The 57,671-nt window shown below is 66.8% G+C and carries 53 protein-coding genes and 2 pseudogenes; 41 read left to right on the top strand and 14 right to left on the bottom strand.

The features are described from left to right. Positions 1-217: 217 nt before the first annotated feature. The 4 genes from D0C15_RS22875 to D0C15_RS22865 all read left to right on the top strand — a co-directional run bounded on the left by D0C15_RS22875 (position 218) and on the right by D0C15_RS22865 (position 2,358). The gene (locus tag D0C15_RS22875) at positions 218-703 is read left to right on the top strand and encodes a hypothetical protein (RefSeq protein WP_162830210.1); all 486 of its coding nucleotides are present in this window, start codon (positions 218-220) and stop codon (positions 701-703) included. Positions 704-713: 10 nt separating this feature from the next. Next, entirely contained in the window at positions 714-1,163 is a 450-nt protein-coding gene (locus tag D0C15_RS34255; protein ID WP_162830209.1) for a hypothetical protein, read from the top strand. Positions 1,164-1,428: 265 nt separating this feature from the next. Further along, on the top strand, positions 1,429-1,686 hold the full coding sequence (locus tag D0C15_RS35155) for a hypothetical protein (protein ID WP_245976136.1): 258 nt from the start codon (positions 1,429-1,431) through the stop codon (positions 1,684-1,686). Positions 1,687-1,689: 3 nt separating this feature from the next. Beyond that, a complete protein-coding gene (locus tag D0C15_RS22865; RefSeq protein ID WP_116049102.1) occupies positions 1,690-2,358 on the top strand; it encodes a hypothetical protein in 669 nt (222 codons plus the stop codon). Here D0C15_RS22865 and lhgO read toward each other — a convergent pair. Further along, positions 2,355-3,533, bottom strand: a complete 1,179-nt coding sequence (lhgO, locus tag D0C15_RS22860) for an L-2-hydroxyglutarate oxidase (protein WP_116049099.1) — start codon at positions 3,531-3,533, stop codon at positions 2,355-2,357. The genes D0C15_RS22865 and lhgO overlap by 4 nt on opposite strands. A 65-nt stretch (positions 3,534-3,598) precedes the next feature. Here lhgO and D0C15_RS22855 point away from each other — a divergent pair, with 65 nt between their 5' ends. From D0C15_RS22855 to D0C15_RS22830, 6 genes are all read left to right on the top strand, one after another. Further along, complete coding sequence (locus D0C15_RS22855; RefSeq protein ID WP_116049096.1) at positions 3,599-4,219, top strand: TetR/AcrR family transcriptional regulator; 621 nt, start codon at positions 3,599-3,601, stop codon at positions 4,217-4,219. Continuing rightward, on the top strand, positions 4,216-4,728 hold the full coding sequence (locus D0C15_RS22850; protein WP_116049093.1) for a nuclear transport factor 2 family protein: 513 nt from the start codon (positions 4,216-4,218) through the stop codon (positions 4,726-4,728). Before D0C15_RS22855 ends, D0C15_RS22850 begins: the two co-directional genes overlap by 4 nt. A 147-nt stretch (positions 4,729-4,875) precedes the next feature. Further along, positions 4,876-6,015 (top strand): DegT/DnrJ/EryC1/StrS family aminotransferase, encoded by a 1,140-nt coding sequence (locus D0C15_RS22845; protein WP_116049091.1) that lies wholly within the window; start codon positions 4,876-4,878, stop codon positions 6,013-6,015. 32 nt (positions 6,016-6,047) lie between these two features. Further along, positions 6,048-6,983 carry an NAD-dependent epimerase/dehydratase family protein gene (locus D0C15_RS22840; RefSeq protein ID WP_116049089.1) on the top strand — a complete coding sequence of 312 codons (936 nt, stop codon included), beginning with the start codon at positions 6,048-6,050 and terminating at the stop codon, positions 6,981-6,983. Further along, entirely contained in the window at positions 6,976-7,449 is a 474-nt protein-coding gene (locus D0C15_RS35515; RefSeq protein ID WP_116049086.1) for an acyltransferase, read from the top strand. Before D0C15_RS22840 ends, D0C15_RS35515 begins: the two co-directional genes overlap by 8 nt. Beyond that, positions 7,446-8,618 carry a glycosyltransferase family 4 protein gene (locus tag D0C15_RS22830; protein ID WP_116049084.1) on the top strand — a complete coding sequence of 391 codons (1,173 nt, stop codon included), beginning with the start codon at positions 7,446-7,448 and terminating at the stop codon, positions 8,616-8,618. Before D0C15_RS35515 ends, D0C15_RS22830 begins: the two co-directional genes overlap by 4 nt. Before the next feature lie 80 nt (positions 8,619-8,698). On the opposite strand, the gene D0C15_RS22825 is transcribed toward D0C15_RS22830, so the two are convergent. After that, positions 8,699-9,805: a DegT/DnrJ/EryC1/StrS family aminotransferase gene (locus tag D0C15_RS22825; protein WP_116049081.1), complete on the bottom strand. Its 1,107-nt coding sequence runs from the start codon at positions 9,803-9,805 to the stop codon at positions 8,699-8,701. Between the two features lie 239 nt (positions 9,806-10,044). Here D0C15_RS22825 and D0C15_RS22820 point away from each other — a divergent pair, with 239 nt between their 5' ends. From D0C15_RS22820 to D0C15_RS22785, 8 genes and pseudogenes are all read left to right on the top strand, one after another. Then, on the top strand, positions 10,045-10,776 hold the full coding sequence (locus tag D0C15_RS22820; RefSeq protein ID WP_116049164.1) for an acyl-ACP--UDP-N-acetylglucosamine O-acyltransferase family protein: 732 nt from the start codon (positions 10,045-10,047) through the stop codon (positions 10,774-10,776). A 33-nt stretch (positions 10,777-10,809) separates the two neighbouring features. Further along, positions 10,810-11,055 carry an acyl carrier protein gene (locus D0C15_RS22815; protein ID WP_116049079.1) on the top strand — a complete coding sequence of 82 codons (246 nt, stop codon included), beginning with the start codon at positions 10,810-10,812 and terminating at the stop codon, positions 11,053-11,055. Then, on the top strand, positions 11,048-11,791 hold the full coding sequence (locus D0C15_RS22810; protein WP_116049077.1) for an SDR family NAD(P)-dependent oxidoreductase: 744 nt from the start codon (positions 11,048-11,050) through the stop codon (positions 11,789-11,791). The genes D0C15_RS22815 and D0C15_RS22810 overlap by 8 nt, the downstream gene beginning before the upstream one ends. A gap of 166 nt (positions 11,792-11,957) precedes the next feature. Then, positions 11,958-13,355: an AMP-binding protein gene (locus D0C15_RS22805; RefSeq protein ID WP_116049075.1), complete on the top strand. Its 1,398-nt coding sequence runs from the start codon at positions 11,958-11,960 to the stop codon at positions 13,353-13,355. Between the two features lie 163 nt (positions 13,356-13,518). Continuing rightward, positions 13,519-14,571, top strand: coding sequence for a LuxE/PaaK family acyltransferase (locus D0C15_RS22800; protein ID WP_116049073.1), 1,053 nt, complete (start codon positions 13,519-13,521; stop codon positions 14,569-14,571). Beyond that, positions 14,568-15,827 (top strand): acyl-CoA reductase, encoded by a 1,260-nt coding sequence (locus tag D0C15_RS22795; protein WP_116049070.1) that lies wholly within the window; start codon positions 14,568-14,570, stop codon positions 15,825-15,827. Before D0C15_RS22800 ends, D0C15_RS22795 begins: the two co-directional genes overlap by 4 nt. Positions 15,828-15,876: 49 nt before the next feature. Next, on the top strand, positions 15,877-16,872 hold the full coding sequence (locus D0C15_RS22790) for a lysylphosphatidylglycerol synthase transmembrane domain-containing protein (protein ID WP_116049068.1): 996 nt from the start codon (positions 15,877-15,879) through the stop codon (positions 16,870-16,872). 206 nt (positions 16,873-17,078) lie between these two features. Further along, positions 17,079-17,192 (top strand): annotated as a pseudogene (locus D0C15_RS22785) (mycothiol transferase); the annotation flags it as partial. A gap of 29 nt (positions 17,193-17,221) precedes the next feature. On the opposite strand, the gene D0C15_RS22780 reads toward D0C15_RS22785, so the two are convergent. From D0C15_RS22780 to D0C15_RS22770, 3 genes are all read right to left on the bottom strand, one after another. After that, positions 17,222-17,653, bottom strand: a complete 432-nt coding sequence (locus D0C15_RS22780; RefSeq protein ID WP_116049066.1) for a DUF2304 domain-containing protein — start codon at positions 17,651-17,653, stop codon at positions 17,222-17,224. 7 nt (positions 17,654-17,660) lie between these two features. Continuing rightward, on the bottom strand, positions 17,661-18,341 hold the full coding sequence (locus D0C15_RS22775) for a glycosyltransferase family 2 protein (protein ID WP_116049064.1): 681 nt from the start codon (positions 18,339-18,341) through the stop codon (positions 17,661-17,663). A 112-nt stretch (positions 18,342-18,453) separates the two neighbouring features. Then, complete coding sequence (locus tag D0C15_RS22770) at positions 18,454-19,416, bottom strand: NAD-dependent epimerase/dehydratase family protein (protein WP_281270725.1); 963 nt, start codon at positions 19,414-19,416, stop codon at positions 18,454-18,456. A 211-nt stretch (positions 19,417-19,627) separates the two neighbouring features. Between D0C15_RS22770 and D0C15_RS22765 the strand changes: the two genes are divergently transcribed. From D0C15_RS22765 to D0C15_RS22755, 3 genes are all read left to right on the top strand, one after another. Then, entirely contained in the window at positions 19,628-20,917 is a 1,290-nt protein-coding gene (locus D0C15_RS22765) for a nucleotide sugar dehydrogenase (RefSeq protein ID WP_116049062.1), read from the top strand. A 181-nt stretch (positions 20,918-21,098) separates the two neighbouring features. Further along, positions 21,099-21,659, top strand: coding sequence for an acyltransferase (locus D0C15_RS22760; RefSeq protein WP_245976134.1), 561 nt, complete (start codon positions 21,099-21,101; stop codon positions 21,657-21,659). A 108-nt stretch (positions 21,660-21,767) separates the two neighbouring features. Then, entirely contained in the window at positions 21,768-22,931 is a 1,164-nt protein-coding gene (locus D0C15_RS22755; RefSeq protein ID WP_211323301.1) for a hypothetical protein, read from the top strand. A 44-nt stretch (positions 22,932-22,975) separates the two neighbouring features. Here D0C15_RS22755 and D0C15_RS22750 read toward each other — a convergent pair whose 3' ends face one another. Next, on the bottom strand, positions 22,976-24,175 hold the full coding sequence (locus tag D0C15_RS22750; protein WP_245976132.1) for a glycosyltransferase: 1,200 nt from the start codon (positions 24,173-24,175) through the stop codon (positions 22,976-22,978). A gap of 21 nt (positions 24,176-24,196) precedes the next feature. Here D0C15_RS22750 and D0C15_RS22745 point away from each other — a divergent pair, with 21 nt between their 5' ends. From D0C15_RS22745 to D0C15_RS22725, 5 genes are all read left to right on the top strand, one after another. Beyond that, positions 24,197-25,189 carry a glycosyltransferase family protein gene (locus D0C15_RS22745; RefSeq protein WP_116049055.1) on the top strand — a complete coding sequence of 331 codons (993 nt, stop codon included), beginning with the start codon at positions 24,197-24,199 and terminating at the stop codon, positions 25,187-25,189. Positions 25,190-25,233: 44 nt separating this feature from the next. Then, complete coding sequence (locus tag D0C15_RS22740) at positions 25,234-26,676, top strand: lipopolysaccharide biosynthesis protein (protein ID WP_162830207.1); 1,443 nt, start codon at positions 25,234-25,236, stop codon at positions 26,674-26,676. A 180-nt stretch (positions 26,677-26,856) separates the two neighbouring features. Continuing rightward, positions 26,857-27,948 carry a DegT/DnrJ/EryC1/StrS family aminotransferase gene (locus D0C15_RS22735; RefSeq protein ID WP_116049050.1) on the top strand — a complete coding sequence of 364 codons (1,092 nt, stop codon included), beginning with the start codon at positions 26,857-26,859 and terminating at the stop codon, positions 27,946-27,948. A gap of 2 nt (positions 27,949-27,950) precedes the next feature. Then, positions 27,951-28,940, top strand: a complete 990-nt coding sequence (locus D0C15_RS22730) for a Gfo/Idh/MocA family protein (protein ID WP_170161357.1) — start codon at positions 27,951-27,953, stop codon at positions 28,938-28,940. Between the two features lie 4 nt (positions 28,941-28,944). Further along, positions 28,945-30,087 carry a glycosyltransferase family 4 protein gene (locus D0C15_RS22725; protein WP_116049044.1) on the top strand — a complete coding sequence of 381 codons (1,143 nt, stop codon included), beginning with the start codon at positions 28,945-28,947 and terminating at the stop codon, positions 30,085-30,087. Positions 30,088-30,099: 12 nt separating this feature from the next. Here the strand turns inward: D0C15_RS22725 and D0C15_RS22720 are convergent, their stop codons facing one another. Further along, on the bottom strand, positions 30,100-32,088 hold the full coding sequence (locus D0C15_RS22720) for a DUF6541 family protein (RefSeq protein WP_162830206.1): 1,989 nt from the start codon (positions 32,086-32,088) through the stop codon (positions 30,100-30,102). Positions 32,089-32,748: 660 nt separating this feature from the next. On the opposite strand from D0C15_RS22720, the gene D0C15_RS22715 reads away from it, so the two are divergent. Both D0C15_RS22715 and D0C15_RS22710 read left to right on the top strand, forming a co-directional pair. Continuing rightward, a complete protein-coding gene (locus D0C15_RS22715; RefSeq protein ID WP_116049039.1) occupies positions 32,749-33,090 on the top strand; it encodes a hypothetical protein in 342 nt (113 codons plus the stop codon). Between the two features lie 325 nt (positions 33,091-33,415). Further along, on the top strand, positions 33,416-33,763 hold the full coding sequence (locus D0C15_RS22710; RefSeq protein ID WP_162830205.1) for a hypothetical protein: 348 nt from the start codon (positions 33,416-33,418) through the stop codon (positions 33,761-33,763). Between the two features lie 119 nt (positions 33,764-33,882). On the opposite strand, the gene D0C15_RS22705 is transcribed toward D0C15_RS22710, so the two are convergent. Together D0C15_RS22705 and D0C15_RS22700 are read right to left on the bottom strand one after the other, a co-directional pair. After that, entirely contained in the window at positions 33,883-35,823 is a 1,941-nt protein-coding gene (locus tag D0C15_RS22705; RefSeq protein ID WP_116049034.1) for a DUF6541 family protein, read from the bottom strand. A 112-nt stretch (positions 35,824-35,935) separates the two neighbouring features. Further along, a complete protein-coding gene (locus D0C15_RS22700; RefSeq protein ID WP_116049032.1) occupies positions 35,936-37,927 on the bottom strand; it encodes a DUF6541 family protein in 1,992 nt (663 codons plus the stop codon). 249 nt (positions 37,928-38,176) lie between these two features. Here D0C15_RS22700 and D0C15_RS22695 point away from each other — a divergent pair, with 249 nt between their 5' ends. Then, positions 38,177-39,877 carry a glycosyltransferase family 39 protein gene (locus tag D0C15_RS22695; RefSeq protein ID WP_116049030.1) on the top strand — a complete coding sequence of 567 codons (1,701 nt, stop codon included), beginning with the start codon at positions 38,177-38,179 and terminating at the stop codon, positions 39,875-39,877. A gap of 60 nt (positions 39,878-39,937) precedes the next feature. Next, a complete protein-coding gene (locus tag D0C15_RS22690; RefSeq protein ID WP_116049027.1) occupies positions 39,938-40,672 on the top strand; it encodes a lysophospholipid acyltransferase family protein in 735 nt (244 codons plus the stop codon). 165 nt (positions 40,673-40,837) lie between these two features. On the opposite strand, the gene D0C15_RS22685 is transcribed toward D0C15_RS22690, so the two are convergent. Further along, a complete protein-coding gene (locus D0C15_RS22685) occupies positions 40,838-41,650 on the bottom strand; it encodes a Cof-type HAD-IIB family hydrolase (RefSeq protein ID WP_116049025.1) in 813 nt (270 codons plus the stop codon). Between the two features lie 208 nt (positions 41,651-41,858). On the opposite strand from D0C15_RS22685, the gene D0C15_RS22680 reads away from it, so the two are divergent. Next, a complete protein-coding gene (locus tag D0C15_RS22680; RefSeq protein ID WP_116049023.1) occupies positions 41,859-42,755 on the top strand; it encodes an LLM class flavin-dependent oxidoreductase in 897 nt (298 codons plus the stop codon). A gap of 225 nt (positions 42,756-42,980) precedes the next feature. Here D0C15_RS22680 and D0C15_RS22675 read toward each other — a convergent pair whose 3' ends face one another. Further along, positions 42,981-44,954, bottom strand: coding sequence for a DUF6541 family protein (locus D0C15_RS22675; RefSeq protein WP_116049021.1), 1,974 nt, complete (start codon positions 44,952-44,954; stop codon positions 42,981-42,983). A gap of 85 nt (positions 44,955-45,039) precedes the next feature. Here D0C15_RS22675 and glf point away from each other — a divergent pair, with 85 nt between their 5' ends. The 4 genes from glf to D0C15_RS22655 all read left to right on the top strand — a co-directional run bounded on the left by glf (position 45,040) and on the right by D0C15_RS22655 (position 49,322). Next, complete coding sequence (glf, locus tag D0C15_RS22670) at positions 45,040-46,263, top strand: UDP-galactopyranose mutase (RefSeq protein ID WP_116049019.1); 1,224 nt, start codon at positions 45,040-45,042, stop codon at positions 46,261-46,263. Beyond that, a complete protein-coding gene (locus tag D0C15_RS22665; RefSeq protein ID WP_116049016.1) occupies positions 46,263-46,775 on the top strand; it encodes a phosphatase PAP2 family protein in 513 nt (170 codons plus the stop codon). The genes glf and D0C15_RS22665 overlap by 1 nt, the downstream gene beginning before the upstream one ends. A 3-nt stretch (positions 46,776-46,778) precedes the next feature. Beyond that, positions 46,779-47,702, top strand: coding sequence for a decaprenyl-phosphate phosphoribosyltransferase (locus D0C15_RS22660; RefSeq protein WP_116049015.1), 924 nt, complete (start codon positions 46,779-46,781; stop codon positions 47,700-47,702). An 84-nt stretch (positions 47,703-47,786) separates the two neighbouring features. After that, positions 47,787-49,322 (top strand): hypothetical protein, encoded by a 1,536-nt coding sequence (locus tag D0C15_RS22655; RefSeq protein WP_116049013.1) that lies wholly within the window; start codon positions 47,787-47,789, stop codon positions 49,320-49,322. Positions 49,323-49,534: 212 nt separating this feature from the next. On the opposite strand, the gene dprE2 is transcribed toward D0C15_RS22655, so the two are convergent. Continuing rightward, positions 49,535-50,290, bottom strand: coding sequence for a decaprenylphospho-beta-D-erythro-pentofuranosid-2-ulose 2-reductase (gene dprE2 / locus D0C15_RS22650; RefSeq protein ID WP_116049011.1), 756 nt, complete (start codon positions 50,288-50,290; stop codon positions 49,535-49,537). Positions 50,291-50,357: 67 nt separating this feature from the next. Further along, positions 50,358-51,734, bottom strand: a complete 1,377-nt coding sequence (gene dprE1 / locus D0C15_RS22645) for a decaprenylphosphoryl-beta-D-ribose oxidase (protein WP_116049155.1) — start codon at positions 51,732-51,734, stop codon at positions 50,358-50,360. A 98-nt stretch (positions 51,735-51,832) separates the two neighbouring features. On the opposite strand from dprE1, the gene D0C15_RS22640 reads away from it, so the two are divergent. Together D0C15_RS22640 and D0C15_RS22635 are read left to right on the top strand one after the other, a co-directional pair. After that, positions 51,833-52,291, top strand: a complete 459-nt coding sequence (locus D0C15_RS22640; RefSeq protein WP_116049153.1) for a GtrA family protein — start codon at positions 51,833-51,835, stop codon at positions 52,289-52,291. 66 nt (positions 52,292-52,357) lie between these two features. Next, positions 52,358-54,316, top strand: a complete 1,959-nt coding sequence (locus D0C15_RS22635; protein ID WP_116049009.1) for a glycosyltransferase — start codon at positions 52,358-52,360, stop codon at positions 54,314-54,316. 42 nt (positions 54,317-54,358) lie between these two features. On the opposite strand, the gene D0C15_RS22630 is transcribed toward D0C15_RS22635, so the two are convergent. Further along, complete coding sequence (locus tag D0C15_RS22630) at positions 54,359-54,613, bottom strand: hypothetical protein (RefSeq protein ID WP_116049007.1); 255 nt, start codon at positions 54,611-54,613, stop codon at positions 54,359-54,361. A 144-nt stretch (positions 54,614-54,757) separates the two neighbouring features. Here D0C15_RS22630 and D0C15_RS22625 point away from each other — a divergent pair, with 144 nt between their 5' ends. The 4 genes and pseudogenes from D0C15_RS22625 to D0C15_RS22610 all read left to right on the top strand — a co-directional run. After that, complete coding sequence (locus tag D0C15_RS22625; RefSeq protein WP_116049004.1) at positions 54,758-55,540, top strand: ESX secretion-associated protein EspG; 783 nt, start codon at positions 54,758-54,760, stop codon at positions 55,538-55,540. Between the two features lie 132 nt (positions 55,541-55,672). Beyond that, a complete protein-coding gene (locus D0C15_RS22620; RefSeq protein ID WP_116049002.1) occupies positions 55,673-56,143 on the top strand; it encodes a hypothetical protein in 471 nt (156 codons plus the stop codon). A 9-nt stretch (positions 56,144-56,152) separates the two neighbouring features. Then, entirely contained in the window at positions 56,153-56,710 is a 558-nt protein-coding gene (locus D0C15_RS22615; protein WP_116048999.1) for a DUF3558 family protein, read from the top strand. Positions 56,711-56,719: 9 nt separating this feature from the next. Then, positions 56,720-57,671 (top strand): annotated as a pseudogene (locus tag D0C15_RS22610) (hypothetical protein); the annotation flags it as partial.

The raw sequence follows: 57,671 nt of genomic DNA, 5'->3' as shown, positions 1-57,671 counted from the left end.
CCACTCGCCGAGAAGCTAAAGAAGGACCGCTTCGTCCTGGACGAGATCGACTGGTTCTGGCGCAACTTCATGAGCGACGACGGAAAAGGCCACCGACAATACCGCAACTCTGCTCACCGAGCACTGGACACGGGGCGAAGCATCCGGGGCATTTCATAACTACATTGAGATCAACTGGGTCGGTGCGTTGTTCATAGCCGAGCAGTTGTCCGAGTACATGGGCAAAGGCTTCGACAAGATCTCGGAGTGGTCGATCAAGCTCGCCGAGAAGGCTGTTGAGCTACTCAGCCGTGTGTTGCAGCGAATACTCGAATTATCTCAGAAGTTCGTACCGGTTCTTGGGCAGGCGGCGGGCGTATTTGAATGGGTCATGAGTGGTTTCAAGGACTTCCCGTACTGGTCGGACGTCGAAGACATTATCGGCATCGTTCAACAGATCTACTCGATTCATAGCAAGATTGAGGAGTTGGCCGGCACGATTACTGGTTATCTCAGTGCCTGTCAGAGCATGCTCGACGCTGTGTCTACCATTCCGGAGATCAACTCCACTCAAGACGTCGTCCAAATCACCAAAACCATGCAGGGTGGACAGCAGGAGATCCAGGAGAAGCAGGAGGAGTTCGACAAGAAGAAGGGCGAACTCGACGGGCAGATTAGCGATCTGGACCAGAAACTGAACCCGCCGGCCGAGCCGGTCAGCTGAAGGAAGATCGATGAGGAATCAGTTGCCGGCGGGAGACTGGTACACCCCGGAAATGCAGCACGCGGATCGGATGGCCGACGCGGTGATCGACGAGGCTGCGGCGACCATTCGACAGTCTGATGAGTTGCTCGCCGAGCTCGACGCGAAGGAAGAACCAGCTACTCAGGAGGAGGTTGACCAGTTACGTACGTTCATCACGTATCACGGTCGTACTCCTGAGTGGACAGTTGTTCTCGAACGGATCTCGCGTGGGGAGATCACCTGGCGCGACCTGGCCGAGGGCCGGTTCGTGCTGGATCCTGATGTGCGAGCTGCCTTCGCGTCGCTGCGGAGCATCCCCCCGGTGGGCCCGGTGCATTCCGAGTCAGCTAATCCGGTGGTACATACCGAGGAACCACGTTCGCAGCGTACGGTTTCCGACGACGAGTACTTCGACGACTTCGACCCGCTCGACAGTTAGGGAAGGTGTGCACAAGGTGAGTAGCTACGGCGCGCCCATTCGCCGGACGAGCCTGTTGGTCACAGCAGTCTGGGCTGGTGCGGTCTTAGCAGGATGTGGCGGCGGCGGTGATGGAACGGCACAAACTGAGACGACGAAGCGGTTGCCCGGTGGCGGCCCGTGTGACCTGGTCACGGCGGCCGAAGTGGCACAGGCGGTCGGAGCAGGCGAGGTCGAAGTTGACCCTACCGACGAGATCCAATGCGCCTATGGTTCGACTTCCCCGGTGTCCAGCACGAACATCGTCCGAGGCCAGGACATGAGCAGGATGGCTGGTGAGGAGAAGGTCGACTTGGATGGTGTTCAGGGAACCAGGCTCGACTCCACCGAGTCGAGTTGCGGCGTCAGTGTGGTGCTCTCCCAGGACGACCCTGCACAGCGGTTCGCTGTCCTTAGCTCTGCAGTTCCAGTCGACCTGGACAAGCCGATATGCGAGATCGCAGACGAGATCGCGACCACCATCGTCACCAAACTTCCGGAGTGAGAGATGCCCGACTGGGTCTGGTTCATCGTCTCGCCGATTGTGCTGATCGGCTACGGCTACTACCGATGGCAGCAGCGTAAGCAAACGCGCGACGACTACGCGGAACTGGCGCACCGGCTCGGCTGGGACTATGCGCCGAGTGACGATTCTCTGGTTGGCCGTTACCAGGGACAGCCGTTCGATTGGGGCCGCTGGCAGAAAGCTGAGCACGTGTTCCGGGGTGAGCATCGTGGTTACCGTCTCACCGCATTCGAGTACAGCTTTCGGATGGAGGAGACGGACCGGCACGGTGATGAGCGGACCGAACGAAACTTCTACCAGGTGATAACGATCGCTCTGACAGCGCCGAAACCGTTCCTGGAGCTCGGCCCACGCGGGTTCTTCGCGGGTGTGGCGCGATCGGTGGGCTGGCGCGCTGAGGAGACCGGCGATGCCCGGTTCGACGACGCGTTCACCCTGGACACGAAGGACTCGGCGTTCGCAGGCGCGATGTTGTCCGACGAGGTTCGCGCCTGGCTGCTGAGCGATCCGCGGACCGGCGACAACCCCGTCCGAATCAACGGAAACGAGATTCTGACCTGGCGGCAGGGGGAGTTGGACGTTTCGGACCTGGAGCATCGCGTGGACTTCCTCTGCGACCTGCTTGACCGCACGCCCAGCTTGACTGCCTAGACCTCGTCGGCCACGTGCTTTGCGATCTCCAGTGCGCTGGTCGCGGCCGGTGACGGTGCGTTGAGTACGTGAACCTGGTTCGGCGCGGTCTGGACCAGGAAGTCGTCCACCATGGACCCATCCGGCAGCAGCGCCTGCGCCCGCACGCCCGAGCCGTGTTGGACGATGTCCTCCGGTCGCACGGCGGGCACCAGCCGGGCCAGGCTCGCGGCGAAGCGGCGCTTCGAGAACGAACGGCGCACCTCGTCCAGCCCGATCGGGAAGGCGTACTTGCGCGCCAGCCGCCACGTTCCGGGAAACCGGGCCACTTCCGCGAGATCGGCCACCGAGATGTCGCGCCAGCGGTAGCCCTCGCGGCGTAGCGCCAGCACCGCGTTCGGGCCCGCGTGCACGCTGCCGTCCAGCATCCGGGTCAGGTGCACGCCGAGGAACGGCAGCGACGCGTCCGGCACCGGATAGATCAGCCCGCGCACCAGGTGTCTGCGCTCGGGTCGCAGTTCGTAGTACTCGCCCCGGAACGGGACGATCCGCGCGCGCGGGGTGAGTCCCGCCAGCCGGGCGATCCGATCGGACTGCAGGCCTGCGCAGTTGACCAGCGCATCGGCCCGCAGCACCTCGTCGCCGGTGGCGATCTCGACCCCGCCGCCCGTGCCGGATCGGATGCCGAGCGCGGCGGTGTTCAGCCGCAGATCCGCCCCGGCGTCAGCGAGCAGTCGCACCATAGCGGCACACACAGCGGGAAAGTCGATGATGGCGGTCGACTCCACTCGTAGCGCGCTCACACATGCGACCTCCGGTTCGTACGCACGTGCCTCCGCCGGTGAGACCAGCTTGGCCGGTACCCCGTTCTCCTCGGCCCGCTCCGCCAGTACCCGCAACGCGGGCAGCTCGGCCTCCGAGGTCGCGACGACGAGCTTGCCGCAGACCTCCACCGGCACCCCGTGCTCGCGGGCGAACCGGACGATCGAGGCGTTGCCCGCCACCGACATCCGCGCCTTGAACGAGCCCGGCTTGTAGTACAGCCCGGCGTGGACCACGTTGGAGTTGTGCCCGGTCTGATGGGCTGCCCAGTGGTCTTCCTTCTCCAGCACGGTGACCTCGGTGCCGCGCCTGGTGAGTTCCAGGGCGACGGCAAGACCGATGATCCCGCCCCCGATGACTACGACTCGACGCACGGGTGCATACCCTAATCGGCCAATAACCTGACAACGGTCAGGTTTGCGGGTAAACTACCTGACTAATGTCAGGTAAGCGACTGACCCGGGCCGAGCGCCGGGAACGCATCCTCGCCGCGGCGGCGGAGGTCTTCGCCGAGGCGGGTTATGAGGGCGCCGCCCTGCGTGAGGTGGCCAGCCGCGCCCAGATCACCACGCCGGTGCTCTACGACCACTTCACCGCCAAGGCCGATCTGTACGCGACCCTGCTCGATCGCGAGATCACCGGACTGATCGAGAGTTGGTCGGCACAAGCGGAGACCGAGACGGCCTTCGAACTGCTGCACAGCAGGGTGACCGCGATCTACGCCTGGATCGAGAACAACGAACTCGGCTGGCGAATGATCTTCGGCGAACCGCCGCGCACTCCGGACCTCGCCGAGGTGCACGCCCGTGGCCAGCAGCGAGCCACCGCCCAGCTCGCCGGGCTGCTGGCTCGCGTGCCACGGCTCGACCTGACCGCGGACATCGACCGCGAGCGCGCCGACGAGGTGCTCGCCGAGGCCGCCAAGAGCGCACTCAACGCCATCGCGACCTGGTGGTGGCGTAACCGGGACGTGCCCCGAGAGCAGGTGGTCGCACTGACCGTCGACCTGCTCTGGCGCGGACTCGCGCAGATCACCGCCGACCCGCAGGGACGACAATGACCACAAACGAAGCACTCACCAGAGCCGAGTCCACGACCGAGCGCTACCGCCGCGCAGGCGAAGCAGGCGACGCGGCACAGGCACTGACGACCTTCGCTCCGGAGGCCGTGCTGCACTCCCCGCTGACCACCGCGGCGCGCTTCACCGGCACCGAGAGCGTGCGGACGATCATCGAGGCGGCGTTCAGCCGAATCGAGGGCATCCGGTTCCACACGGACGTTGGCGACGAGCGAACCCGCACGGTGGTTTACACGGCCAGGGTCGGCGGCGTGGAGATCGAGGAGACGGCGGTCCTCCGGCTGGACGACGAAGCGCGAATCGTCGAGGCGACGTTGTTCGTCCGGCCGCTGTCCGGGCTGGTGGCCCTGATGGGCGAGATCGGCCCCGAACTCGCCCGCAGAGCGGGCAGGCCGTGGGCGGCCAGGTTGCTGAGTGTGATGATCATGCCGCTGCGGCTGCTGGTCCGCTCCGGGGATCAGGTCGGCGTGCGACTCACGCAGGTCAAATAACCACTTCGTGGCGCCTTGTATCCCTTGAGGCGCCGCCGAGCAGCTCTCTTGTTCACGGTCTCGTCGGACAGTTGCCAGCCCCCGCACACCGGGGGAAATCGGCCGCTCTCATACACTGCAGTCCGACCCAAGGCAAGAGGGAGAAGAATGCCGGACAGTCCCGAGACCATCGCTCTCGGCCAGCCCACCGTCGGTGACGAGGAACTGGCCGCGGTGGCGGAGGTGTTCAAGTCCGGCTGGCTCGCCGGTGCCGGTCCCACCTGTCGCCGGTTCGAGGAACGCTTCGCCGCCGCCGTCGGCACGCAGCACGCGTTGAGCACCAGCAACTGCGGCTCCGCGCTCTACCTCGGGCTTCGGGTGCTCGGCGTCCAGCCCGGCGACGAGGTGATCGTCGGGGACTACACGTTCCCCGCCACCGGGCACGCCGTGCTCCAGGTCGGCGCGACACCCGTCTTCGCCGACGTCCGGCCGGACATCTGGAGCGCGGACCCCAAGCACGTCGAAGCCCTCATCACTCCCCGTACTGTCGGCATCCTCGCCGTCGATGTCGCGGGCCAGCCCGGCGACTTCGACGAGTACCGCGCCATCGCGGACAAGCACGGACTGTGGCTGTTCGAGGACGCCGCGTGTTCGGCGGGTGCGACCTACAAGAACCGGCCCGCGGGCAGCCTCGCAGACCTGGCCGCGTTCTCCTTCCACGGCCGCAAGGGCATCACCGCCGGTGAGGGCGGCGCGCTGGTCTCCGACCGCGAGGACCTCATCGCCCACGCGCGCAAGCTGCACACCTACGGCATCGAGCCCGCGCACGGCCGGGAGGGCTCCAGGGAGCTGCCGATCCCGACCTTCCACGAGGCCGGATACAACTTCCGGCTCTCCGACGTGCAGGCCGCGATCATGAACGTCCAGCTCGACCGGCTTCCCGACCTGCTCGCCACGCGCCGCTCGGTGGCCAAGCGGTACGCCGAGGGCCTCGCCGGCCTCGAAGGCGTGGACGTGCCCGTGGTGCTGCCGGATCGTGAACACCCTTGGCAGTCCTACATCCTCACGATCGCCCCGGAGATCAGCCGGGGCGAGGTAGCCATGCGACTGCGCGAGCGCGGGATCCAGTGCAATTTCGGCACGTACGCCTCGCATCTGCAACCCGTGTACGGCGAGCAGCCGTCGTTGCCCGTCTCGGCCGACATCTTCGCCAGGCACCTGGCGATTCCCATGCACTCCAACCTCACCGAAGCGCAGGCCGATCGGGTGATCGCGGGTGTGCGCGAGGTCGTCACCGAGCTTTCCTGAGTACGAGCGAAGTTCACGAGGAGAAAGAGAAAATGCCCGACAAGAAGGTCTTCTTCACCGGTGCGGGCGGATTCATCGCCGGGCACGTCATCCCCATGCTGCTCGAGCGCGACTACTCCGTAGTGGTCTTCGACAACATGACCAGGGGCAACCGCGAGCGGGTCAACGAGTTCGTCGGCACCGGCAAGGTCGAACTGGTCGAGAAGGACGTCCGCTACGGCGGTGGCGTTCGCGAGGCCATGCGCGGCTGCACACACGTGATCCACTTCGCGACGGTGTCGATCAACAAGTCGATCGCCGATCCGCACGAGTCGATCGACATCAACATGACCGGCAACCACAACGTCTTCGCCGCTGCCGCCGACGAGGGCGTGGAGCGCCTGGTGTTCGCGTCGTCCGCCTCGGTCTACGGCGACCCGAAGAAGCTGCCGATGCACGAGGACGACCCGCTCGACCCGCTGACGCCCTACTGCATCTCCAAGCGCGCTGGCGAGGACTTGCTGCGCTTCTACCAGCGGCACAAGGGCCTGTCCTGGAACGCGCTGCGGTTCTTCAACGTGTACGGCCCGGGCCAGCGGATCGAGGCGTACTACACCTCGGTGATCAACCACTTCATCCAGCGGTTGCGCGCGGGGCTGCCACCGGTGATCGACGGCAAGGGCGAGCAGTCGATGGACTTCGTGCACGTCACGGACCTGTCGAAGGCCGTCGTCGCGGCGCTGGAGTCGGAGCAGTCGAACGTGCCGATCAACATCGGCACCGGTATCGACACCTCGGTAGCGACACTGGCCAAGATCCTGATCAACGCCGTCGGGGTGGACGTCGAGCCGCAGTTCAACCCGCGTGACGTGCTGGTCTCCCGGCGCGCCGCCGACATCACCCGGGCCCGCGAGGTCCTCGGCTGGGCGCCGGAGATCAGTGTGGAGCAGGGGATGTCCGAGCTGGTCCGAGCCGCCCTCGATGAGTAAGCCGACCGGCGCGCAGCTCCCGCCGAACCCGTACAACGCCCACGCCTGGATCACCGGTGACCCGGAGATCGGCGAAGGCACATGGATCGGCGCGTTCACCGTCGTCGACGGCTCGGGCGGGTTGCGTATCGGCAAGGGCTGCGACGTGTCGTGCGGAGTGCAGATCTACACGCACAACACGGTTCGGCGATGCGTGTCCGGGCGCGAGTACCCGAACGTGGACCGCGCGCCGGTGACCATCGGCGACCGCGTGTTCCTCGGCGCCAATGCCGTGGTCATGATGGGCGTGACCATCGGGGATTCGGCGGTCGTCGGCGCGGGCGCGGTGGTCACCAAGGACGTTCCCGCCAGGACCGTGGTCGCCGGGGTGCCCGCACGTGAAATCGGCACCGTGCATCTCGAAGGGGACAGTGTGCGGATCGAATACGACGCGCAGCGGCAGACCGCCAAGGGGGCGCAGCTATGAGGATCGCGGTCGTCAACAACTTCTACCCACCCAGGGTCGGTGGCAGCGCGCACCTGTCCGAATCGCTGGCCAAGGGCTACGCCGCCGCGGGCCACGACGTTCTCGTGCTCACCGCCGAGCACGCCGAGGTCCCTTCGGAGCAGGAGGTGGACGGCACCCGGATCGTCCGGCTCCCCGCGTTCCGGTTACCGGAGACCCGGCTGGCGGTGAACTTCGACATCGCGTTCACCAGCCGCCCCTCCCTGCTTCGCCGCGTGAAGAAGCTGCTGGACGAATTCCAGCCGGACGTCATCCACCAGCACGGCCAGTTCTTCGACCTCACCTGGGCGACCGGCCTGTGGGCGCGCAAGAACGACGTGCCGACCCTGCTGAGTGTCCACACGCGACTGCAGAGCCCGAGCAAGCTGTACCAGTCGGTGTTCAACGTCTTGGACGCCACGATGGTCGCGCCGTTCATGCGGCGCTACAAGCCGACCTACGTGGTGATGGACGTTCAGATGCAGGAGTACATCGAACGCAAGTACCGCAAGGGAATCTCCGGCATGGTGCCGATCCCGGTGGGCGTCGACCCGGAGTGGGTGCGTGGCGGCGATCCCCGGGTGATGCGGGAGAAGCACGGCCTCGGTGACGACCCGATGATCCTGTCCACCGGGCACGTCATCCCGCTGCGCGACCGGCTCGCGCTGGTGGAGGCGCTGCCCCGCGTGCTGGAGCGGGTGCCGGACGCGAAACTCGTCGTGGTCGGCGGCATCTACTTCGATGCCTTCCTGCGTCGTGCGCGGGAACTTGGCGTGGAAGACGCCGTGGTCACCACCGGCGCCGTGCCGAAGTCCGATATTCCGCACTACCTGGCCGCTGCCACCGTGGAGAGCCACGAGTTGCAGGGTTATGGCTTCGGCACCGCGAGCCTGGAGAGTATGGCCGCGGGGGTGCCCGTGGTCGCAGCCGTGCGGGAGGACAACTTCCTCGACATAAAACTCATCGACAGGGTCAACGTTCACCTGGTTGGAAAGGATTCACCCGACGAACTCGCGGACCGGCTGATCGAGACGATCGTCGACCCCGCCGAGTCGAAGGCGATCGCCCGCAACGGTGCGGAGCTGGTGGACACGCACTTCTCGATGGACGCCGTGATCGCCAAACACCTGGAGACGCTGGCGGCACTGTGACGCGCTTTCGGAGGGAAAGTGCCCTACTTGCGCGTGCATCTACCGCCCTTTCCCGGGAAAGGGCGGTTTTCGGGGAGGGCTCAGGCGCCGAGCAACTCGCGGACGGTGGCGACAACCACGTCCACATCGGACTCTGTGAGCGCCGGATGCACCGGAAGTGAAAGGACTTCCCGGGTCAGTGTCGTGGCGACCGGCAGTGCCTCCGCCGAGGCGTCCGGAATCAGGGGGTGATCGCGATAGCAGTCGTAGTCGAACACGAGCCGCGGGTAGTAGATCCCGTTGCCGATCCCGCGCTCGGTCAGCGCTGCCGCGAGTTCGTCCCGGGAGAGCATGGCGTGCGGACCGACGCGAACCGTGTACTGGTGCCAGACGTGCTCCCGTCCGGGCAGGGCCAGTGGAGTCGACAGTCCCGGAGTTCCGGCCAGGCCGATACTCAACCGCCGCGCGTTGTGGGCGCGGACGGCCGAGTTCGTATCCAGTTTGTCCAGCTGGGGAATCCCCAGCGCGGCGTGGAGATCAGTCATCCGGTAGTTGTGCCCGGCGACCTCGTACTGGTGGCGGACGCGCATCCCCTGATTGCGCAGCAACCGAAGCCGGTCGGCCAGTTCGTCGTCGTCGGTGGTGATGACCCCACCCTCGGCCGTGGTCACGTTTTTTGTGGCATAGAGCGAGAAACAGCCGAGCCCGTAGCCGCCGACCCGCCTGCCCTCGAAGGTCGCGCCCACCGCCTGCGCGGCGTCCTCGACCAGGTGAAGGTCGTGTGCTTCGGCGAGCGACGTGAGTTTGCTCATGTTCGCTGCCTGCCCGAAGAGGTGCACCGGCATGAGGACCTTGCTCCTGGCTCCGATCGCCGCGGCCGTGCTGTCGGTGTCCAGGGTGAAGTCCTCGGCGCGGACGTCGGCGAACCGGACGGTCGCGCCGGCTTCGAGGATCGCGTTGAGGGTTGCGACGGACGTGAACGGCGAGGTGACGACCTCGTCGGCGGAGTGAAGGTCGAGCACCTCGAGCGCGGCGACGAGCGCGGTGGTCCCGCTGTTCACCGCGATCGCATGGCGGGTGCCCGCCACCTGGGCGAACGCTGCCTCGAACCGGTGGACCATTGGCCCCTGCGCGATGGCGCCGGACCGCAGCACCTCGACGACCAGCGATTCCGCGTCCCGGACGTCCACCACCGTAATCGGGATCATGCAGCAGTCTTTCACTCTTGGCGGGCAGTAGCGGCGCGGCAGGTAGAGTGAGAGCCCGGTTCGTACGGTCGGCCCGCCACAAAAGCGTGCCTCACTCGCCGGCGGGCTTCAGCGCACTCGGTACCGTGCCCGACTGGTTCACGGTGCCGCTCGCGCTGAAGCGTGCCTACGTTACCGGGCGTACGCGCCCACCCGAGAAACCAGGTTGCAGCACAGCCGACGACGAACGGATTCCAGTCGTGTCGAACCGTATTCATCCCACCGCCATCATCGGCGCGGGTGTGGAACTTGGCGACGACAACGTCGTGGGGCCGTACTCGGTCATCGTTGGTCCCACCACGATCGGCAACAGCAACTGGATCGGTCCGCACGTGGTCATCGGCTGTCCTGGCGAGGACCGGGCTTTCGCCCATCCCGCCGCATGGGATGACGAACTGACCGGCGATCCCGAGCAGGACGGTTTCGGCGTCCGGATCGGGGATCACAACCGGATTCGTGAGTACGTCAGCGTGCATCAGGGCACCTGGCGCGCAACGACCCTCGGTGACGGGAGCTATTACCTGCGGGGGAGCCATGTCGCCCACGACTGTGTGATCGAGGACTCGGTCACCTTGTCCTCCAACGTGGTCCTCGGCGGGCACGTCGAGGTTTGGACGCACGCCAACATCGGCATGGGCACCGTGATACACCAGAAGGTCCGCATCGGCCCTGGCGCGATGGTGGGCATGGGTTCGGCGGTGCGCAGGGAGGTGGGAGCATTCACCATCTGCGTCGGCAATCCGGCGCGGGTGACCGGCCTCAACACCGTGGGACTGTCCCGGCGGGGACTGGGCGAAAGTGCCATCGCCGCGCTGGAGCCCTGGTTGAAGGGCAAGGGTGAGTTGCCGGGCGACGGGCTGGCCGATCAGCTGCCCGAGGATGTCTCTACCTTGGTCAAGGCGTGGGACGCGCGGCCGCAGGTGGGAAGCTGACGGCGGAGCAGACGTAGGAGGACAAGGACGGACATGGCGGAGATTCGCGAGCGGTTGCGGGGGGTCTTCCTCGAGGCGCTCGACCTCGACGGTGACGTCGACGTCGAGGCCCTGAAGTACCGGGAGATCGAGTCCTGGGATTCCGTCGGTCATATGGCACTGGTGGCGGCCATCGAGGACGAGTTCGATGTGCAGTTCGACACCGACCAGGTGATCGACATGAGCAGCTTCGGTGTGGCCGTCGACATGCTGAAGGAGCTGCAGAGCGCGGATGCCTGAGAAAGCCGGTCTTACCGGGAAGGTAGCCATCGTCACCGGTGGTACGCGGGGTATCGGCCTGGCTACCGTGCGTGCCCTCGCCGAAGCCGGGGCGACCGTCGTGCTGACCGGGCGGGACGAGGCCGCCGCGAAGGATGCCGCCGAGTCCGTCAGCGGCGCGGTCACCGGGCTGCGGTTGGATGTGACCGATGCCAAGGCCGTCAGCACGGTGATCCGCGGGGTCGCGAAGGAGCACGGCAGGCTCGACATCGCCGTGGCCAACGCCGGAATCATGGAGGGCGCACTGCTCGGCATGATCCGCGACGACGACGTGCAGCGGGTCCTGGACACCAATGTCGCGGGCACGATCCACACCGTGCAGGCGGCGGCGCGAGCGATGATGCGCAAGAAGACCGGTTCGATCGCGGTGCTCGCCTCGGTCGTCGGCGAGCGCGGTAGCGCGGGGCAGACCGTCTACGCCGCTTCCAAAGCCGCTGTCGCCAATGTGGCCCGCTCGGCCGCCAAGGAACTCGGTGGCGCCGGGATCCGGGTCAACGCCGTCGCACCGGGGGTCATCGACACGGAGCTCACCGCACAACTGACCGAGCAGGCGCGCGCCGGTTCCATCGGCAACACCCCACTGGGCAGGCTCGGCGAAGCCGAAGAGGTGGCCAGGGCGATCCGGTTCCTGGTGAGCGACGAGGCTTCGTTCATCACCGGCCAGGTCCTCGGCGTCGACGGAGGTCTCGTCCTCTGATGAGCCTTCTGGACGTCGACGAACCCGGTCCGGTGAGTGGTGAACGCGGGCTGGCGGAGCTCCACGATCGCGACGGTGGGGCGTTCAGGCTCCTGGAGGAGGTCGATGTGCTCAAATCTGCGCCCCGGCGGCGCGATCGTGTTCGCGCGTTGAGAGCCGAACACTGATGACACGGCTACTCGGCGATGGCGCGCGCCTGATCGACGTCGCAGGGGGGCGCACCCTGGCAGGCGGGCAACTCACCGCCGAGGTCGCCGCCGAGGTCGACAAGCTCGGCTCGCTGCCAGGTGGTGTGCTGTTCGCGCGGACCTCCGTCGATCTGCCGAGTGTGCTGCGATATCTCGCGGCGGTGGAGGCCGGACGGGCCATCACGCTCATCGACCCCGCTCTGGACGGCGATGTGCTGGCCGGACTGGTGCGGCGGTTCCAGCCTGCCGCGGTACTAGCCGCCGATGGGGTGGCGCCCGAGGGTTACGTCAACCGGGACGGCCACTGGGTGCGCGAGTCCGCCGAACACGTGCGACCGCATCCCGACCTGGCACTGTTGCTGCCGACCAGCGGGTCCACCGGCAACCCGAAGCTCGTGCGGCTGTCCCGCGCGGCGCTGCTGTCCAATGCCGAGGCGATCGCGGACGTACTCGACATCGACGCGGGTGAGGTGGCGCCGACAAGCCTTCCGCTGCACTACAGCTACGGCCTCTCCGTGCTGAACTCGCACCTGGTCCGGGGTGCCACCGTCGTCATCGAGCCGTCGGGCCTGCTGGGCAGGGGATTCTGGGACGCCGTGACCGAGCACGGGGCGACGTCGCTGGCCGGGGTGCCGTATCACTACGAGATGTTGCGCAGGCTGAAGTTCCGCCCCGAGAAGTATCCGAGCGTGCACACCCTCACCCAGGCAGGCGGGAGCCTGCGCGCCGAGCTGGTCACCGAGTTCGACGAGCTGATCACGGCAGCGGGCGGGCGGATGTTCGTGATGTACGGACAGACCGAGGCGGCCCCCCGGATGGCCACCGTGCCCGCGGACCTGCTCGCCGAGAAGCTCGGCTCCGCCGGTACCGCGCTGCCCGGCGGGGAGCTGAGCATTCTGCGCGACGACGGGCTGGAGACCACCCATCCCAAGATCGTCGGTGAGGTCGTCTACCGGGGACCGAACGTGATGATGGGCTACGCCGAAACCGCGGCCGAGCTGGCCGAGGGCGACCGCATGGGCGGCAGGCTCGAGACCGGCGACCTCGGCTATCTCGACGAGGACGGCTTTCTGTTCGTCACCGGACGGCTCAAGCGGATCGGCAAGGTCTTCGGCAACCGCATCAGCCTGGACGACCTGGAACACGCCGTGCGCGCCGCGTCGGTCGGGATCGAGTTCGTGGCCGCGGTGCCCGCCGGGGACAAGGTCACCCTGTTCGCCGAAGGCGCGGACCGCGACACCTGCAAGGCGGCGGCGCGAGCGCTGGCCGACCGGCTGCACCTGCACACCAGCGGATTCGACGTGCGGCCCATCGACGCCGTGCCGCTGCTGGCCAGCGGCAAGGTCGACTATCGCTCACTGGAGGCGCAGCTCTAGTGCCCCGTCAAGGAAGGTTGGTGTGGTTGTCCGTGGATCGAGGTGTTCGCCGGCAAGGCGCGGGAGAGTCCTCGTATTGGACATACTTGGGCTCTTCCGCAACGCTGCCGGCGGGCAGCTGGGCCGTGGAGAATCGTGCTGAACCTTTCTTGATGGGGCACTAATGTTCAGCCTGTCGCAGGCCGAACGCGAGGCGACGCTGCTACCGCGGCTCGCGGAACTTACGGCCCACCACCGCGCCGGTTGCCCCGGCTACGACCGGATCCTGTCCGCGCTCGGCATCGAATCCGGCGCCAGGTACGACCGGATCGCCGACCTGCCGTGGCTCCCGGTCCGGATGTTCAAGACCCACGAGCTCAAGAGCGTCCCCGACGACGAGGTGTTCAAGACCCTCACTTCGTCCGGCACCACCGGTTCCGGTGCGTCGCGGATCTACCTGGACAAAGCCGCCGCGGCCGCGCAGACCCGCCAGCTCGGCGCCACCCTGCAGACCGTGCTCGGTCCCGCGCGGTTGCCGATGCTGATGATCGACACCATCGGGATCGTGAAGAACCGCCGCTCGTTCTCCGCGCGAGGGGCCGGAGTGCTGGGCATGGCGAACTTCGGCCGCAAGCACGTCTACGTGCTGGACGAGAACGACCAGCCGGATGTCGAGGCGCTCAAGGGGTTCCTCGATCGCCACGGCGACGAGCCGTTCCTCATCTTCGGCTTCACGTTCATGGTGTGGCTCTACCTCTACGAGGTCGCCCGTGAGCACGGCCTCGACCTGTCCAACGGCATCCTCGTGCACTCCGGCGGGTGGAAGAAACTCGCGGACCGCGCGGTGGACAACACCGAGTTCCGGCGCCGGTTCCGGGAGGACACCGGGCTGCACCAGATTCACAACTACTACGGCATGATCGAGCAGATCGGCACGGTGTTCCTCGAGGGACCTTCGGGGGACTCGCTGTACTGCCCGGACTTCGCCGACGTGGTCATCCGCGATCCGGAGACCTGGCAGGAACAGCCGGTCGGCAAGCCGGGGGTGATCGAGGTGGTGAGCACCCTGCCGAGCTCGTATCCGGGTCACGTGCTGCTGACCGAGGACCTCGGTGTGTACAACGGCATCGACGACGGCGACTGGCCGGGCAAGCACTTCTCGGTGCTGGGCAGGCTGCCGAAGGCCGAGGCGCGCGGTTGCTCGGACACGTTCTCCACGCAGGGAGCATCTCGGTGAGTCTCACACAGAGGTTCCCCCTCGGTGCGCCGGTCGAGGCGGGCGAGCTGGTTGAGCAGGTGCACACCGGTGCCGACGGGTCACGGCTGCGCTTCGGCGACGAGCGGGTGGTCGAATTCCTGACCAGATTCGGTCGCGGGCTACTCGCCCCGGCGGTCGCACGCCGGTTTCCCGAGCTGGCGTCGCTGGGATTCTTCCTGCGCAAGGGCGAGATCGCCCGCGCGCTGTCGCGATCAGACGGTGCGGCTGCCACGGCGCTGCGCTTCCCGCGCGGGCTGGTTTTCCACGTGCCACCGGCCAATGTGGACACGATTTTCGTCTACTCCTGGGCGTTGTCGGCGCTGGCGGGTAACAGCAACGTCGTGCGAGTGTCGTCCCGCTCGGCAGGTGCGGCCGAGGCCGTGCTGGAGGTGCTGAACGCCGCGCTCGGTGAGGTGTCCGAGGACGCGGCCGAGGCGATTCGCGGGACCCAGCGCATGGTCACCTACGACCGCAGCGACGAGATCAGCGCGACCCTGTCGGCGGCGTGTGACCTGCGGGTGGTCTGGGGTGGTGACGCTTCGGTGCGTGCGCTGCGGCAGTACCCGCTCGCGCCGCACGCGCGGGATCTGACCTTTCCGGACCGTTCCTCGTTCGCGGTGGTGTCGGTACCGGGCTGGCAGCAGGCGTCCGAACAGGAGCGCGGGCGAGCGGCCGAGGGCTTCTACAACGACTCGTACTGGTTCGACCAGGCCGCCTGCTCGTCCCCGCGCGCGGTGTTCTGGGTTGGCGACAAGGATGCCGCCGCCGATGCCGCCGAGCAGTTCCAGGAGTTGCTCGCCGGCGTGCTCACGGAGAAGAAGCACGTCACCGAGCCGGCGATGGCCGTGCAGAAGCGGGTCGCGGCCTACGGCGCCGCGGTGGACGGCAGCGTCGAGCGGATCAGCTTCGCCGGGCCCGGCCTGGATGTGAATGGCGTCACAACGCTCCAGCTCAGCAGCCCGGCCGCCCTGCCACGGGAGTGGTTGGGTGCGGGCAGTTTCGGGTACGGCACGGTAGAGGCGCTGGCGGACCTGGCGCCGATCGTGCGGCGCAAGGACCAGACGGTGAGCCAGTTCGGGTTCACCTCAGTCGAGTTGACGGCGTTCGCGCGGGAACTGGCCGGCCGGGGTGTCGACCGAATTGTCCCGTTTGGTGCGGCGCTGAACTTCTCGCCGATCTGGGACGGCTACGACCTGCTGGCCGAGTTCAGCCGCCTGGTGACTGTGGCTCCCTGAGCACCGCCTATTGTGCCCGGGGGGAGTTGCAAGTGGAGGTACTCATCAGATGACCGCTGTCGAGCCCGCACTGGCCGAGGACGCGCCTGCGTCCGCCGACCGCCAGGCGAAGTCGGTCAGGGCGAAGCTGATCGATGTCGCCAGGAGCACGGCGATCGTCGTCGTCGTGGCGCTGGCAGGCTGGCAGCTGTACCGCCACTGGGGCGAGTTCTGGGCGACGCTGGACAACATCGCCTGGCAGTCCTCCGTGCTCAGCCTGCTCGCGCTGGTTGCGAGCATCACGGTCGTCACCTATGGCTGGCAGGTCCTTGTCGACCACCTCGGCGCGCCCATCGGTTACGCCCGTGGCGCGCAGATCTGCCTGGTCGGACAGCTCGGCAAGTACGTGCCCGGCTCGGTGTGGGCCTACCTGCTGCAGATGGAACTGGGCCGCAAGGCGGGCCTGGCCAGGGCGCGCATCTTCACCGCTTCGCTGGTGCAGCTCGGCATCGGCATCGTCGCCGCGCTGGCCCTCTCCCTGCTGGCCGTGCGCGAGGTGTTCGTCGACAGTGCGTACGCGACCTGGCTGATCGTGCTGATCCCGCTCGGGCTCGTCGCGCTGTACCCCTCGATCCTGACCTGGGGCACCTCGTTGGTGCTCAAGGTGCTGCGGCGTAACCCCCTGGACCGTCCGCTGGGCTGGCGGACCGTCGGCAAGGTGTTCGGCGCGTCAGCGGGCGCCTGGGTACTGCAGGGCCTGCACCTGTGGCTGCTGGCCAACTCGGTCGGCGCGCCGGGCTTCGGCGGCCTGATCGTGTGCATCGGCGCGATGGCCATCGCGATGACGGCGGGGACCTTCGCGTTCGTGCTGCCGAGCGGGGCGGGCGTGCGGGAGCTGGTCATGGTCGGCGTGCTCACCGCGAGCGGCATCTCGGCAGGTCAGGCACTCGCCTTCGCGGTCGTCTCGCGGGTGATGTTCACCGTGGCCGACCTGCTCACCGCGGGCAGCGCGGCCTTCGTCGCCCGCCTGCGCGGCCCGCACATCCCGCAGCACCAGCCAGCCTGAGCGGTCACGGAATTCGATCGACCGGATCGCTAGCTTGCCGGTATAAGCGACACGATGAGCCCGATAAAGCGGGTGGGCACGGCCGATGACCGGGAGATGCTGGCGGCGTTCCTGGACGACCCGGACGCCGACTTCCGGCTGGACGCGGGCGAGACCGTAGAGCCGGTAGGTACGAGCTTTCCGCCATCAGCACCCACTCCAGGATCGGAGAGGTCTCGCTGCGCTGGATCTACCTGCACATGATCGAGGAGACGGCGCGGCACGTGGGCCACGCGGACATCCTCCGGGAACAACTGGATGGCTCCGTCGAGGAGCCGTGACCGCCCACGGCCGCATGCGGCCTGAGTGGTCAGGGGCGGCCGACCGACGGCGGTGCGCCCTCCTGGTCGGGTGCGGCCGTCGCGGTCACGGCGCTGTGTACCTGCTCGTCCTTCATCAGCCCACGCTGGTGGTTGACCAGTTCGGCCTCGCGGATCGCCAACGTCCGCGTCAGCTCGGTGACCTGCTGGTTGGTGCCCCGGAACCGGAGGTAGGTGTTCAGCATGCCGAAGATGAACGCCACCACCAGCAGGTACAGCACCAGGTCGGCGCCGCGGCCGATGCCAAGGCTGTGGGCGATCCAGGTCAGGTGCTGCGGAAACAGCACCGCATCGATGTTCAGCGCGATGAACAGGAAGAAAGCGATGCGCTTGCCGGCCTGCATGCGGACGTTGTGTCTGCGGCTGGCGAAGTAGAGCAGAATTCCTGCTACCGCGATCAGCAGTACGAGCTGCGCCAACATGGACGAGTCACCCCCGGTCGCGCAGCGACAGGTCGAACAGGATGTTCACCCCGTTGACCAGCGACTGGCCCTTACTCTTCGAGTAGTCGGTGTACAGGATTGTCACCGGGACCTCACGGACCCGGACGTCGTTGTTCGCGAGGAACGCGACGATCTCCGAGGCGTGGGCCATTCCGTTCATCGTGATGTGCAGCCGCTCGACGACCGAGCGGGAGAACACGCGCAGGCCGTTGTGCGCGTCGGTCAGCCGCAGCTTGCGGGCTGTGGGGCTGAGTGCCACTGCCGTGCGCAGCACAGCACGCTTGAGCCACGGCACGTGCTGGGCCTGTTCGAGGAACCGGGAACCGAGCACCACGTCGGTCTCGTCGTTCCTGGCCACCTCGACCATTCGCTCGGCATCGCTGACCTGGTGCTGCCCGTCGGCATCGAAGGTGACGAAGTACTTGGCGCCGGGTCGAGCGAGCGCGTAGGAGAGCCCGGTCTGCAGGGCAGCGCCCTGGCCCAGGTTGAGCGAATGCCGCACCAGGTGGGCGTGGGTACCTGCGATCCGGGTGGCGGAGTCGTCGGCGGAGCCGTCGTCCACACACACCACATTGGGGAACGTCGGGCGCACCCGTTCCACGACATCGGCGATGACCTGGGCCTCGTTGAAGACCGGAATCACCACCCAGACGTCTTCGTTGGTCACCTGACTCTCCCCGATCGCGGTAGTACGCAGCGTCCGATGGTAACTGGGTGCACAGCGGCATCATTCCTGGGTATGGGGGGAGGTAGCCGCGATGACGGCCCCTGCGGCGTCATCAGAGCCGGGCGCGAAAGTACTCCACCGTGCGCCGGACGCCCTCGGCGAGGTCGACCTCCTGGCGCCAGCCAAGTTCTCGCGTCGCCGCTGCCGCGTCCAGGGCCGAAGCCCGCAGGTCGCCGAGCCGGGCGGGGGCGAACTCGGGGGAGTCCTTCGCGCCAGCGGCCTTGGCGACCAGGCGGTGCAGCTCGCGGTCCGAGGTCTGTACGCCCGTGCCGATGTTGAACCGCTGACCGTTGCCGTGTTCGCCCGCCGCCGCGATGAAGGCGGACACGACGTCGTCGACGTAGACGTAGTCACGGGTGTTGCCGCCGTCGCCGAACACCGTCGTGGGACGGTCGGTCAGCAGCGCGGAGGCGAAGATGGCGATGACCCCGGCCTCGCCGTGCGGGTCCTGTCGTGGTCCGTAGACGTTCGCCAGCGCCAGCGTCGTGCAGTCCAGTTCGAACAGATTTCGATAGGTGTTCAGATAGACCTCGCCGGAAACCTTGCTCGCCGCATAGGGCGACTTCGGGTCGAGCGGGGTCAGCTCCGATGCGGGCAGGTCCTCGGGCGCGCCGTAGATCGAGCCGCCGGAGGAGGAGAAGACGATTTTGCGAACGCCGGCGGCGCGCGCGGCCTCGGCGACGTTGATGGTGCCAAGCACGTTCTGCCTTGCGTCGTCGAGCGGATCGGCGACGCTGGCCCGCACGTCGATCTGTGCGGCGAGGTGGAAGACGACTTCGGGAGCCGCCTCGGCGAACAGGGCGGGCAGGTCCGCAGCGGCGATGTCGACCTTGTGCAGGGTCATCCTGCCGGTGGGCTCGGCTGCGGTGAGGTTGTCGTTGCCTCCGCGCCGGAGGTCGTCGACGACGTGCACGTCGTGCCCGTCGGCCAGTAGTCGATCGACCAGTGTCGATCCGATGAAACCGGCGCCACCGGTGACAAGTGCCCGCACGTTGTTCCCCTCGATAAGGCTCACGCTGTTCTTCCCCGCGCGCATCCGACAGGAGTATCGCCCAACGGAGGAGAATTCCGTTCGAATCGTACTAGCCCATTCATACCGGCGGTGCGCTGTCGTCGACGCCGACGGCGGTTACCTCCCGTGGGTGGCGATGTCCGTTCGCCGCCGGTCGAGTTAGGCTGGCCCCCGAAATCTCGCGCCACTCCTGTATCGGAAGAGGACTGCCTCGGTGAAGATCGCTGTCATTGCCCTCGGGAAGATCGGGCTCCCCCTTGCCGTGCAGTTCGCGTCGAAGGGCCACGAGGTCGTCGGCGTCGACGTGAACGCCGAGGTCGTCGACCAGATCAATCGTGCGGTCGAGCCGTTCCCCGGTGAGGCGCAGCTGCAGGAGAAGCTCAGCGAGCTGGTTCCCGCCGGGACCCTGCGCGCCACGACCAAGTACGCGGAGGCCGTTCCCGGCGCCGACGCCGTGGTACTGGTGGTGCCGCTGTTCGTGGACGACGAGGCGCGGCCGGACTTCGGCTGGATGGACGCCGCGACGGAGGAACTGGGCAAACACCTCACGGCGGGCACGCTGGTGTCCTACGAGACCACATTGCCGGTGGGCACCACGCGCAACCGGTGGAAGCCCATGCTGGAGAAGGAGTCCGGGCTGGTCGAGGGCAGCGACTTCCACCTGGTGTTCTCCCCGGAGCGGGTGCTGACCGGACGGGTGTTCGAGGACCTGCGCAAGTACCCCAAGCTCATCGGCGGGCTCTCCGAGGCAGGCGCGGAACGAGCGATCGAGTTCTACGACGCGGTGCTGGACTTCGACGAGCGGCCGGACCTGAAGCGGCCGAACGGCGTCTGGGATCTCGGCTCGGCCGAGGCCAGCGAGCTGGCCAAGCTCGCCGAGACGACCTACCGGGATGTCAACATCGGACTGGCGAACCAGTTCGCCCGGTTCGCCAGTACGGCGGGGATCGACGTCTACCAGGTGATCGAGGCGTCGAACTCCCAGCCCTACAGCCACATTCACCAGCCGGGGATCGCCGTCGGCGGCCACTGCATCCCGGTGTACCCGCGGCTGTACCTGTGGAACGACCCGGACGCGACGGTCGTGCGCGCCGCGCGGGAAGCCAACGCGGGTATGCCCGACTACACGATGGGCCTGCTGGAAGGCGCACACGGCGACCTGACCGGTGCCCGGGTGGTCGTGCTCGGCGCGGCCTACCGCGGCGGGGTGAAGGAGACCGCGTTCTCCGGGGTGTTCGCCGCGGTGGACGCACTGCGCTCCCGTGGCGCGACGCCGCTGGTGCACGACCCGCTGTACACGGACGACGAGCTGCGCGCGCTCGGCTTCGAGCCCTACCACCTCGGCGAGAAGGTGGACGCCGCTGTGGTGCAGGCCGATCACCGTGAGTACGCCGGCCTCGGCCCGGACGATCTGCCCGGGGTTCGTACCTTCGTGGACGGTCGCAGGGTGAGTTCCGCGGACCGCTGGCCGGACATCAGCTACCGGGTCATCGGCAAGGCCTGAGATGCGCATCCTGCACGGCGTCACACGTGCAGTCACGTTGTGGTGAATCCGGGTAGGGTCGCGGTAGCGTGCGAAGTGACGGTTCCCGGCCCCGTCAAGACCCCCGTGCCGACCTGTTCGGCAAGTTCTCCTGCCGCCTGATGAAATGATGAGCATGTCGTTCGTTGCTGACGGAGCAAACGTGGCGCAGACCGCGAAGCTCGGCGAAAACACGAAGATCTGGGATCTCGCGCAGGTGCGTGAGGACGCTGAGCTGGGCGAGAACTGCATCGTCGGGCGCGGTGCCTACATTGGAACCGGCGTCCGGGTCGGCGACAACTGCAAGATCCAAAACCATGCGCTGGTGTATGAGCCGGCCGAGCTCGCGGCCGGAGTTTTCATCGGTCCCGCGGTCGTGCTGACGAACGACACTTATCCCCGCGCGGTCAACCCGGACGGCAGCCTGAAGAGCGCCTCGGATTGGGACGCGGTCGGTGTGACCATCGCGGAGGGGGCCTCCATCGGCGCAAGGGCGGTATGCGTGGCCCCGGTCCGGATCGGGGCGTGGGCAACGGTCGCCGCAGGAGCGGTGGTGACCAAGGACGTTCCCGACTTCGGCCTGGTGGTCGGCGTCCCCGCACGCAGGGTGGGTTGGGTCGGCAAGGCCGGGGCCCCGCTGCGGCAGGAGGGTGAGTACTGGGTTTGTCCATTGTCCGGCGCGACCTACGTCGAAGCAGACGGGACTCTCACCGAGTCCGCGTAGGACGGGCAGTGACGGCAACGCCGGATACAGCTCAGACTTCCTTTTTATCCCTGATGAGAACTTCGCCGGTATCGGCTTGGATTCTCGATATGAGAAGGAGCGCAATCTGTGGCGATCGTCGAGAGCTTGACTCGGCGGCTCCGTAACTCGGATCGTTCCTTCAGCGGTTTGCCCTTCTGGGAACAGGTCAAGCGATCTGCCGCCCCCGCGTTAGCGGGATATCTCGTGGTCCGGTTGATCGGTGTAGGCATCCTCTGGATCTGGGCGAGTGCCGAGAACCAGAGTCTGCTCGGGCTACTTGGCAACAAGTATGACTCGGTCTGGTACCTGCAGATCATTAACGATGGGTACGACGACGGCGAGTCGGCGCACAGCAACATGGCCTTCTTCCCGCTCTACCCGATGCTCGCTCGCGTGCTGGCCGCGATCACTCCGCTCGGCTCGATGGGTGCTGCACTCGTGCTCTCCTGGGCCGCCGGTCTCGCGGCCGCATGGGGCTTGTACGTCCTCGGCAAGCATCTGCATGACCGGCGCACCGGGATCTTTCTGGCCGTCCTATGGGGTGCCGTCCCGCACGCGGTCGTCGAGTCGATGGCTTACACCGAGACTCTTTTCACCGCGCTAGCGGTCTGGGCGCTGTACGCAGTACTTGCCAAGCGTTGGCTGATGGCGGGCCTCCTCTGCCTGGTCGCCGGTTTGAGCCGCCCGACCGCGACAGCGCTGATTGCCGTCGTCGGTCTCGCCGCGCTTGTCGCCATCTTTCGTAAGCCGTCCGACTGGCGCCCATGGGTCGCCCTTGTTGTCGCGCCAGTCGGCTGGGTCGGATATCTGGCCTGGGTCGGCTACCGTATGGGCCGCTTCGATGGTTGGTTCTACATCGAAGACGAAGGCTGGAACACGGGTTGGGACGGTGGCGGATACACGCTGAACTTCGCCACAAAGGTCCTCACCGAGGAGTCGCCCCTGGACTTCTACGTCGTCACTCTCATCATGCTGTTGGCGTTGGCGTTGTTCGCACACAGCGTCATCCAGCGCCAGCCGTGGCCGTTGCTGCTCTACTCTGCCGTGCTCCTGGTGACGACAATCGGCGGATACGAGATGTACAACGCCAAGGCCCGGTTTCTCCTCGTCGCCGTCCCGCTGCTGCTGCCCGTTGCGACCGCGTTGGCCAGAACCCGGACCGCCGGAGCGATCGTCACCATGAGCACGCTGACTCTGATCTCCGCCTACTTCGGCGGTTACCTGCTCTTGGTCTGGGGTTGGTCTCCCTGACCACGCTGCCAGGCTCAGAAAGCGTTCCGACGCTGCAGCGGAACTCAGGGTGCGGTTGAGTCCGGTAGCAGCAGGTCGCCGACCACGTTCCGGGTGACGGCACAGTCCTCGGCCGAGTTCAACACCTTGGCCGCCTTATCCGCGTTCTGTTTGAAGACCTGCACCTGCTGCTCGTCCATTGAGGCGAGAGCGTCCCTCATGGACTGTGCGGAAGCGTCCGCCGCGATCACACCGAACTCATGTTCGGATATCAACCGGTCCGTTTCCGGTGCGGACCCGAACACCACCGCCAACCGTGCCTGCACGAAGTCGAAGATCTTGTTCGGCAACATGAATCGATGGTTCGGCGTGAGTGGCGGCAGGCTGAAGATTCCGACGTCGAACTGGTTCAACGTCGGTGCCAGTTCATCCGGAGTGACCGGTGGATGCAGTGTGATACGCGGTTCATCGGCGATCAGTGACCGGATCCGATCCAGGTACCTACCACCGTCTCTACCTGGAACCAGGTAGAGATCGAGGGTGTACTTCGGGCTCAGCTCACGGACCGCTTCGATGAGCGCCTCGAGGTTGCGACCAGGAATCGCGCCCCCACTGTGCACGAGTCGAATGCTGCCTTCGTGAACGTTGCCAGGCTCCAAGTCGCGGAACGCGCCGGCGTTGCGCACCGTGCGCGGTTGCACCCCAAACCGATCACGGTAGAGAGCGCCGATCGAATCGTTCACCACCGTCACAGCGGCCATCTTCGGCAGGTACTTACGGCACTGGTAGGTCATGAATGGCTTCACCAGCAATCGCCACGACCGCACGTGTGCGCGTTCTTCCGGAGCCCATTCATGCATGTCGGCAACGACCGGAGCGCCCGCCGCGACGCGATGACCTAGTGCCATCGCGCGTGCCTCGTTCGCCACGACCACATCGAATTTTCGTCCCTTGAGCAGGTCGTATGCGGCGCGAACGGCGGGCGCCATGAACTCGATGCGGTCGAAACGACGCAACGCGAGCATTGCAACGCCTACGGGAGTCTGGGGCAGTGAGGGCAGGTCGGCATCAATCGACAGGTGTTCAGTCGCCGACGCGGGCTTGTCACCGTACCCGACAGTGGTCACCTCGCCGAGTTCGGCGAGCACGTCCAGTTGACGAAGTACTCGTGCGTCACTGTTGATATCCGAAAAGGAGATACAGAGAATTCGCCCGCGATGCGCCATGGGCGCGAAGTCTATCTCCGCGGTTTCTGTGGCTCTCATGCTCCTCGGTAGGATCACGCCGTGATCTCAGCGCAGCCCTCGGCCCTGCACGTCAACGATGCGGCGTTCACCGCGCAGCGCATGATCGCCGAGGCCGCCAGCCGTGGCTACGTCTGGCGTTACCTTCCCAAGGCTGCCGAGAGCCAGGAGTGGCGTGGGCTGACCGGGCAAGCCCGTCGCGCCGTCATCGGGGGTGTTTGGCTCGGCAGGCTCGCGCTACTCGCCCGCCGTCACGACATCGTCCACGTCCACTCGGCGTCAACGCTCGCCCACTCTCGTCTCGGCGCTCCTCGGTTCGTGCTGCACTGTCACGGCACCGACGTCCGCACTACGCAGTACGACCCGTCCCGCGCAGCGGGCATCCGCGGCGGGCTACGCGATGCGGAGTCCGTTTTCTACTCCACTCCAGACCTCGCTGAGCACGTCCTGCCGCACCGTTCGGACGCGATCTACCTCCCGGTTCCCATTGACGTCGACAACGTCCCGAAATGGACCCCGAAGCCGGGGAAGCCGCAGGTTGTGTTCGCCTCGCGCTGGAGCCCGGACAAGGACAGCGCCACTCAGCTCGAGGTTGCACGTCGTCTCGTGGCCGCACTCGGTGAGCGGGCCGAGGTCGTTGGCCTCGACTGGGGTCCGCAGGCGGCAGATGCTGCCGCGCTCGGAGTCCACCTTGTTCCGCGTGGTGACCACGCTGCGTATCTTGCGTTGTTGGCCGGAGCGCGCGTTGTTGTCGGACAGTCAGGGAAGATCCTCGCCGCGAGTGAACTCGAAGCGCTGGCCGCAGGCGTCCCCGTCGTCGTCCCGGTTCCGCTCCCGCTGTACTCCGCCTCGCCGCCACCCGTACTGGGCGGCGGCGTCGCCGACGCGGTTGACGCTGTTGTGGCAGTTCTCGACGGCACTCAGCCACACGACGCGGCGGCAGGGCGGACCTGGGTCGACGATGAGCATGGCGTCGAGCGGGGAGTTGACACGGTCGCCCGGGTCTATCAAGAGGTCATGGCGGCACGAAAGTGAGGCCGATCGAGTCCAGGGGCGCGCTTTCGCGGATGCTGTCCCCGGTGCGGCTCGACGCCCCCACCGAAACCTCGTTGGCCCGGGGTGGCGTTCTCAGCACTGTGGGTCTGCTCGCACAGGGCATTTTGCGGTTTGCCACCGCATTTCTGGTCGGGCACATCGCCGGGAAGTCGGAGCTAGGTGTCGTGGCCTCGGCGATCGCCACAGCCACGATTCTCGCGCTGCTCTGGCCGACATCGACGGGCAGTGCCGCTTCCAAATTCCTGGCTCGCGCGCGCGGAGCGGGCAACCCGGAGGAGATCCGATCGATCGCGGCGCATCTTCGCCGCCGTGCCGTCCTGACAGCGATCCTCCTGGGCCTGATCAGCTTGCCCGCCTGGGTTCTCATCGATAACGGCTCCTGGCTGGGTGCCGTGAGTGTTGGAGCCCTTACCATCGCGTACTCCGGCTACAGCTTCACCCGAGGAGTGCAATTCGGGTCTGGTCAGGTTCCACGCGCGACTGCGTGGGACCTCGTCAGCGTCGTCCTGGGCCTCACCGGCTTAATCGCCTTGTTGCTCGCCGGCGTTCGCGGGCCCGCCCTCGTTCTACCTCTGGTCCTCGCGTACGGCGTGTACACGCTGGCTGGCTTCCCCTACGGCGGGTCAGGACGTCCGACGCGCGCTCGTCGTCGGGAGCTGGACGGGTTCGTCGCCTTGGGCGCGGTCGGCACGTTGGCAAGCACTGGATTTCTTCAGCTCTCCCAGATCTCGGCCAAAGTTGTGGGTGGCGACGCGGATGCCGGCCAGTATGCGGCCGCCCTCAACTTGGCGACGCCGGCGTCAATGCTTGCCGCATCGCTGAGTCTCGTGCTCCTACCGTCCCTGGCCGAGGCATGGGGGCGCGGTGACCACGCAGGCTTCCACGCACAGACCAACAATGCGACAAGGGCACTCGCGGTGGTCATGGTCGGCATTTTCGGCTCGATAATCGTCTGCAGCAGGTTGTTGATCGGGATCATCTGGGGCGATCGTTTCGCCGGAGCCGAGAACATCCTGCCAGTTCTCGTCCTCGCGGTTCTGGCCACGAACCTCGGTGTCGGCAGTGTCAACGCACTGACGACCCGGTCGCAGCGGGGCATGCTGGTGACCGTGGCGGCCAGCCTCCTCGGAATGGCGGTCGGCGTTACGTTCTGGCTCCTGGTGGCGCCGGGAATGGGGATTCTTGGTGTTGCGCTCGGGTACCTGTGCGGCACCGTGGTCATAGCCGCGATTCCAGTCGGTGTCGCCTGGCGAACTGGAGGGCACACGTGGGCCGTGCTGTTCGGCAAGGTTGCACTTGGGCTGGCTGTGGTCGGTGGCATCGTCCTCGTGCAACGGCTTGCGGAGCTGCCGTTCCTGCTTGATCCGGCCTTCGCGCTTGCCTTCCTCGTGATCTGGTGGCTGATGAATCGGTCGGATGTCGCGAAACTCCCTGTCCCGCTGCCGACGCTTCGCTTCCGAAAATGATCACCGCGTCGGCGAAAATGGGCGGTGATCGATACGCCGGAGCATGTTCCGGTACCGTCGGCGCCGCATCCGGGGTGTGCCGCAAGCCGCGCACGAGGGTGGTTCCGGCCCCTGCCGAGATGAAACAGGCGGCAGGAATAAAGTGAGGCGACAATCCCCGAACGACATCGAGGGCGAGACGTGAGCAAGGACTTCATACCCGCTGCCAAACCGATCGTAGGCGACGCGGAGCGGGAGGCTGTCGACGCCGTTCTCCGTTCCGGGATGCTGGCGCAGGGCGCCGAGGTCGCCGCATTCGAACAGGAGTTCAGCGACGTACTGCTGGACGGCAGGTCGACGGTGGCGGTCAACTCCGGTACCGCAGGCCTGCACCTCGGGCTACTCGCCGCCGGCGTCGGTCCCGGCGACGAGGTGATCGTCCCGTCGTTCACCTTCGCCGCCACGGCGAACGCGGTCGCACTGACCGGCGCGACCCCGGTCTTCGCCGACATCGAACTCGAGCACTACTGCCTCGACCCGGAACACGTTTCCGGGCTGATCACCGAGCGCACCAAGGGCATCATGCCGGTGCACCTCTACGGGCACCCCGCGAACATGCCCGCGTTCGGCAAGCTGGCCGAGCAGCACGGACTGGACCTTTACGAGGACGCGGCGCAGGCGCACGGAGCGACCTTGGGCGGTGCGCCGGTCGGTACGTTCGGCACGTTCGCCATGTTCAGCCTCTACCCCACCAAGAACATGACCTCAGGTGAGGGCGGCATGGTCTCCACAGGAGACGCCGAGGTGGAGCGGCTGCTGCGGTTGCTGCGCAACCAGGGTATGCAGCGCCAGTACGAGAACGAGGTCGTCGGTTTCAACGCGCGGATGACGAACCTGCACGCGGCGATCGGCCGGGTGCAGCTGACCAAGGTCGGCGACTGGACGAGGAGGCGGCAGGCGAATGCGCGGTACCTCGACCAGAACCTCGACGGGGTCGGCGTTCCAGCGGTCGCGGACGGCGCCGTGCACGTCTACCACCAGTACACGATCACCGTGCCGCACGACCGAGATGGTTTTGTCGCCGCGCTGAAGGACGAATACCAGGTCGGCGCGGGCGTGTACTACCCGATCCCGAATCACCGGCTGCCCTCGTTCGCCCGTACGGAGGACCTGCCGAACACCGAGAAGGCCGCACAGTCCGTGCTGTCGCTCCCGGTCCACCCATCACTGGATGACGAGGACCTCGAACGAATCGTGACCGCGGTCAACACACTGGCGAAGGCAGGGGCGTGAGCATGACGGAGCTGCGAGTAGGCCTGATCGGTCTCGGCATGATGGGCCGGCACCACGCGCGGGTGATCCGTGAGGTCGACGGCCTGGAGCTGGTCGCGGTAGCTGACGCCACCGGAGACCCGCATGGGGTCGCAGGCGATCTGCCGGTGCTCGGCACCGTGGCGGAGCTGATCGATGCCGGCATCGACATGGCGGTGTGCGCTGTACCGACCGCTATGCACGAGGAAGTCGGTCTCGCACTCGCCGACGCCGGCGTGCACACACTTATTGAGAAGCCGGTCGCGCACAGCGTCGAGGCAGGGACAAGGCTGGTCAAGGCGTTCGCCGACAGGGGCATCGTCGGCGCCGTCGGGCACATTGAGCGGTACAACCCCGCGCTGCAGTCCTTGCGGGCGCGGATGGCCGCTGGCGAACTCGGCGACATCTATCAGATCGCGACCCGTCGGCAGGGCCCGTTCCCGGCGCGGATCGCCGATGTCGGTGTGGTCAAGGACCTCGCGACGCACGACATCGACCTGACCGCCTGGCTGGCCCAGTCCGAGTACACGAGTGTGTCCGCGCAGGTCACCACTCGATCGGGCCGGCCGCACGAGGACATGGTGGCCGCCACGGGCAGGCTCGCCAACGGGACCATCACCAATCACCTGGTCAACTGGCTGTCCCCGATGAAGGAACGCCTCACCGTCGTGACGGGGGAGAAGGGCGCATTCGTCGCCGACACCCTCACCGCGGACCTCACCTTCTATGCCAACGGTGTGATCAACACCGAGTGGGACTCGGTCGCGAACTTCCGCGGAGTGTCCGAGGGCAACGTGACCCGCTACGCGATCCAGAAGCGGGAGCCCTTGCGCACCGAGCACGAGAAGTTCCGGGATGCAGTACTGGGCCTTGACGCTGACATTGTGACCATGCAGGAGGGGCTCAACACCTTGCGTACCGCGGAGGAGTTGCTGCTCACGGCGACTCAGTCGGCAGGTAGCCGGAGCCTCTGAACCGATGCCTACCCGAATCACCATCGTCTCGCGGCTGTTCCGGCCCGAGACCGGTGCGGCCGCCTACCGGCTGGGTGCCCTGGCCGACGAGCTGGTGACTCAGGGCTACCAGGTCAAGGTGCTGACCACGGTGCCGCCCAAGGGAACCCAGATCGACGACCCTGGACTTGACGTACGTCGGTGGCCGGTACTCCGGGACAAAGGCGGGAACGTTCGCGGGTACGTGCAGTACCTCAGCTATGACATCCCGCTGTTCTTCCGGTTGCTGTTCACCAAGAGCGACGTGGTTGTGGTGGAACCGCCCACCACAACTGGTGTGGTCAGCCGGGTCGCCTGCGCGCTGAAACGCATTCCGTATATCCACTACTCCGCCGACGTGGTGTCGACCGCGGCGGAGGGGATCGGCGTCAACCGCACGATCGTCCGGGTGCTCAAGATTCTGGAGCGCTGGGTGGTCAACGGTGCGCGGCGGATCGTCGCCGTGTCCGACGGTGTGCGGCAGGACCTGCTGACTCTCGGGGCTCACGCGGACCGCATCACCGTGGTCGGTGTGGGTATCGATACCAATCGGTTTGTCTTCTCCCCGCAAGGCGATCGGGAACCCGCCAAGAAGCTCGTGTACGGCGGGACGATGTCGGAGATTCACGGTGCGGACGTGTTCGTTCGTGCGTTCGGCCGGATCGCCGAGCGGCATCCGGATGCGTCTCTGCTGATGATTGGTCAAGGCGTAGACGTGCCCGCGCTGAAGGAACTCGCGAACGAGGTCGCTCCTGGAAAGGTTGAGTTCCGTACCCCTCAGTCCGCTGAACACCTGAGCGAGGAGTTCTCGTGCGCATCAGCGGCACTGGCCTCGGTGAAGCCAGGTGTCGGGTACGACTTTGCCTTCGCGACCAAAGCTCTAGCTGGCATGTCGGCGGGTGCTCCGGTCATCTACGCCGGGGTCGGTCCGATGGCCGCGCTTATCCGGGACAACGACCTCGGCTGGGCTGTCGATTGGGATGGCAACGCGGTCGCCGAAGCGATGGACAAGGCGTTGACCGAGCAACCGGACACCGCTCGGCGGGAACGGCTGTCCCGGTGGGTCGATGACAACCACAGCTTGCGGACCGTCGCCGCCAACACGGTCGAGGTCATCGACCAGCAGTAGTGGCGCGGTGTTTCAGCAGCCCGTGACCTTGTAGAGCTCCGCGGTCGAGCCTTCGTGATCGATCCTGGTCAATCCGGGATTGGTGGACAGCGACTCAAGGCCGTCGTAGTGCTTGCCCTTGTCATGCACTTGGCGTCCTTCGAAGTGAAGTACGTAGTAGCTGTTCAAGCGTTGGACGATCGAGCAGATACGCGGGTTCGTGGCCATCTCGTCGAGACCGTTCATCACCGTCAGTACGTCCCGCGGAACTGAGTTTCCTACGTGCGGTGTGAGGGTGCGCCGGTCAGCGAGGGCGTAGGCGAGAGAGGTCCCGGTCCACGGATTGCCGATGATGGTTGCGCCAGGCGGCACTTGTTCGTCGAGCCGTTCCACCAGAGCTCGCTCCGGGGTGGACAGAACGTACGAGTTGTCGTTTATCTGATAGGTCTTCCTGCCGTGCGCGATCTCGTAGTTCACCGAGCTGTACTGCCCGGCCACAGCCAGCACGATAGCCGCCACGAAGGCGACGGCTGAGATCGCCGGCGTCGCCTGCCGTGCGGGACGCATCCAGGACAACCACGAAATACGACTGGACAACACGTCCTGTGACCTGGTGAACAACCAGGTAGCAGAGATCGCGCAAAGCGCGACTGTGACCACCGGCAACTGCCCGGCCAAGCGGTACGAGTCGTTGTACCAGACACCAGTGAGGAAGTCGCGAACCTCGCTCTCGCGAAATGCGGAGACCACGACGAAGAGTCCGGCGCCGATCAGGTAGGTCCCGAGCACCCAGGCGCTGATAAGCCTGCGCATGACGAGGCCGATGGCGACCAAGGTCAATAGGAACACGACCCAGGTGGGTCCCTGCTGCATGACTCCTGCGGCGAGGACCTGGCCGATCGCCTGCGATATCCGTTGAGTCGGGTCCCAGGCGGAGGCAGATTCACTGGGGCGGATTTTGATCCACAGCAGCACGACGGCGGAGAGATAGCCGAGGAGCAGCGCGATCAGGGCCCAGTACCGAACGGCGATGGCTCGCCCGGTGGAGAGCGTTCGGCGATACCGGACGATGCCGACCACGAATATCGGCACCGCGAACACCAGTAGCGCCAGAACCGTGCTTGGGTGGGCCAACGCCACGCCCGGAACGACCACTCCCATCAGGATCAGCGCCGCCAGCCACCTCGGCGTCCCCCCGAGAGGGCCGACTCCAACCGACATGGCGACCAGTGCGATAGCGGCAGGCAGCAGTGCCAGCGACAGGAAGAACGGGTAAAGCACTCCGAACGTGACCATCAGGTAGGGGAACGCGCCAAACACGGCGGACAGTGCCCCCGCGAACAGCGTGGGAACCGGCCGGACCCCGGTGACTCTCGTGACGAGGAAGATGCAGGAGATCGGCCAGACCAGGGCTCCGACGACCAAGGTCACCGCGTTGATCGATGCGGGGATCGACGTACCGGATACCTGGACGACCAGGCTGACCAGGTCGTGCCAGGCCGCGGGGTAGGTCGATGGATCGGTTCCGTTGCTGTACATCCCACCGAGCGTCAGCGTTGACCCCGAGCCGCTGTCCAGGATGTAACGGAGCGCGTTGAGGTGAAAGATGTTGTCGTAGGTCTGGGAGAAGTTTTCCGGACTGCCGATCATCAGGATCAGCCCGCGCGCGAGCATCACCGCAGGAATGAGCAGGGCTCCGGCGTACACCAGCAAGGTCCATCGTGACCCTGCCGACCGGGCGGTTCCACTACCCGTGATCAGCGCCTTGGGGGCCAGTCCGCGTAACACAAGGCCGATCACTGCGATGAGGACCGCGGGAACGACCACGAGCAGTACGTTCCACTGGACTCCGATCATCGGCCCGAGAACAGCGGCAACCGCCACGAGGCCGATCGATACCGGGGCTGCTGTGCCGACCGCGACAACGCCAGTGACGGCCCAACTCCGGACGATCAGATACCCAGGGAGGAAGACGATGGCGACAGTGCACAGCACAGCCGGAACCAACTGCCACCAACTCAAAGTGCGCTCCTCGTGATAATGGTGTTGTCGGCCCCCGTCCATATCCGTGCGCCGACGACATGGCCTCGGTGCCGACCAGATCGCGAAAGTCGATGTCGCTATCCCGGGGCCACGGGCAGACTAGCAACGGCGATCAGCGGCGCCGGACGGCGCCGCTGCCGGTGGACTGGCCACGTGCACTCGGAAGCAGCCCACGCGCTGTACGGTTCGTTGGCTCGGCCGCGACTTCGAAGGCCGCCGTGTACCATGTGTAGTTGCAGCAGAACGCACCGTGATGTCAGAGGTGCCCGGCCGGCGAGCGGGTTCAGCTCACAGAAACCCGCTTCCTGGAAGTGGGTTTGAGCGGCCGGTGCGGTGCGGGTCCGGCCGCCGTGACCTTGTCCCAGACCTCGACCTGCATGACGGCCTTGCGCGAGCCGACTGCAATCGCTGCCGGTGTCTCCGGCTTGAACCCGAGAGGCGAGCTGTTTTCGCAGACCAGGGGCCTAGTCCGGGGCCTTGAGGTAGAGGCTTGACCCGACGGCCGGACGCCTCGGCGATGAAAAGCCAAGAAATTCCTTAAAATGATTCGGTGGCCGGGCCCTCTTCCGATAGGGGGTGCGGTAATCGGAATTATCAACCACGGGGTCCGTGTAGTGAGGGTAATTATGGGGGATTGGGATGTCGGGGATCCTTATTTTCGGCGAGCCCGGGCAGTATGCCAGTGGTGATGACCTTCGCTTCGACCTGTCGTTCGGCGCGTTGAGTTGGGTTCTAGAGACTCTGGCTGAGGAGGTTGACGATGCCGAACTCTCCGCCATTTTGACCGATTATGCCACCGGTGGAATATTCACACTCGGCACCTTCGGTCGGCCTCATGCGCGCTTGATTATTGCCGCCATCCGGAATGATCTACTTCCCGTCGCGCGATTGAGTGCGCCATCCGACTTGATGATTGAAATCGTGCAAAAGTTAGTGCAGGCCGTGAACGAGTGGGCAGCAGGTCGGGCATGGCTTGACTAGCCGGCCCGCGTTCCGGCTCTTTGCTGTTGTGGAGGCACTCGACCAGCGGCGGGCGGGACTGCAGGGGCCTGCCGGAGTCCCCGATACTGCGCCGCCGTGCCGTTCGCGTGCACCCGCTGCGGGACTGGATCATCACCTGCAGCGCCACAGGTATGCGGCCGTTATTTGGGGGTACGGACGCGTCCATATTTCCCGCACTGCCGGTCGTATTGAATCCGCCACCGTCGATGTCCGAGCACTTCACAGCGTGAACGAGACTGTCTACCTCGGACGCCCGGAGTTCGTAGCGCCGCACGGAAACCGAATAGTTATCGTGGAGCTTTGAATGTCAGCAGTATTTGTAATTGGAACGAAGTATAGTCATGGCGAGGACGAACTCGTTGATATGAAGCCGCAAGCGGTTGGCTGGATCCTTAAAATGGTCGCTTTGCACCTAGAAGACTCGGCGTTGGCTGCGGTCTTGTTGAGGCAGGATGATTTTTACTGGTTCTCGCTATCCATCTTCAATCAGGCGGAAGTAAGATTGATCGTCTCGGCGATCAGGGAAAACCTCTTAAAAGAGGCGCGCGCGCAGTTTCTGCCAGATTTCCCCGATTCCGTCGAGTTGATCCAGGAATTTGTTGATGCGGTGAATCGGTGGGCCGAGAGGCAGGATTGGATCTACCAGCCTTGATCATGAGGAATGTACTCTAGGAAGCGGAGTACGCGGGTGTCCACTGTTATGGAGGCGGCCTCGCGCTGCGAAAGCCAAGCTGAGGGTCCCGACCAGTGACTGCCGGGGACTACGAAGTGTTACCGGAGCACCCGATACAGCGTCGCCATGTCGTTGCCGTAGACCGGCTGCAGGAACGGCAGGCCGTCCAAGCCCCGTAGGCCGGGTGGGCGTTGTGTCGAGTCGCCGAACATTCGGCCTTCGGTTACCAGCACCCAGCGGACGTCCAACCGGTCGGCGGCAGCCCGGACATCGGGTCTGGTCGCGTAGTCGCGGAAGTGTTCGGTGAGGAGTTTGGTGTCCGCCGGGGCGTCGGCGACCTCGTAGTGGCTGACGACCGAGCGGACGCCGGTGATGGCGTAGGTCCACGCGGAGCCGTCGAACCATTCGTTGAGGACGCGGTCATCTGGGTCAGCCCGCTCGGCTAGTTCGCGCATCGCCGTGACCTCCGCCTTGCTCACGACCATCTCGTCGGTCGGCTGCGCGACCATCTCCGTGTTTCCCCAGTTGGCCGCGACGTACACGGCATGTCGCCGGGCGTACAGACCGTTGGACAGGACGAGGAATCCGACGAGTACCGCCACCGCCGCCACGGCGCCTGCCGTCCTCCCTGGAATCCAGGAGGCACGAGCTCGCAACAACCCGCCGAGCCAGGACTGCGCCTGCGCGAGCCCGTGGGCTGCGATCACACACAGCACCAACGTGGTCAGGGCGACCAGTCGGAACGGGTCGTCCCACCACGGCCTCGCCAGCGTCGTCACCATTGCACTGTCCGAACTGGACACCAGAACGGCGAGGCCGCCGAAAAGAACCCCCGCACAACCGATCCACCGCAGATCACCCAGTTTTCGGTACGTCGCCAGGCCGATCGCCAGCGCGACGGCCAGCCACACCTGGGGTTGCGCCTGGTTGTGCTGGAACGCCACCAGGTCGCCCAGCGCGTGACCGAACGTGGTGTTGGCCGGCCAGCCCAGATACGGGTAGTCGCTGCCCACCAGCGCCAGCGCTCCGAGCAGCTCCGGAGCCGCGAGGATCAGCGTGGGTACCGCCACCGCCAGCAAAGCAAGACCGTCGCGACGCGCCTGGCGCAGGCGCGCGGGCGCCGTCCACCAGCGATACGCCAGCATCGGGACCGCGAGCAGAACGCCGTTGAACAGCGCACTGGAGTGGATCGTCAGCTCGGCCACCGCGCCCACCGCCAGCAGCAGACCGGTGTCCGGCGCCGGACGCTGCAGGTAGCGATGCGCCAGCACGATCAACACAGGCAGCAGCGCCACCGACAGCACGAACGGCAGCAGCGGGCTGCTCATCGTTCCCCAGCTCACTGACGTCGCCGCCACCACAGTCAGTGCGCTGTACCCGGCCAGCGCCGGTGAACCACGGAAATGCCGGACGAAAACCGCCGTGCACAGCGCGATCAGGCCGAAGAGCACCACCGTGTGTGCATTGAGGACCGCGGGGACCGTGGCGCCGGTCAGTTCGAGATCCACCGCCGCGAGCAGGTGGTAACCGTTGGGATAGAAGGAACCACCGTCGTACCAGTGCACCGCGCCCATGCCGAACGCGCCACCGTCCCCGGTCTCCGCGATGTACCGGATCCCGTTCGCATGGAACGGCGCGTCGAAGGTCTGGGCAACCGCATTGAGATCACCCAGTCCCCACAGGAACACCGCGCCGCCACCCACCGCTGCGAGAGCCACGCATCCCGCCACAGCGAGATGTTCGCGCCGTAACCACGGTGGTCCCGCATCGTCCGCTGACCGCCCGCGCCGCGACACCGACCACCGCGCCACGCCGAGCGCCGCCGTGAGCACCACGGCCGTGACCGCGAACGTCACCAGGTTGAAGGGCACGCCGAACCACCCCAGCGCGGGACCCGCGATGGCCCCCATCGCGTAACCCAGCAGCGGCGCGGTCCCGACGAGCAGCCACCCACGCAAGCCGGCGGCGATCGCGGCAGCGGTGCCCGGTGCGAACAGGATCAGCAGGTAAACGCCGATGTGCGCGGCGTCCGCGAACACGCTCGTCGTTGTCGGCAGGTTCCACCACCAGTGTCAGGACCGTCGCAAGCCGACGGGCGGGTACGACTGCCGAGTCTCCCGTAACACCGCTTCCGGCCCGCACGGCCCCCGTTCACCCCGAGGTGGTCGTGGTGTTCACCGGGCTTTCGATCCGCAGTTCGTACAGCGCCGCGGCGTCGTTGCGATACACGAGACGCAGGAACGGCAACTCGTCCAGCCCCGTCAATCCGGCGGGCCTCGGTGCGTCCTGCGGGTAACCGCCGGTTCCGAGGATCACCCACCGCACGTTCAGCCGCTCGACCGCGGCGCGCACCTCGGGGTCGCTGCGATACTGGTTGAACCGCTCTGACAGCAGCTGCGCCTCCGGCGGCACCAGGCCACGATCGAAATGCCCGGCAACCGTCCGGACGCCACTGAGCGCGTACGTCCACACGGTGCCATCGGCACGGTCGTTCATCGCCCAGTCGCCGGGCTTGGCCCGCTCCCGGAGTTCGAGCATCGCGACCGCCTCTCCCTTGCTCAGCGGGAGTTCCTGCTCCGCGACACCTGGGCGGGGGCCGTACCCCGGCTGCACCACCGACGCGTTCGCGCTGCTGTATAGCCCGCCGCTGCCAAGGACGAACACCGCGAGCACCGCTGCTGCGGTCACTGCCGATCCCGCATGCCGCACGGGAAGCCGAACACGGGCGGTCCGTTCGTACAGCCACCGCTGCGTCGACGCGATCCCGTGCGCGGCCAGCAGGCACAGGGGCACGGTCGCGATCGCGAGGAAGCGGTACGGGTCGTCCCACCACGGGCGGGACAACAGCTTCACCAGCGGGTGGTCCGACGTCATCACCGCCACCGCGAAGACCCCGGTGATCAGTGCGGTCACCGCGATCCAGCGCAGCTCGCCCAGACTCTTCAGCGTGATCAGGCCGACGACCAGGGCCGCCGTGAGCCACAGCTGCGGATACGGCTCGAAATGCTGGAACGTCAGCAGCGAGCCGAGCGCGGTGTTGACGCCAGTGTCGCTGGGCCAGCCGTTGTAGGCCACGTCGCCGGTCGCGAGCCCCAGCGCACCGAACAGTTGCAGGCAGCTGAGCGCGATACTCGCCACCGCCACCGGAAGCAGCGCGACCAGGTCACGCCGAATCGTCGGCAGCCGGTGCGCCCCGGCCTGCGCCCACCGCTGGAACAGCAGCGGCACGGCGAACAGGATGCCGGTGAACAGCGTCGAGGAGTGGATCGTCAGCAGGCCCACCGCGACCGCGGCGAGCAGGAATCCGGTGTCCAGCGCGGGCCGGGTGAGGTACGAGTGCAGCGCCACCGTGGCGAGCGGGGTGAGCGCGAGGCCGAGCAGGAACGGGTACAGCGGGCCGTGGTCGAGCGACTCGTAGAGCAGTGTCACGGGAGCGACGACGACCAGCGCCACCGCGCCCGCGAGAACCGCCCTGCCCTGGAACCGGCGGACCATCGCGATCATGGACAGGGCCAGCAGCCCCGGCAGCAGTACCACGCCGGCATTCAGCAGCACGGGGATGTCGACGCCCGTCAGGCTGTAGGCCAGCGACCCGACCAGGTGATAGGCGTTCGGGTAGAACAGCTGATTGTCCGCGGCGTACCAGTTGGTGTTCCCGGTGCCGGTCAAGCTGCCGTCCCCGGTTTCGGCGATGTAGCGGATGCCGTTCGCGTGGTACACGGCGTCGAAGCCCTGCGCCACGGCGTTGCCTGCGCCGAGGCCGCGCAGGACCGTGTAGGCCCCGACGGCCGCGGCCACCAGCAGGCAAGCCAGCACCCCCCAATGGGCCACCGGCGCCCAGGGCGACTTCGACGATGTGGCGGCCTCCGAGCGGCGCCTGACCAGCGCCCGCACCCCAAAGGCGGCGCCGGCGAGCAGGACCAGCACAGCCAGGAAACTGGCGATGTTGAACGGAATCCCGAGCACCGCCAGCCACGGCCCCGCCAGACCGGCGACGGCATAGGTCAGCAGTGGAGCTGTGGCGGCGAGCTGCCAGCCGCGCACGCCGGCCAGGGCCGCGATCAGCAGACCGGGAACCACGATCAGCACGGCGTAGACGGCCGTCACCACGCTGAAGGACACAAGAGCGAGCTCGGTTGGCATGGGAGATCCCTGGCAGCAGAGTGTGGGGCCGTTCGGCCCGATCGTCACGGCAGTTTGCCATGGCGGGCTCGGCATTGATGCACGCAGTGCCGCCGACCGTGTTCGGGCAGTCGTCGAACTTCGGGGATCGTGCGGCCATGAGCGGTCGCTCGACGCGCGGGGCGTGGCGGAGCCGCGACGGCGGGTGAGGGGGAAATGTAGTCTCGTCGCAACTGGGCAGGCCTGCGTCTGGGGAGAGCGAGGGGTCAGTTGGTTCTCGTCGTGGTGGGGGTCTGGCTGGTGCTCGCCGTGTTCGTCCTGGCAGCGTGGTCGCGGATCAATGCCCGCCGGCCGTGGCGGGTGGCCGCCGTACTTCTCGCGCTCGGCTTCTCGCTGGTGCACCAGTTGATGTTCTCGACGGTCGCCGAGGACGCATTCATCACTTTCCGGTACTCGCAGAACATCGCCCAGGGAAACGGCCCGGTATTCAATGTCGGCGAGCGGGTCGAGGGCTATTCGAACTTCCTGTGGATGGTTCTGCTGGCCCTGTTCAAGACCGTGTTCGGCGCGGAGATCATCGGTACCGCTGTGGTTCTCGGCGTGCTCAGCACGCTCGGGTGCGTGCTGCTCGCGTACGTGCTCGTCCACCGCATCGTGCGTAGGGCGCGGGGAGCGCAGGACTCGGCGCCGGCCTTCGGCGTCGCGGCAGCGGTACTGATCGCTGGTGCGGGTGGTCTCGCGGCCTACGGGCCGTCCGGGCTGGAAACCCCGCTGTTCCTCCTGCTCGTGCTCTGCGTGTGCCTCGCCGTGTCGGAGAACCGTTGTGTGGTGGCCGGTGTTCTGGTCGCCCTGGCGACGATGACGCGGCCAGACGGCGTCGTCATCGCGGTCGTCGCCGGGATTTGGCTCATCGTCCGCGCGGCAAGGCATCGGGTGGACTGGTGGGCGCCGGCCGGGTTCGTACTCGGCGCGCTCGTGCTGGCCGTGCCCTGGACCGCGTGGCGCGTCACCTACTACGGCTACCTCATACCCAACGCACTGGCCGCGAAGTCCGGCGCACCGCTCGGCTGGCAACTGGAGCACGGCTGGGAGTACCTGTCGAAGTTCGCCGTCCCGCACGGCGGGTTCCTTCTGCTGGCCGCCGCGGCACTGGTGGTGTTCGCCGTGCGACGGCCCAAGGGGGAGGGAACACCGGATCCCGATGTGCTCACTGCGCGTTCGGCGATCTGGCTCCTCTTCGTTCTCGCACTCGTCTACCTCGCCTTCATCACCTACGCCGGTGGCGACTGGATGCCCGCTTGGCGATTGCTGGCGCCGGTCCCGCCGTTGCTGGCGATCGCGGCCGTGGCGGCCCTCGGCGCCACGGGCAGCGGTGTCCGGACCGGCGCGGCGCCGTCGCCCCGGCCGCGACGGCTCTGGCTCGACCGCACGGTCGTGCCCGTCGCTGTCGTCCTTTCCGGACTGTCACTTTTCGTCTCGGTGACGCACGAACAGATGCTGCAGCGGATGCACGACTGGCGGGACGCGATCGTCGAGCTGGGGGAGATCGGTGACTGGCTCGGTTCGAACCTGCCGAGCGGAACGGTCGTCAGTACCTTCGCCAACGGTGCGCTTTCGTACGAGGCCGGAACGCATATCGTCATGCTCGACGTGCTGGGGCTGACCGACGAGCACATCGCCAGGCACGGTCAGCGCGACCAGAAGCTCGACCTCGTCGGTCACCTCGCGCAGGACTACGACTATGTGGTGAACCAGCGCATGCCCGCATTGGCGATCACCACAGGCGTCGGTTACACCGACAGCCAGCGTTGCGGGGCAGATCCGCTGTATGCGGGGCGCTACCTGGTGGCTACGTTCCGCCGGGTGGGCACGGACAAGTGGGTCAAGGTCTACCCGATCCGGGAACAGGCGACACGGATCATCGAGACCCTGGACGCCGACCCGCGGTTCGAGCACGTTCCCTGCGGCTGAGTGACTCGCACAACCTACGGATCCGTAGGTTTCGGAGTTACCGTCACGTAGCCTGGGTGAATGGCAGAGCTCGTGTACCCGCCCGTCGTGCTGGCGGCCAAGACCATGTTTCGAGTACTCGACAACAAGCTCAGGGTCGAGGGCATCGAGCACATTCCGGCCACCGGCGGTGCCGTCATCGCCTGCAACCACGTCAGCTATCTCGACTTCATCTTCTGTGGCCTCGGCGCCCAGCCGGCCAAGCGGCTCGTGCGATTCATGGCGAAGCAGGAGATCTTCGCCAACCGGATCGCCGGGCCGCTGATGCGCGGGATGCACCACATTCCAGTCGACCGCGCCGCGGGTAAGGCGTCCTATGACGAGGCCGTGCGCCGGTTGCGGGCTGGGGAGGTCGTCGGTGTGTTCCCCGAGGCCACGATCAGCCGGTCGTTCACCGTCAAGGGGCTCAAGTCCGGTGCCGTGCGGATGGCGGCCGAGGCGGGTGTTCCGGTGGTGCCGATGGCGCTGTGGGGTACGCAGCGGCTGTGGACCAAGGGCAGGCCGCGCACACTGACCAAGCGGCACGTACCGATCTCGATCCTCACCGGTGAGCCGCTGTACCCCGGGTCCGACGAGGACCCTGAGGTGCTCACGAAGGATCTGCGGGTGCGGATGTCGGCACTGCTGGACACCGTGCAGGCGGAGTACCCGGAGCAGCCCGCCGGCGACGAGGAGCGCTGGTGGCTACCGGCGCACCTCGGTGGCACCGCCCCCACTCCGGAAGCGGCCGCCGAACTCGACGCCCGCGGCAAGTAGGTCCTCCGCCGCACCTCCCAGCGTGGGAGTAGGTACGTCTGCAAGTACACCCAAGCAAGATCAACATGTGCTCTAACCGCTACCAAGTGCTGCTGGGTTGGTAGCGGTTAGCGACGAACTTGATCTTGCTTGGTGGTACTTGCAGGCGCACCAAACCCCGTGGGGTCAGAACCAGCGCTCGAGGACCTGGGCCACGCCGTCCTCCGAGTTGGGGGCGGTGATCTCGTCGGCGGCCTCGAGTACCGCGGGGTGTGCGTTCGCCATCGCCACCCCGTGCCCGGCCCACCGCAGCATGGCCAGGTCGTTGGGCATGTCGCCGAAGGCGATGGTCCGCTCGGCCGACACCGAGAACTTCCCGGCGACCTCGGCGAGACCCGCCGCCTTGGTGATGCCCGGTGCCGAGATCTCGATCAGTCCCGCTCCAGTGGAGAAGGTGATGTCGACGGCGTCCCGCAGGACCGTTCGCGCCGCGTCGGCCATTTCGTCCGAAGTCATTCCTCGCACGCTGACCAGCAGTTTCACCGCCGTGTGGCCGAGTACCTCGGCCCTCGGTGCCGTTGATCCCTCGCCGTCGCCCCACGGGCTGTGATAATCCGGCTCGATCACGAACGGCCGGAGATCCTTGTCGATGGCACTCCGGCCCGCGCGCTCGGCGGCCAGCCTGCAGCCGGGCAGCGCGTCCGCGAGTGCGTCGGCGATGTCGTGCAGCACCACCGGCTCCAGTCCGTGTACGTTCAGCACCCGGTCAGCGGCGATGTCGTAAAGCACCGCGCCGTTCGCGCACACCGCGTAGCCCTCCAGCCGCGCTGGCCCGGCCACCGGTGCGATCCATCGCGCGGGCCGCCCGGTGACCAGGATGAAGGGCACGCCTTCCTCAGCCACCTGATGCACGACGGCGGCGGTGCGCGGGCTCAGTCGTTCCGCGGGGTCGAGCAGCGTTCCGTCCACGTCCGAAGCGATCAGCTGGGGTCTGTCCACACCTCCATCATTCCTGATCGTTCCCGGCGGCGACGTTTTCGTGGGCAGCGTCTCCGCCGCCGAGTGCGACCGCCGCACGCACACAGGTGTCTTCGCTGGAGATCACTCATCCGCGCGGGCCTCCGGGAGCACGTTCGGCGTGGACCGAATGGGCGACCCGGCGCTACCACTGCGCGCGTTGTCGGGGGTAGCCACTACGTTGGGCCGGGTGCGTGTTGGCATCGTGATCCTTCCCGAAGACCGCTGGTGGGCCGCAGAGCCCAAGTGGCGAGCCGCGGACGAGTACGGCTTCGACCACGCCTGGACCTACGACCACCTGGGCTGGAGATCGCTGGTCGACGGGCCCTGGTTCGATGCGGTACCGACGCTGACCGCGGCCGCGGGGGTGACCTCACGCATCCGGCTCGGCACCTTCGTCGCGTCGCCGAACTTCCGCCACCCGGTCCCGTTCATGCGGGAGGCGAACACCCTCGACGACATCTCCGACGGGCGAATCATCCTCGGTCTCGGTGCCGGAACCGCTGCGTTCGACGCCAAGGTGCTCGGCTACCCCGAGTTGACCGTCAAGCAGCGCGCGGACCGGTTCACCGAGTTCGTCGAAGCACTGGACGGGCTGCTCACCACCGACAAGTTCGACTACACGGGTACCTACTTCACCTCGGTGGGCGCGCGTAACCTGCCCGGTCCCGTGCAGCGGCCGCGCATCCCCTTCTTGGTCGCAGCGAACGGCCCGCGCACCATGCGCCTCGCCGCTCGCTTCGGCGCGGGCTGGGTCACGACGGGCTCGCCCGCCCAGACCCAGCAGGAATGGTGGAAGAGCGTCGCCGAGAAGGCGGCGGCCTTCGACCGGGCACTGGAGGAGACGGGCAGGGCCGACGCGAAGATCCCGGTGCACCGCTATCTGAGCCTGGACGCCGCGCCGGTCTACTCCCTGTCCAGTGTGCAGGCCTTCGCGGATGCCGCGGGCCTGGCAGAGGAGCTGGGCTTCACCGACGTCGTCGCCCACTGGCCGCGCAGTAGCGGACCGTACGAGGGACACGAGTCGGTCCTCGAGAACGTCGTGGACACCGTCCTGCCCGACCTTCAGGGTCGCCCGAAAGAGTGATATCTGGTCAGGCCGGAAACCAAATTCGCGCTTGCCTCGTCGCTGTAGACAGGGGCGTTGTCCTCGCCCCTGCCGCCGGCTGATCGCACCACGCTCGTGCCGCGCACGAGCTGGTCGCGGTACCGGTCGCGTGAACCACCCCCGGGGGGTGCTGGGGGCCCGAGGTCCCCGTGTGGCCGGCAGGGGCAGGCGGGCCACGCGGGGGCCGCTTTCCTGGGCTCCCGCTCAGGTCCGGAGCGCGTAGATCACCGCGTCGGAATTGCGGAACACGGCGTCGAGGAACGGCAGGCCGTCGAGGTCGCGCAACCCCGGCGCTCTGGGGATGTCCGGGGTGATCGCGCCGGAACCCAGTAGCACGTGCCGTACGCCGAGCCGCTCGACCGCAGCCCTGACCTCGGGATTCGTGGCGTACTCGCGGAAGTGGTTCGCCAGCAGCCGGGCGTCCGGCGGCGCGACGCCCGGGTCGTAGTGACCCGCGACGGGAAGCACCCCGGAGATCGCGTACAGCCAGGCCGTGCCGTCCTTGCGGTCGTTGAGCACCCGTTCACCCGGCTCGGCCAGCCGTCCCATCTCCAGCATGGCCGCGACCTCCGCCCCGGAGACCGGGATCGGCGTCTCCTGGGCCTGCGGACCGTTGTGATAGGCGTAGGAGACCGCCGTGGCGTTGGCCGTCGTATAGAACCCATGGGTGAGCGTGGCCAGCGCGCCCACCAGCACCACGGCGCTCGCTGCCCCGAGTCGCGCCGGAACCCTCGGGTTCGCCCGCAGTCTCGGCAGGAGGGATACGGCCCTGGTGAGCCAGCGCTGCAGCTCCGCGAGGCCGTGCCCGGCCAGCAGGCACAGCGGGATGGCCGCCAGCGCCATCAGCCGGTAACGGTCGTTCCACCACGGCCGGGAGACAGTGATGACCCACGGCACGGACCCATAGCTGGTGACCAGTACGAACAGGCCGGAGAGCAGCACCGCGGAGCCGGCGACCCAGCGCAGCGCACCGAGCGCGCCGATGGTGAAGATTCCGGCGAACAGCAGTACGGACAACCAGACCTGCGGCTCGTCGAGGATCTGCCGGAAGGTGAGCAGTTGCTCCAGCGCCTCGGCGACCGGGACGTCCGAAGCCCACGGCATGTACGGGTAGCTGCCCGAACTGAACGTCAGCGCCCCGATCACCTGTGGCGCGGCGAGAACGGCTGCGGCGACACCGACCGGCATCAGGCGCAGCAGGTCGCGACCCACTTCGCCCTCGCGCCGCCACCAGCGTTGGAGCAGCATCGGGACGGCGAACAGGACCGCGCCGAACAGCGTGCTGGAGTGCACGGCGAGCAGTCCCGCCATGGCCAGTGCGAACACGACAGCGGTGTCCAGGCCGGGGCGCTGCAGGAACCGGCGTAACGCCACCACGGCCAGCGGGGTGAGCACGATGCCGAGCGCGAACGGCAGTAGGCCACTGGAGACCGACTCGTAGGCTCCCGTGGTCGCCGCGCCCGCCACGATGGCCGCACTGCCCGCGAAGACCGCGCGACCGCCGAACTGGCGCACCAGCGCGACGAGGGACAGCGCGAAGATGCCCGCGATCGGCACGGTGATCGAGTTGAGCACCGTGGGGATGCTCGCGCCGGACAACGAGTACACCAGCGAGCCGACCAGGTGGTAAGCGTTCGGATAGAACAATCCGTCCGGATACCAGTTGATCGTGGCCATTCCGTACAGCCCGCCGTCACCGGTCTCGGCGATGTAGCGGATGCCGTTGGCGTGGAAGACCGTGTCCCACCGCTGGAAGACCGCTGTCGTCCCGCCCGCGGCGGACAGTACGGCGGCGATCGACACCGCGGTGGCGGCCAGTACGCAGGCCGCGACGGCAAGGTGTGCCCTGGTGGTCCAGGAGCCGGGCGGGTCGGCGGTGTCCTTGCCGGAAGTGTCCCGGGGCCCGCGCCGCAGGGTCAGCGCGCGCGCACCCGCGGCGAGTCCGGCCAGCAGCAGGGTGCAGGCCGCCGCCGTCGCGACGTTGTACGGCAGGCCCAGGTTGGCCAGCCAAGGTCCGGCGAGGCCGGTGGCGGTGTAGGTCAGCAGGGGAGCGAGGCCGGCCAGTGTCCAGCCGCGCAAGCCCGCCGCCGCACCGATAAGAATGCCCGGAGCGACCAGCAGGACCAGATAGATACTGATCGTGCCGGCGTAGGTCCAGAACATGTCCGGTGTCGCCACAGATGTCAGCTTTTCCTGCTCGTAGGTACCCCGTTGCAAAGGTCGGTGCGGTGGTTGTCCTCAAGCGCCGGTAGCCTGTGCGCCCGTGAGCGCGCACACGAACCCCACAGAGGTTACTGAAGGCAATTTTGCCGGTTACGACCTGATCGTAGTCGGTTCGGGTTTCTTCGGGCTTACCGTGGCCGAACGGGCCGCCACTCAGCTGGGTAAGAGAGTGCTGGTCCTCGAGCGGCGTAGCCATCTCGGTGGCAACGCGTACTCAGAGGCGGAGCCGGAAACCGGAATCGAGGTGCACCGCTACGGTGCGCACCTGTTCCACACCTCCAACAAGCGGGTCTGGGACTACGTCACCCAGTTCACCGAGTTCACCGACTACCAGCACCGCGTGTTCGCGAAGTACTCCGGCCAGGTGTACTCGTTCCCGATGAACCTGGGCATGATCAACCAGTTCTTCGGGAAGTCGCACACCCCGGACGAGGCGCGCACGTTGATCGCCGAGCAGTCCAGCGAGATCGACACGAAGGACGCGCAGAACCTCGAGGAGAAGGCGATCTCGCTGATCGGCCGGCCCCTGTACGAGGCGTTCGTCCGCGGCTACACCGCGAAGCAGTGGCAGACCGACCCGAAGGAACTCTCGGCGTCGATCATCACCAGGCTGCCGGTGCGCTACAACTTCAACAACCGGTACTTCAACGACACCTACGAGGGTCTCCCGGTCGACGGCTACACCGCCTGGCTGGAGCGGATGGCGGACCACGAGAACATCGAAGTGCGCCTGAACGTCGACTACTTCGACGTGCGTGAGCAGATCCCCGCAGGCACCCCGACGGTCTACACCGGACCGGTCGACCGGTACTTCGACTACCGCGAGGGCCGCCTCGGCTGGCGCACACTCGACTTCGAGCAGGAGGTCGTGCCGACCGGTGACTTCCAGGGCACCTCGGTGATGAACTACAACGACCAAGAGGTCCCCTACACCCGCATCCACGAGTTCCGCCACTTCCACCCCGAGCGGGACTACCCGACGGACAAGACGGTCGTGGTGCGGGAGTACTCGCGCTTCGCCAACGATGACGACGAGCCGTACTACCCGATCAACACGCAGGACGACCGGGAGAAGCTGGAGCGCTACCGGGAGTTGGCCAACACCGAGGCCAAGGAGCGCAACGTCCTCTTCGGCGGCAGGCTGGGTACCTACAAGTACCTGGACATGCACATGGCCATCGGTTCCGCGTTGACTGCCTTCGACAACAAGATCGCGCCGCACCTCAGCGACGGAGCGCCCCTGGACGGAAGCCTGGACGCCTGATGCTCAAGCCCAGCAAGCCCTCGCCCGAGATCGCGGTACTCGCCGCGGTCCAGCGGACGATCGCGCGTCCCACGACCGTGCGGGCCGCGCGGGGCCTGTCCCACTTCGGTGAGCACAGTGCGGGCTGGTTCGCGCTCGGCTTGCTCGGCGCGGCCGTGGACCGGCCGCGCCGCAAGGACTGGCTGACCGGGGCAGTGAGCGTCGTGGGTGCGCACGCCGCCTCCATCGCGGTGAAGCGGGTGGTGCGCAGGCGCCGCCCGGAGCACCCGTCAGTCGAGGTCCTGGTCGGCACGCCGAGCAGGTTGAGCTTCCCGTCCTCGCACGCCACCTCCACCACCGCCGCCGCGGTGGTGTACTCCGGGTTGACCGGGCGCAACCTCGTGCCCGCCCTCGTGCCGCCGATGCTGGCCTCGCGCCTGGTCCTCGGTGTGCACTACCCGACCGATGTGCTCGCCGGCGCCGTCCTCGGTGCCGGAATCGGAGCCGCCGTCCGGAAAAGGCTGAAGAAGTAACTTATGAGTGAGACGACCGAGCACATCGACGTCACCGAACCTCGGCGAGGCGGCCCCGTGGGAGTCGCACTGGGCGTGCTGCGGACGGCGAGACCCCGCCAGTGGGTCAAGAACGTGCTGGTCTTCGCCGCTCCCTTCACCGCGGGCCTGATCGGCGAAGGCGGGGTACTGCTCGACGCGGTGATCGCGTTCGTGGCGTTCTCGCTCGTCGCGTCCTCGGTCTACCTGATCAACGACGCGATCGACGTCGAGGCCGACCGCGCTCATCCCACGAAGCGCAACCGGCCGATCGCCGCCGGTGTCGTGCCGGTGCCGGTGGCGTACGTGGCCGCTGTGGTGTTCTTCCTCGCCGGGATGGGCGTCGGTCTGCTCGCCAATCCGAAACTGCTGATCGTCCTCGGCGTGTACGAGGCCGTGCAGCTCGGCTACTGCTTCGGTCTCAAGCACCAGCCGGTGATCGACCTGGCGATCGTCGGATCCGGCTTCCTGATGCGCTCGATCGCTGGTGGTGTCGCGGCGGACATCGCGTTGTCGCAGTGGTTCCTGCTGGTCACCGCGTTCGGCTCGCTGTTCATGGTGGCAGGTAAGCGCTACGCGGAGATCATGCTCTTCGAGCGCACGGGGGCCAAGATCCGGTCTTCGTTGAAGAAGTACTCGGGCAGCTACCTGCGGTTCGTCTGGGCGACCTCCGCGGCGATCCTGATCATGTCGTACTGCCTGTGGGCCTTCGAGCTGCAGCAGCGCGCCGCCGATTCGGTGTGGGCGGTCGTTTCGATGGTCCCGTTCGTCGTCGCGGTGCTGCGCTACGCCGTCGACGTGGACGGCGGCAACGCCGGCGAGCCGGAGGAGATCGCTCTGCGGGACCGAGTGCTACAGGTTCTCGGCGCGTCCTGGGTGGTTACACTCGTCATCTCGTTCTACCTGTAAGGGCAAGATCGGCGTTCGCGCAGGACACGGGCAGGTCTCACCCTCATAACAGGAACGTCACGGGTGCGACGTACAGTGTCCTCGATGTCCTGGACCCCGCAAACCGCGCCGGCTCGCGGTGCCGAGTCCGCGGGCCCGGCGACCGACCCGGTCCGCGGGGTGAGCGACCGCAGGCTCGCCGCCGTTGTCGGTCTCGTGTCGGCGCTGGTGTTCGTGGTGCTCCGGCCGCACCTGATCGACGACACCTACATTACGCTGTCCTATGCCAAGAACCTCGCCCTGCACGGGCACTGGGGCCTGATCACCGAGGGCACTTCGAACACGGCGACCTCGCCCCTGAACGTCCTCGCCCTGGCCGTGCTCACCGTGGTGCTGCGCGAAGCCGAGGTCGCCGTGGGCGTGTTGTTCGTGCTGACCCAGGTGCTACTGGTGCTCGGCCTGCGCCGCATCGGCGAGCGACAGGGGCTGCCGTCGTGGTTCGCGCCGGTGACCGTGGCCGTGCTCACCCTGAACCCATTGCTCATCTCGTCCGTCGGACTCGAGATCGGCCTGGGAGCCGCGGCCCTGGCGTGGTTGCTGGTGTTCGCGGCTGAACGCCGTCCGCTTGCGCTCGGTGCGGTCGCAGGCCTGGTGGCGCTGATCCGGCTGGACCTGCTGGTGCTGGTGGCTGTGGTCGTACTGGCCCGGAGGGGTGCGTTCGCGGGCGCGTTGCGGACCGTTGCCGGTTTCCTCGGTGTCGCCCTGCCGTGGTTCCTGTTCAGCTGGCTGGCGCTGGGTTCCGCCGTGCCGGACACGCTGGTGATCAAAACCCTGCAGCGGTCGTGGGGAGAGTGGAGTTTCACCAACGGAGCCGCGCTGTACTGGCAACACTTCCCGCTGGAGACCGTGTTGTCGTTCCTGCCGTTGCTGCTCGCGGCGGTGGCGGGGCCGATCTGGCTGGTGCGGCTCCTGCACGGTTCGGTGGCCGACCGCGAGCTGGTGCCGTTCGCCGCTCTCGCGGTCGGTGGGGCACTGCACTTCCTTGCCTACGTATGGCTGGATGTGCCTCCCTACCACTGGTACTACGGCCCGAGCATCATCGCGGCCACCGTGTTCCTGCTCGCTTGGGGCGCGCGGCTGCGAGCGCGGGTGGGGATTGCCGCCGGGCTCGTGCTCGCCACGGTGAGCGCGCTGGCCTACGCCGCACCCGGCCTGCCAAGGGACTTCTCCCCGATCACCAGCAACCATGCGACTTCCGAGCGCTACAGCGAGATCGGCCAGGACCTCGGCAGGATCGCGCAGGGCAGGACGGTGCACAGCGCGGGCGAGATCGGTGCGCTGGCGTACTCCTGCGACTGTGCGATCGTCGACCTCTTCTCCGACAGGGGAGCCGTCGCGCCGGCCATCGAGGAGAGCGAACGGCGCAGCGGCACCGTCGGCAGGGCGTTGACGGAGGCGAACTTCCAGTTCTTCGATCGAAACCAGCGGCCGGTCGCGCCGGAGTTGGTGCTCGAGGTGACAACGGGCGTCCCGCCGGCGAAGGCACTGGCCACCTGGACCATCCACTCGCCGTGGGCGGGAACGCAACAGCTGTACCTGGTTAACGCCGCCGACGCCAGGCCACCGAAAAGGATGTGGTGACCTCGTCCCATCGCACTTTCCCGGGAAAGTGCGATGGGACAAGCCGGTGACCTGGGGCGACAGTTTTCGGCCTCGCACTTTCCCGGGAAAGTGCGGTAGGGGGTAGTTGGCGGCGTTGATGATCTTGCTTGGTGGTACTTGCAGGCGCACCATCTCTGGGCTGGCGCTTTCCCGGGAAAGTGCTTGGCTGGAAACTGCCTGGGGTGGCTCCGTCAGATGGGCAGTTTCCGGAAGATCGGCCGGGGAACGTGGCGCAGTGCCGACATGACGAGCCGGAACGGTGCGGGTGCCCAGACGAGTTCCTTGCCCTTTCGCGCCGCGTCCACGGCGATCTCAGCCACCTGCTCGGCGGTCTGCTCCAGCGGTGCCTTGCCCATTCCCTCGGTCATCTTCGTCTTCACCTGGCCAGGCCGGACGACCGTGATCCGGACGCCGTGCGGACGCAGCGCCTCGCCGAGGCCGAGGAAGAAGCCGTCGAAGCCGGCCTTGGTCGAGCCGTAGAGGAAGTTGGACCGCCGCACCCGTTCACCTGCCACGGAGGACAACGCCACCACGCGGCCGTGGCCCTGCCGCTTGAGCCGGTCGGCGAGCGCGACCCCGGCCGACACCGCGGCCGTGTAGTTCACCGTCGCGAGCTCCACCGCCTTGCCGTGGTCCTGCCACACCTCCTCGGCGTCGCCGAGCAGTCCGAACGCGACGACGGAAACGTCGATATCGCCTTCGGCGAAGGCCTTCTCGATCACCGAGGGGTGCGATGCGGTGTCCTTCGCATCGAATTCCACAGTGGACACCGTGGCTCCCGCGGCGCGCAGCCGTTCTGCCGCGGCATCCAGCCGGGCAGAGGGCCGGGCGGCCAGCACGATCCGGAGCGGCCCCTCGGCGAGGTACTTCTCCGCGATCGCGAGCGCGATGTCGGAGGTGCCGCCGAGCAGCAGCAGTGACTGGGGATTTCCTACGGCGTCGATCACAGTGTTCTTCCTCAAGATCGGGTGGTGCTCAGGTGTGGGCCGGTTGTGGCGAATACGCGAGAAGTCCTCACAATTCCAACCTTCTCGACATATCCGAAGCGAACACACCGTCCGGGTCGACGGTGTGGCGGATCTTGCGCCACTCGTCCAGCCGCGGGTACATCCGGTGGAAGTTCTCCGCGCTCGTCCGGGAGTCCTTGGCCGTGTAGAGCCGTCCGCCGATCGCCAGCACGTCGTCGTCCAGTTCCCTGCAGAACTCGCCGAGCCCGTCCTTGATCGGGAAGTCGAGGCAGATCATCAGACCGGGGTGCGGGAACGACAGCGGTGCCCGGTTGCCCTCACCCATCCGCTTGATCACGTTGAGGAACGACACGTGCCCCGACTCCGCGACCTTTCGCAGGATCCGGCGTAACTCCTCGTAGGCGTCCGGCGGGGTGCTGAACTGGTACTGCAGGAAGCCCTTCGACCCGTAGGCGCGGTTCCATTCACCGAACAGATCCAGCGGGTGGTAGAACGCCGTGAGGTTCTGGATCAGCCCGCGGGCCCGTTTCGGCGTCTTGCGGTAGTAGAGCTCGCCGATCGCGCTGAACGCCAGCTTGTTCGCCAGGCCATTGGGAAAGACGTCCGGCAGGGTCGCCAGCTGTGGGGCGTCGAACTTGAGCGGGTCGGCCCGTAGTTTCGGCGGCAGGTCCTCGAGCTTCGCCAGCGACCCCCGGCCGAAGGCGGCGCGGCCGAGCTTGGGCCCGGTGGAAATCGAGTCGAACCACGCCGAGGAGTACGTGTACGCCTCGTCGGAGCCGTCGCTGAGCAGTTCGATCGTCTCATCGAGGTCGGCGGTGCGGTCGGCGTCGGCGATGAAGTACGCCGTTTCCGTCCGCGTCATCCGGACGGTGGCCCGCAGGATGATCCCGGTCAGCCCGCACCCGGCGACCGTGGCCCAGAAGAGGTCGGAGTCGGTGCCCTCCGGAGTCACGGTGCGCAGCGAACCGTCCGCGGTGAGCAGGTCCATCGACACGACGTGGTTGCCGAAGCTGCCCGCGGAGTGGTGGTTCTTGCCGTGGATGTCGTTGCTGATCGCACCACCGATGGTCACCTGCCGGGTCCCGGGCAGGACCGGAACCCAGAGCCCGTGCGGAAGTGCCGCCCGCATCAGTTCGTCCAGGCTGACTCCGGCGTCGACGTCGGCGAGCCCACTGTCCGGATCGATCGAGTGGATGCGGTTCAGGGCGGTCATATCGATCACGAGCCCGCCCGCGTTCTGCGCCGGGTCGCCGTAGGATCTGCCGAGTCCGCGCGCGATCACGCCGCGATCACCCGCCTGGGTAACGGCCCTGGCGATCAGCTCGACGTCCGGCGTGCTCAGCACGTCGGCCACCGTCGGCGCCGTCCGGGCCCAGCCGGTCAGTGTCCTGCGTTCGCTGGGAAGAGGAGTCGCTGCGCTCACCTCAACCAGGGTAGCGTTCGCCCCGAACGTGATCCGATGGTGACCACTTCTACACTCGGTCTTGCCCCTGACCACGAACCCGATCGATGAGGCAGACAGTGGTGGCGACCGATCCGCAGGCAGATGTGACAGTTGGACGCTCGGCGTCCCCTGGTCTGCTTGGCCAGCTTCTCAGGTTCGGCCTCATCGGTGGGTTCTGCGCGCTCCTGGACTTCGGCACCTACCAGGGCCTGCTCGCGCTCGGCATGATCGACGCGCCCTGGGTCGATTTCGCGCGGGCGATCAGTTTTGTCGTGGGAACCACCACCGCCTTTTTTCTTAACCGCAAGTTCACGTTCGCAGGTGGGCAGCGAAAAGGTGCGGGGCAGGTCGGCGGTTTCGTTCTTCTTTATGCCGTGACGTTCTTCGTCGCGGTCGGAATGAACAGGTGGATGCTGCTGCTCATACCGGCCTCAGCCTGGGAGACCACGCTGGCCTGGGTGATTTCGCAGGCAACCGCAACCACTATCAATTTCGTCATGTTGAAGTGGGTCGTCTTTCGCGAACCGCGTCCATAACCCGCACCGGCTCGCCGTGTACCTTGGCAGCCGCGAGCAGGCATCTCCTTGGAGGATCAGAGTCTCATGCCCGGTAAAGCAGCACCGGCCACCGGTTCGGCGACAGCCCAGAAGTCGGCCACCAACGGTACTGCCGGCGGTGTGAGTTCCGCCGGTGCCGACCGGACGGCGTTCTCCGAGCGCGCGCCCCAGGGGCGGTTGATCGCGCAGCGGGGCCTCTATTCCGGTCCGTCCGATGTGGTCAGCAAGGACCTCTACGGCGAGGTGGTTCGGGGCGTCGCCACGCGCAGGCGGGCGAGTGTGACCCTGGAGCCCTCGGCTCGGGTGTCCGGCAACACCTACTTCGGCAGGTTCCCGGCCAGCTACTGGCAGCGGTGGACCACGGTCGGTGAGGTCACGGTGGAGGCCGTGGTCAGCGGCTCGGGCCGGCTCAGCGTCGGGGCGTCCGATGTCGAGGGTGACCAGCGCGTGGTCGCGGTGCGTTCGGTCGAGGGCGCGGAGCAGGCGAGTGTCACGCTCGAGGCCAAGCTCGACAAGTTCTACGACGGTGGTGCGCTCTGGCTCGACCTCGAGACGGAGGGTGACCGGCTGACCGTCGAGAGTGTCCGCTGGTCGGTCGAGCCGCCGGAGCAGATCCGCCCGACCGCGGTGACGATCTGCACGATGAATCGCGCCGACGACTGCCTGAGCAACCTCAAGGCGCTCGCGGGCGACATCTCCTCGCTGGAGACGCTGGACGCCATCTACGTGGCCGACCAGGGCAACGACACGGTGGACTCGCGCGAGGGCTTCGCCGAGGTCGCCGCCCAGCTCGGCGGCATGCTGCACTACATCAAGCAGCCGAACCTCGGCGGTGCGGGCGGCTTCACCCGCGGGCTCTACGAGGTGGCCGGGCACACCGAGACCGAGCACGCGAACGTGTTGTTCATGGACGACGACGTACTGCTCGAGCCGGACCTGGTGATCCGGCTGACCGCGTTCTCGAACCGGGCAGCCAACCCCGTCATCGTCGGTGGGCAGATGCTGAACCTGCTGCACCCGAACCAGCTGCACGTCGGCGCGGAGTACGCCCGGCTGAACACGCTGGAGCCCGGCCAGCCGGTGGAGCACAGCCTGACCACGGCCGACCTGCTCGGGGTGGACGAGGAGACCGGCAAGCCGAACCGGCAGGAGCGCAGGCTCGACGCCGGCTACAACGGCTGGTGGTCCTGCCTGATCCCGTACGAGGTGGTCAAGGAGATCGGCTACCCGATGCCGTTCTTCTTCCAGTGGGACGACGCCGAGTACAGCTACCGCGCTCGTGCACACGGCTACCCGACGGTCACCCTGCCCGGTGCCGGGGTGTGGCACGCGGACTTCCACTGGAAGGACTGGGACGAGTGGCACCGCTACTTCAACCTGCGTAACTCGATCATCACCGCGGCGCTGCACAGCCCGTTCGACCTCAACCTGCTCTCGCGGGTGCTGTTCGCCCAGATCGTGCGCTACCTGCTCGGTATGCAGTACGGCCTCACCGCGACGCTGATCAAGTCGGTCGAGGACTTCCTCGAGGGCCCGGAGATCCTGCGCGACGGCGGTGTCGCCGCGATGAAGGAGATCCGGGAGATCCGGGCGCGTTACCCGGAGACGAAGCGGTACCCGGCCACGGATGTTCCCGGCATCGCCTCCAACGACATCGGCATCATCAACACCGCGCCAAGGCCGAGCCTGCAGCGTGCGGTGCTGGTCAAGCGCATCCTGGACCGGGTGCTCGGTAAGCACCGGCACTCTCTCGGCGCGATCCCCAGCGATGAGGCCCACTGGTGGCACGTGTCGCTGTTCGAGACGGCAGTGGTCACCGACGCCTCACAGGAGGGCGTGCGGGTGCGCAAGTACGACCGGCAGCGCATGTTCGAGCTGGCCAAGCACGGAGTCCGGACTCTGCAGCGGCTGCGCAAGGAAGGCCGGGCAGTGCAGGAGCAGTACCGGCGCGCGACGCCCGAGCTGACCAGCAGGGAGAACTGGACCAGGCTCTACGAGCTCTGAGCCCCGTTGCGGGCCTCGCACTTTCGCGGGAAAGTGCGAGGCTCAATGCAACCCGAAGACCTTGCCCTTGCGCTGAAGATCATCGATGTAGGCAACGGCCACGTTGGCGAAGTTGATCGCCACCGTGGCGCCGTCCTTGGTGTGCACCGCCCGGACCGTGCCCTTCACCAGCAGGGTGCGTAGTTCCTGCTCCAGCTCTTCGTAGTCGTCCGGTGGCAGGGCGAACATCAGTGTCTCGCCCCCCGCCGCGAGGTGCAGGACGAGTGCGGGACGTTCGGCGCGTTTCTCTTCGGTCATGAATCCAGCAGAGCAGCAGCCGTGGCGGCCGACAAGACGGTTCGCTGTCGGCGGAGCGGATCTGGGCCTGGCGAACCGCCTGCGGCGGGGTGCGGCGGTCCGCTAACGTTCACCCGGAGCTCACGATCGCAGGGGGAGCAGGCAATGACTTACTCGTTCTCGCTGTCACTGACGGCGGTGGACATGCTTCTGGAGCACAGCAAACTCGGCCGTGCACCTTTCCCGTTCCAGGTGCCGCACATCGGGACCACGCACACCCAGCGCGCGCAGGTGCGCGAAGCGGTGTTCCGCGACCTCGACGCACGCGGCATCATGCGCGGCGGCCAGGTGGACGCGGACGTGGAACTCGCATTGCGCACCTTCGTCAGCTCGCCCGTGGCGATCGCCGCCGTCGCCAAAATGGACAAGGGCAAGAAGCTGTTCGCCAGGGCGGGCACCGATGGTCAATACGGCGTGGTGGCGCGGCAGGACGAGAACCTGCTCGTCTTCGAGGAGGCCAGGCCGACCGGCTTGGTTCCCGCGATCGTCGACCTGCTCCCACTCACCCCGGCCGCGGCGGGTCAGTCGGTCACGGTCGCCCGTCCGGCACCGCGTAAGCAGCGCTCCCGGCACGCGTCGGACGACGGCGGCTACGACCCGTTCGCGGGAGTCGCTGCGCCACGTTCGCAGTCGAGCAGCCAGTTGCGCTCGGTGGAACGGATCTTCGAGAAGCCGAAGCTGCGGATCGGCCAGATCACCGCGTTCGTGCAGGCCAGGGACGGCAAGGAAGCCGGACTGGGGCCGATGGCCTGGTTCGATACCGAGGACGGGCGGTACTTCACCACGATGAACGACGCCACCGACGGCCAGGAGTGGATCACCTACGCTCCCGCCGACAACGCCCGGATCGCCCAGCACCTCTACTCCCAACTAGAGGGTTACCTCTGACCGGGAACCACGCTCACGCTTGTCACGTCCCAGTGGTGGTGGCCCGGTTGATCCGGTGAATCCGGCCGTATGCCGGGAGATCACCGAGTAGAATCCGCGGCGGAGTGACACAGGCGACGATGTGGGGCGGCGATGGAGTTCTTCGAGGCTGATCCTGGTCAGGCGGCGAAACGCGCCGATTCCATGATGAGCAGTGGCTTTCTCGCCACCGGTGGAATCAGCGCGAAGGCCGTCGAGGCGACCAAGGTCGAGACGCAGAAGCTGGTCAGCGCGGCGAAGTCCGGCGGTTTCCGGATCAGCGAGAAGGGCGTCCAGCCGCTGCTCGACTCGATCAGGAACATGAAGGAAGAACTCACCGATGTGCGGCGGGACGCAGGACTGTACCTCTCGCAAGCACCTCGCCTGGGCAGTCACGACTACGGCCACACCGTCGCCCAGCACGATCAGAAGGGTGGCGCCGACGAACCGGGCTCGGCCGGGGTCGTGCTCCAGCAGTTCGAACTCGTGCTCGACCAGGCTGCTGAGGCGCTCGAGCGCGCCGCGGGGATCTACCAGGAGAACGAAGATCAGGTCGAGTCCTCCGCCAAGACCTACCAGGTCTGATCGATGCGCATGAACAGCATTCGGACCGCCCTTCTCGCGGCCGCCCTGCTCACCCTGACCGCGTGCTCGGGACAGGAGGGTGGCACCGCGCTGCCTACCGATCCGCAGGAGCCTTCGACAGCGACATCGGAGTCCGCCACGCCACCGGAGAACGGCGGATCCCCCACGGCGGGACTGGACCCGTGTTCCCTGCTCAGTGCGGGCGATCTGAGTCAGTTCGGCACCTTCGCCGAAGGCGAGCCGAAAGAGCTGGGTGGCGCCAGAGGGTGCGACTTCGACAAGGAGCTGAAGAGCGCGAGCGACGATTCGGTCGGGGTGAGCGTCGCCGTGCGGGACGAACAGGGAGTCGCCGAGGTGAGCGACCTCGGTAGCGGCGTCCAGGCGGGCAACGTACCCAGCGGGCGCAAAGCCGCGAGCACGAGCGGGAACGGTACCTGCCTCATCGCGCTCGAAGTGACCGAAACTTCCCGTGTCGACGTGGGTGCGGTGACCAACACCGACGAGCAGGCCTGCGAGATCGCCGACGCGGTTGCCGAGATCGTCGAACCGAAGCTTCCCAAGGGGTAAGGGGACGAGATGAACACGCAGAACCCGGGCGCTCCGCCGGAACTGACCGACCGGCAGGTCGCGGAGCTCTCGCCGGCCGATCGTGAGCAGTACTTCCAGGACAGGGCGACCGCCGGGGTCGACGACGGTGGGATGTTCGGCTGGGTCCAGCGGATGCAGGCGCATGTCGCCGCGGCCGGCGAGGCCGAGCGGGCCAGCAGGGACAGCGTGCGCGACTTGTCCTCGGGGGCCGACGTGCAGTTCGTGGAGGGGCTCACTCCCTCGGACGCGAACTACCAGGGCCACGAGCATGCCCAGATGACGACGTATGTGTCGCAGAATCTGGATCCGGACCAGGTCGGTGAGGTGTCCGAGGCCTACCACAAGCTGCACATGGCCTTCAAGGAGTTCGCCACGGAGCTGAAGTCGGCCGTCGGCAAGTCGGAGCACGAATGGGAGGGTGAGGCCGCGTCGGACGCGCGGAACTACTTCACCAGCCTCCAGGAGTGGTCCGACGGAAACTCGACGAACGCCAAGCTGGCCTCCGAAACGATCTATCAACAGTCCGAGGCCGCGACCACGGCGAAGAACCGGATGCCGGAGGAGATTCCGTTCAACTGGGACTCCGAGATGGCGAAGTGGGGCAACAACCCACTCGATCTCATCGGCAACATCAACGAGTCGATGGAGACCTACCGGGCCAGTAACGAGGCGCATTCCCAGGCGGCCACGGTGATGGGGCAGTACGACACCGAGTTGTACTCGGCCGCCTCGAAGCAGCCGGTGTTCGCCGAGCCGCCCAAGTTCGGGGCCGGTTCGGGACGATACGACGTCAACCCGCCCAAACCGGGTGAGAACAGCACGGATGCTTCCGGCTTCGTCGGTGGCGGTGCCGGCGGGGGCCAGGGGTCCATTCCGAACGCCTCGATCCCGCCGGGTGGCGGTGGTGCCGGGGGTGGCGGCATCCCCGGTGGAGGTGGTG

The organism is Amycolatopsis palatopharyngis (assembly GCF_003385185.1).
GTDB lineage: Bacteria > Actinomycetota > Actinomycetes > Mycobacteriales > Pseudonocardiaceae > Amycolatopsis > Amycolatopsis palatopharyngis.
Note: the sequence above shows the minus strand (reverse complement) of the source record. Positions and strands in the feature narration are given on the sequence as shown.

Excerpts from the sequence above, each read along its gene's own strand:
- D0C15_RS22875 (WP_162830210.1), top strand. The coding sequence starts at position 218 with ATGGGCAAAGGCTTCGACAAGATCTCGGAGTGGTCGATCAAGCTCGCC.
- D0C15_RS34255 (WP_162830209.1), top strand. The coding sequence starts at position 714 with ATGAGGAATCAGTTGCCGGCGGGAGACTGGTACACCCCGGAAATGCAG.
- D0C15_RS22865 (WP_116049102.1), top strand. The coding sequence starts at position 1,690 with ATGCCCGACTGGGTCTGGTTCATCGTCTCGCCGATTGTGCTGATCGGC.
- D0C15_RS22855 (WP_116049096.1), top strand. The coding sequence starts at position 3,599 with ATGTCAGGTAAGCGACTGACCCGGGCCGAGCGCCGGGAACGCATCCTC.
- D0C15_RS22850 (WP_116049093.1), top strand. The coding sequence starts at position 4,216 with ATGACCACAAACGAAGCACTCACCAGAGCCGAGTCCACGACCGAGCGC.
- D0C15_RS22845 (WP_116049091.1), top strand. The coding sequence starts at position 4,876 with ATGCCGGACAGTCCCGAGACCATCGCTCTCGGCCAGCCCACCGTCGGT.
- D0C15_RS22840 (WP_116049089.1), top strand. The coding sequence starts at position 6,048 with ATGCCCGACAAGAAGGTCTTCTTCACCGGTGCGGGCGGATTCATCGCC.
- D0C15_RS35515 (WP_116049086.1), top strand. The coding sequence starts at position 6,976 with ATGAGTAAGCCGACCGGCGCGCAGCTCCCGCCGAACCCGTACAACGCC.
- D0C15_RS22830 (WP_116049084.1), top strand. The coding sequence starts at position 7,446 with ATGAGGATCGCGGTCGTCAACAACTTCTACCCACCCAGGGTCGGTGGC.
- D0C15_RS22825 (WP_116049081.1), bottom strand. The coding sequence starts at position 9,805 with ATGATCCCGATTACGGTGGTGGACGTCCGGGACGCGGAATCGCTGGTC.
- D0C15_RS22815 (WP_116049079.1), top strand. The coding sequence starts at position 10,810 with ATGGCGGAGATTCGCGAGCGGTTGCGGGGGGTCTTCCTCGAGGCGCTC.
- D0C15_RS22810 (WP_116049077.1), top strand. The coding sequence starts at position 11,048 with ATGCCTGAGAAAGCCGGTCTTACCGGGAAGGTAGCCATCGTCACCGGT.
- D0C15_RS22805 (WP_116049075.1), top strand. The coding sequence starts at position 11,958 with ATGACACGGCTACTCGGCGATGGCGCGCGCCTGATCGACGTCGCAGGG.
- D0C15_RS22800 (WP_116049073.1), top strand. The coding sequence starts at position 13,519 with ATGTTCAGCCTGTCGCAGGCCGAACGCGAGGCGACGCTGCTACCGCGG.
- D0C15_RS22790 (WP_116049068.1), top strand. The coding sequence starts at position 15,877 with ATGACCGCTGTCGAGCCCGCACTGGCCGAGGACGCGCCTGCGTCCGCC.
- D0C15_RS22780 (WP_116049066.1), bottom strand. The coding sequence starts at position 17,653 with ATGTTGGCGCAGCTCGTACTGCTGATCGCGGTAGCAGGAATTCTGCTC.
- D0C15_RS22750 (WP_245976132.1), bottom strand. The coding sequence starts at position 24,175 with ATGAGAGCCACAGAAACCGCGGAGATAGACTTCGCGCCCATGGCGCAT.
- D0C15_RS22730 (WP_170161357.1), top strand. The coding sequence starts at position 27,951 with ATGACGGAGCTGCGAGTAGGCCTGATCGGTCTCGGCATGATGGGCCGG.
- D0C15_RS22725 (WP_116049044.1), top strand. The coding sequence starts at position 28,945 with ATGCCTACCCGAATCACCATCGTCTCGCGGCTGTTCCGGCCCGAGACC.
- D0C15_RS22715 (WP_116049039.1), top strand. The coding sequence starts at position 32,749 with ATGTCGGGGATCCTTATTTTCGGCGAGCCCGGGCAGTATGCCAGTGGT.
- D0C15_RS22710 (WP_162830205.1), top strand. The coding sequence starts at position 33,416 with ATGTCAGCAGTATTTGTAATTGGAACGAAGTATAGTCATGGCGAGGAC.
- D0C15_RS22700 (WP_116049032.1), bottom strand. The coding sequence starts at position 37,927 with ATGCCAACCGAGCTCGCTCTTGTGTCCTTCAGCGTGGTGACGGCCGTC.
- D0C15_RS22690 (WP_116049027.1), top strand. The coding sequence starts at position 39,938 with ATGGCAGAGCTCGTGTACCCGCCCGTCGTGCTGGCGGCCAAGACCATG.
- D0C15_RS22665 (WP_116049016.1), top strand. The coding sequence starts at position 46,263 with ATGCTCAAGCCCAGCAAGCCCTCGCCCGAGATCGCGGTACTCGCCGCG.
- D0C15_RS22660 (WP_116049015.1), top strand. The coding sequence starts at position 46,779 with ATGAGTGAGACGACCGAGCACATCGACGTCACCGAACCTCGGCGAGGC.
- D0C15_RS22655 (WP_116049013.1), top strand. The coding sequence starts at position 47,787 with ATGTCCTGGACCCCGCAAACCGCGCCGGCTCGCGGTGCCGAGTCCGCG.
- D0C15_RS22635 (WP_116049009.1), top strand. The coding sequence starts at position 52,358 with ATGCCCGGTAAAGCAGCACCGGCCACCGGTTCGGCGACAGCCCAGAAG.
- D0C15_RS22630 (WP_116049007.1), bottom strand. The coding sequence starts at position 54,613 with ATGACCGAAGAGAAACGCGCCGAACGTCCCGCACTCGTCCTGCACCTC.
- D0C15_RS22625 (WP_116049004.1), top strand. The coding sequence starts at position 54,758 with ATGACTTACTCGTTCTCGCTGTCACTGACGGCGGTGGACATGCTTCTG.
- D0C15_RS22620 (WP_116049002.1), top strand. The coding sequence starts at position 55,673 with ATGGAGTTCTTCGAGGCTGATCCTGGTCAGGCGGCGAAACGCGCCGAT.
- D0C15_RS22615 (WP_116048999.1), top strand. The coding sequence starts at position 56,153 with ATGAACAGCATTCGGACCGCCCTTCTCGCGGCCGCCCTGCTCACCCTG.